This window comes from Rhizobium leguminosarum bv. viciae, assembly GCF_012276115.1.
In the GTDB taxonomy this organism is placed as follows: Bacteria; Pseudomonadota; Alphaproteobacteria; order Rhizobiales; family Rhizobiaceae; genus Rhizobium; species Rhizobium leguminosarum_T.
Genome location: NZ_WIEU01000033.1, coordinates 1 through 45,659, shown reverse-complemented (window position 1 = coordinate 45,659; position 45,659 = coordinate 1). Strand labels below are relative to the sequence as shown.

The following is a 45,659-nucleotide window of genomic DNA, read 5'->3' as shown; positions in this document are numbered from 1 at the left end:
GCCTCCACCACCACCGCCGGACGAGCCGCCGCCGGAAAAACCGGAGGATGAACTCGACGGCGGCGGCGAGGGTATCGTCGAAGCAATGGTCGAGGCCATCGAGGAGGAAAAGCCGCCGATACGATCGGAAAAGCTGCCACTGTTGAAATTGCCGGCATACCAGGCGGGCGCATAGGCGGCAGCCGCGCCGGCCGCCGCCGCAAGCCAGGTCTCGAAGGTGCGCGACCAGGGTTTTTCGACGCCGAGCGCCACCGCATAGGGCAGCAGCGTCTCGAAATGCCGCGGCGACATTTCGGGCGCGCCAGCCGTGTTCATCCGGTCTTTCTCGGCAAGCGTCAGATACTGGCGCAGGCCGTCTATGCCGTCCATCATCTTGGCGCCGAGCGGGGTCGGCGCACCCATGATGAAGACATAGAGGACGTTGAGCAACACGATGCCGCCGATGGCAAAGAGCATCGGCGTTTCGTGCAGTTCCACCATCGACGAGGCAAACGTCAGGACCATGATCGCAAGCATGCTGACGCCGACGAAAACGCCGATCGCGGTGGCCACAAGGGCGACGATCTTGCCGAACAGCGATCTGCCGCGATGAAGCGACCGGACGAAGCCGGCGATGAAAACGGCAATGAAGACCGAGATGGCAATCGGGATCAGCAACAGCGCGATCGTGTCGGGCTCCAACGATCCGAAGACGAACAACGCCACCAGGGCCGCGGCGCTGAGCGCGATGCCGCCTGCGGTATAGGCCAGGTTGGAATTGTAATATTTGCCGCGATGCTCCTTCTCGATCGCCGAGCGGAAGGCCTGGCCGACGGATTTCACCCGCTCGCCATTGGCCTTGTCGATCGTCAGGGACGAGCCGGCACCGCCGGCAACCTTCAGCAGTTCGATTTCGCCGGCCTGGAATTTCTCCTTGCCGAGCGGTTTGCCGGTGCCTTGGATAACGATCGAATTCTTCAGGTCTTCGAGCTTGACGTAACCGCGGACGGCAAGGTTGAGGGCGGTGGCGGACAGCGCCGTCCAGCCCTGACCGGAGAAGCCCTTATTGTCGATATAGTTGACCAGCGCCGGCGAGATACCATCAGGCGCGTCCCAGCGCGGCACGACGACGCCACGGGCGGGATCACGGCCGACCTTCAGCCAGGAGCGGGTGTAGTAAGCGAAAACGAGGATCAGGCCGCCGAAGCCGATGAAATAATTGCGGTTGTCCTTCAGCCACCATGTGCTTTCCATATCCGCGCTGGGCGGATCGATCGACCCCTTCGGCATGCGGATTGCAAAGGTGAGCCCTTCGTTGGGGCCAAGGGGCATGGTGGTGGCAAAGACCAGGCCGGCGCCGGTTTCGCTGACGCGGGCATTCTTTCCCGTCGCGCCCTCAGGGCCGGTGAAGAAGGTCGTCTCCGTCGCGCCGACGCCGGGCGGCAGCTTCACCGTCGCGGTTGCCAAGCGGATCGGGAAGATCCAGCCATTGCCGGTGACGTTCCAATAGAGTTCGTCGTGATCGTCGAAATAGCGGATCTGGCGATTGGTCCTGTAAGTGAAGACATATCGATGACGGCCCGGCGTCACCGTCACATCGGCAGAACCGGCATAGATGCGGATGCCGCGTGATATCGATTCGGTGTGCCAGGGTTCTTCCTCGCCGTCGCGCTTGACCGAGACCATATCGAAATCGACGCTGCGGCGACGGCCGTCGGCGTCGGTGAAATAGAGCGGGAAGTCACGGAAGATGCCGTGGTTGATCTGGTCGCCCTCGGCATTGACGGTGATCGTCTCCGTCACCGACATCGCGCCGCTCTTGTCGAGCGCGATATCGGAGGCGAAACTGTCGATCACCTCGGCGGCAAACGCCACTGGGGCGGTCAGCATCAACAACAGTGCAAAGCAAAATCCGAAAAACCGACGCCCCATCCCTGTCTCCCCGCCGGCAGCCTCGGCTGCGTGTTTCGTCAATCTTTGTCCTGATAGGTCACGCCGAGTGCGGCCAGCGTCCGCCAGTAGGCGGGGAAGGTCTTGCCGACGCAATCGGGATCGAGAATGGTGATGCCGTCGATCTTCAGCCCGGCGAGTGCGAAACTCATGGCGATGCGGTGATCGGCGAAGCTGTCGATCTCAGCCGGCAGATGCCTGCCCGCAAGTGCGGGATCGGACTGCACGATCAAATCATCGCCCTCTTCGCGGGCAAGCCCTGAAACGATGCGGTTGAGGCCGGTCGAGAGCGCCCGGATGCGGTCGCATTCCTTGACGCGCAGGTTGGCGATGCCGACGAAGCGAACCGGCGTCTCGTTGAAGGCGGCAAGCACGGCAAGCGTCGGAACGGCATCCTGCATCTGCGAGCCGTCGATTTCAGCCGGCAGATGCGGGAATTTGGCGATCGCCTCGTAGGCCTTCGCATCCGGCTGGGTGAAGGCATCGTTCGGCACGCCGAGATCGATCTTGCCACCACTCAGCACTTCGGCCGCCCAGAGATAGGTCGCGGCGGATGCATCCGGCTCGACGATGAAATCGGCGGCCCGGTAGCCGGTCGGCTCGACGCGCCAGGTGACGGGACTGGTCTTTTCGACCTTGGCGCCGAAGGCCTTCATCGCCGACGTCGTGAGATCGATATAGCCAAGCGCGCCGATATCCTCACCGACGAGTTCGATATCGACAGGACGGTTGCCTCCGGCCGCCATCATCAGCAGCGCCGAAACATATTGGCTGGACAGGCCGCCATCGATCAGGATTCGGTCGGCCTCAAAGCGGCCGGTGCCCTTGACGGTGACCGGCGGGCAGCCGGTCTCGGCACTCACGTCGATGCCGAGCGTGCGCATCGCCTCGACCAGCGGGCCGATCGGGCGTTTGCGCATATGTTCGTCACCATCGACGATGACGGTGCCGTCGACCAAAGCCGCAGCCGCCGTCAGGAAGCGCGTCGCCGTGCCGGCATTGCCGAGGAAGAGCGGTGCCTTCGGCGGCAGCAGCCTGCCGCTGCCGGTGACGACGAAAGTCGTGTCGTCGGGCTCGTCGATCGCAACACCCATGGCGCGCAGCGCTTCGGCCATATAACGCGTATCGTCGCTCTTCAGCGCCCCGGTCAGCCGGCTCGTGCCCTTCGCAAGGCCGGCGAGCAAAAGCGCGCGATTGGTGATCGACTTGGAGCCCGGCGGCATGGCGCGGCCCGAAAGCGGCCTGCCCGGCGGGGTGATCGTCAGTTTGGCTGTGCGTGTCATGCTGTTCTTCCATCCGTGGGGCGAGCCTTATCGGCCGCAGTCTGCCCCTGCTCTTAATCGCTTTTTCGCAAAGGCAAAATGCCGGATCGTCAGAATTTCACGGTGGGGACGGCGCGGTCGGCCTCGTTGGTGATTTCGAAATATTCCCGCTTGGCAAAACCGAACTGACCGGCAACGAGATTGGACGGGAAGCTTTCGACCTTGACGTTCAGGTCGCGGGCAGCACCGTTGTAATAACGCCGGGCCATCTGCAGCTCGCCTTCCATGGTTTCCAGCGAGGCCTGCAGCTCGGCAAAGTTCTCGTTAGCCTTGAGATCGGGATAGGCTTCGGCAAGCGCGATGACGCGGCCAAGCGCCTGGCCGAGCAGCCCTTCCGCCTGCGCCCTGCCCGCAACATCGCCTGATGGCACGGCCTGCGCCTTGTTGCGGAGCTCAACCACCTCCTCGAGCGTCGACTTTTCATGGGCGGCATAGCCCTTGACCGTCTCGATCAGGTTCGGGATCAGATCGGCGCGGCGCTTGAGTTGGACGTCGATGCCCGACCAGGCTTCTTCCGCCATCTGCCGCGCGCGAACCAGGCCGTTGTAGATGAAGACGAGATAAAGCGCGACCAGAACGATGACGCCAAGCGCAATATACATCGCGAATCCCCCGCAGCGAAGTAAAGTTGAGGCGGAGACTAAGCGGTTTTGCCGGCTGCCGTCAAACGCCGATATCCGTGGAGATTCGGGGTGCCCGACCAGCCGTTTATATGGACGATACGGCTGGCGAGCTGTTGCGTTATGCCGCCTCTTTGCCCAGATTGACGCCGCCGGCGTCGGTCAGCAGGAAGGCTTCGCCGCAGGCCTTGGCGAGGGTGCGTACGCGCAGGATGTAGCTCTGGCGCTCGGTAACCGAGATGACGCCGCGGGCATCAAGCAGGTTGAAGACATGGCTGGCCTTGATGCACTGGTCATAGGCCGGGAAGACGCATTTGTGCAGGCGCTGGTTGGCGTTGTCGCTGGGGGCGCCGGCATCGAGCAGCGCCCGGCATTCCTTCTCGGCATCGACGAAATGGCGATGCAGCATCTCGGTATTGGCGAATTCGAAATTGTGGCGCGAATATTCCTGCTCGGCCTGCAGGAAGACGTCGCCATAGCTGATCTTCTCGTCGCCGTCGCGGCCGTTGAAGTTCAGATCGTAGACATTGTCGACGCCCTGGACATACATGGCGAGGCGTTCGAGACCGTAGGTCAGTTCGCCTGCTACCGGCGAGCATTCGATGCCGCAGACCTGCTGGAAATAGGTGAACTGCGAGACTTCCATTCCGTCGCACCAGCATTCCCAGCCGAGGCCCCAGGCGCCGAGTGTGGGGCTTTCCCAGTCGTCTTCGACGAAGCGGATGTCGTGCAGCAGCGGATCGAGACCGATCGCCGCCAGCGAGCCGAGATAGAGCTCCTGCAGATTTGCAGGGTTCGGCTTCAGGATGACCTGGTACTGGTAATAATGCTGCAGGCGGTTGGGGTTTTCGCCATAGCGGCCGTCGGACGGGCGCCGCGACGGCTGGACATAGGCCGCCTTCCACGGTTTCGGGCCGAGGGCGCGCAGCGTGGTGGCCGGGTGGAAGGTGCCGGCGCCGACTTCCATGTCATAGGGCTGCAGCACCGCGCAACCCTTGTCCGCCCAGTAATTATGCAGGGTCAGGATCAGCGCCTGGAAGGAGCGCTTCGGGTTCATATGGTCTGGGATAGCTGACATCGAACGGCACCGATTGCTTGGGATTTATCGGCGCGACAGGTGCCATGGAGGGCGGCGGGGGTCAAGACGTTTGCCGGCGAAAGCCGATATGGAAGAGGACTTAGCCGCCTCTCACCCTAACCCTTGTGGCGGCGTGCAGCGGGGAATACCCCGGAATTATGCAGCAAATGCCACCAACGACCGCTTTCGGCCTGGCCCCTAGCGATCGCTTCTCTCGATAGTCGAGCGTCTACATTGGGGGATAGCAGTCACATGCTGAATCCCGTCACCTTTACGTCCACCCTTGACGTCTTTAGGACAATCGCCCTAAAGAACTTTGTAGGGCAATCGCCCTACGCGATGAGCGATGGCGATGGCGATGGAGAACCGGGCACTTGGGGGCAGCGACCACACGACTGCAGATTGTTGAGGCTGCAGACAGGCTTTTTTATGAGCGGGGATTCGAGGCGACGTCCTTCGCCGACATTGCGGCAGTCGTCGGACTTTCGCGAGGCAACTTCTACTATCACTTCAAGACGAAAGACGAGATTCTCGATGCGGTGATCGCCCATCGTCTTTCAAAGACCAAGGCGATGCTAGATGCGTGGGAGGCTGGGGCTGAAGCCCCCGGCGAACGGATCAGAAGCTTCATCCACATGCTCATCATGAACCAGACAGAGATCATGGCCTTTGGCTGCCCAGTCGGCACGCTTTGCAACGAACTCGCCAAACTCGACCACACTGCCAAGGACGAGGCGACCAAGCTTTTCACTCTGTTTCGCGATTGGCTTTCGCGCCAGTTTGCCGCACTTGGCCGTGAGACCGATGCCGACGCGCTTGCCATGCACATCCTGATGCGAAGCCAGGGCGTCGCCGCACTCGCGACCGCCTTCCGCGACGAAGCCTTCGTCCGCCGTGAAGTCGACGATATGTGCCTATGGTTGGCAGTGCAGCGACCCAATCTATCCGATCATCCCGAATCCGTTTCCATCCAGAATTCCTGAAGGAGGCCCTGCATGTTCGTCGTTACACTTAAATTCTCCGCCAACAAGGCCCGAGCCTCCGCCCTTATGGAAGGGCATAATGCCTGGATCAAACAGGGCTTTGACGATGGCATCTTCCTCCTTACCGGAAGCCTTCAGCAAAGTGCGGGCGGAGCGGTTCTCGCCCACAACACATCCCGCGCCGATCTCGAAATGCGGCTCCAGCAAGATCCTTTCGTTGTGGGGGGTGTCGTAAGCGCAGACATTCTTGAAATTGCACCGGGCCGCACCGACGACCGCTTGGCCTTTCTTAGGGCGTGAGAAAGTGAGCGCGACGATCTTCGGCCCGGATGGGCAGCCGCGTTGCCGCTGGTGCGCAGCCGCTCCGGAATTCATGCCCTATCACGACACCGAGTGGGGCTTCCCGGTAGATGATGATCACCGTTTATTTGAGAAGCTCTGCCTCGAAGGCTTCCAGTCAGGTTTGAGCTGGCGCACTATCCTGTCCAAGCGCGAGAATTTTCGGGCTGCCTTTCTCGGTTTCGACTTTGACCGCATCGCGCAATTCACGGAGGCCGACATTATGCGCCTGCTCCGGGACGATGGCATCGTGCGCCATCGCGGTAAGATCGCGGCGGTCATAAACAACGCGCAGCGTGCCCAGGAACTGATGAAGCAGGAGGGATCGCTCGCCGCCTATGTCTGGCGCTTCGAACCGAAGGCGACAGAGCTTGCTGCTCCGCAGACTGCATCCACCTCAGCCGCGTCCATCGCCATGTCGAAAGACCTGAAGAAGCGCGGCTGGTCATTTGTCGGCCCCACCACAGTCTATGCTTTCATGCAGGCAATGGGACTGATCAATGATCACGCCGAAGGCTGCGTATTCCGAGACAGGGCCGAGGCGGCTAGAACAGGATGTCGTCCGAAAACCGCTCACACTTTTCGGCATCATGCTTAGAGCTGCATTCCAGCGTTCCAGGGCCGCCAACCGGACTTAAACCTCGCCGGTATATTCACCTCGTGCCGGGTAGTCGTTTTTGATGACGAAATCCAAAGCTTGCACCATCTCGACGAAATTTGGTCGTGCGAATGGCATGGATTGCACCGAGAGCCAATAGACCGTTTGATCCGGCTTGATCAGGAAGACCCCCGGCTCGGAAAACAGTTCGGGCTCCTCGATGCCGATTGAGGTCTTTCCGCGCGAGGATGAAATGTAGAGGCCCCATTGCCGTGCCACGCTTAAAGGCAGACCGAAGCCGATACGCAAGTGCTCAGCACCAATCTTATCGGCCATTTGCCGGGCGCGGTCTTCCCCGTCAGAGCTTATGGCGATTGTACTGACTCCGCGCTCGTCGAAGGATAGCGTCATCCGCTCCAGCTCCTTGAGATAGATTCCGCAGACCGGGCAGTGAAGACCACGGTAAAAGCACACGAGCGTCATAAGCGATGGCTTTTCGCGGGTGAGATCGAACTCTCCGTGCTGGAGGGTTTTGACGGTCAGATGAGGGGCCAGTGTTCTCGGGACTAACATCGATCAACTCCGCTTGTATGACGCTTCCGACGCCCAAGTTGACGTTGGTGTTTCAATATTCCATAGTCAGGGCCGTCAATGGTCCTGAAAGTATGATCAAGAATCCGAAAATCCTTCCGAAAGTGGATCGCCTCTCAGCCTTCTTCGACACGTTCGAGCTGAAAGCCTCGCTAGAACCGACGCGGGCCAACGACAGACAAGCGAGGCTATTTGTAATCGGCGAACCGGGGGGACGTGCGGAAAAGATCATCCTTTGCCTGCGCGGCGACACGATCCCTGAACCGCCAGCTTCGGTAACAGCAACGGTCGATTTCGAGGGGGTACACAACCCGCTCTTGAACGCGCTGCCGGATCAAGTTCTGGTCGAAATCAACGACATTCCAACCCTTCGGGACACGACTGCCGCTTTCCTGGCGGAGGCCTTGGAATCCCGTTGCGGGCGCAGCGCGGCCCTCAACCGCCTTTGCGAAGTGATGGTTTTGCTTATTCTGCGGACAGCGATCGACCGCGGTGCAACCGGACCTGGCTTACTGGCAGGCCTGTCCCACCCCTCATTACACCGGACATTGGTCGCTATGCATGATGCTCCGACTCGCGCTTGGAACATCGAAGACCTTGCTGCGGAGGCCGGGATGTCACGAAGCCATTTTATGGCTCTTTTTCGCGACGTGGTTGGCACAACGCCCCAGGCTTACCTGACGGGATGGCGCTTGGTCATTGGCCGACGGAAGCTGTCCAAAGGGGCGACGGTGAAGACGGTGGCACGGCAAGTCGGCTTCGGCAGTGCCGCAGCATTCTCCCGCGCCTACTTTCGGAAATTTGGGGACTGGCCATCTCTCGGGAGGCAGGTTTCGATGCGGGCCACAGAACATGGATCGTAGCCTCATCGAGCGACTGCTTCGGGTCATTCCAGCCGCTGATCGGAAATCTTCAACCGTCCGCTTCTGGGGCGCAAAGCTGCCAACACCGCATCGTTATCGGTTGGTGGCATCTGCCCCATAATTCCGGAATACCCCTCTGCCCTGCCGATCTCCCCCCGAGTGGGGGAGATGTCCGGCAGGACAGAGGAGGGTTCCAAGCCCGCCCTACGCTGCGCACTGCGGAGCGGCAGCCTGATGAGAGGCAGATGAGTTACGAGGCCTCTTATTCTCCCTCGCGCTTCAGCCGGTATTCCCCCGTCTCCGGGTCCTTGACCAGCGTGCCGATCGCGCCGGTCTGGCGCTCCTTTTCAGCGCGGCGCGACTTTTCGGCGAGCTTGCGGGCATCGGAGACAAAGCGTCGGTAGAGCCACCAGGCTGAGAAAACCAGGACCAGGATCGTAATAAGCTGTGCCATGCCCCTCTCTTGCTCCTCTCAAAGCCCGAACCGGCTCCACAATGCTCTCTCTTCCGCCGCTTCGACAAGCCCCGTGGCGAGACCGGATGCAGCACCTTCGAGCGAGACCGGCGATACACCGGGGATCCGGCGGCCGAACAGGCCACGGCCGGCGGTGACGAGCTCCAGCTTGGTCTTCTGACCGTAGCGCCGCTTCAGTTCCTGGCGCATGTCGCCGAGGCCGTCGATCAGGCCGAGTTCGAGGCCACGCGTGCCACTCCAGAACAGGCCGGAAAACACCGCCGCATCGTCCCTCAGCTTGCCGGCGCGCCGCTCGCGCACCATGGATATGAAGACCTGGTGGATTTCGAGCTGCAGGCTCTTCAGGTACTCGATGTCCTTTTCCTTTTCCGGCTGAAAAGGATCGAGGATCACCTTGTTTTCGCCCGCCGTATAGACCCGGCGTTCGACGCCGATCTTCTTCAACAGCTCGGGAAAGCCGAAACCGCCGGAGACGACGCCGATCGAGCCGACGATAGAGGTGGCGTCGGCGATGATCTCGTCGCCGGCGAGCGCGATCATGTAACCGCCCGAGGCGGCGACATCCTCGACGAAGACCAGAACCTTCTTCTGCTTCTCGCGGGCGAGCTCGCGAATGCGGGTGAAGATCAGGCGCGACTGCACGGGCGAGCCGCCCGGCGAATTGATGGAGATGGCGACTGCCGGTGCGTCCTTCATGGCGAAGGCTTTTTCCAGAACCGGAGAGACATTGGCAAGGTTGAGGATCGGCCGGAACTGGCCACCGCCACTGATGATCGCCCCCTGCAGGCGAACGACCGGAATGGTGATGCCGTCCTTGCGGAACCGTTTCGGCATCAGTTTTCTCAAGAATCCGGCCATTTCCCATCCTTCGCTTCGGGTCGCACGATCGTCACCCATGTATGCGCTGGAACGACAAACGCAATGGCTGCGTTCTTGAAAACATTGGGCCTGAAAACATCGGGTTTGAATTTGTTGTTGCGAATGACTTGCATTATCATTCTAACTCGTCATAGTGCGCGCACGATAAAACAGTGGAAATCGCATGGACGTCCTCAATCCGAAAGCAAAGAGCGGCTGGCGGCACGAACGCGGCGAGGCCTCGCTATCTGATGTCTACCGCACCGTCGGAACCGGGCGTCACAGCTCGATGTGGCGAAGGGCGGCGGCCTTCGCCGGGCCGGGCTACATGGTCGCCGTCGGCTACATGGACCCCGGCAACTGGGCGACATCGCTCGCCGGCGGCTCAAAATTCGGCTATGCGCTGCTCACCGTCGCGCTGCTTTCCAACCTGATGGCGATCGTGCTGCAATCGCTCTGCGCGCGCCTGGCGATCGCCTCCGGCCGCGACCTCGCGCAGGCCTGCCGCGACGCCTTTCCGAAATATGTCTCGCTGCCGCTCTGGGCCTTTGCGGAAATCGCCATCATCGCCACCGATATCGCCGAGGTGATCGGCACGGCGATCGGCCTCAACCTGCTGATGGGCATCCCGCTCGAACTCGGCGTGCTGATCACCGCGCTCGACGTCTTCGTGATCCTCTTCCTGCAGAAGCTCGGTTTCCGCTGGGTGGAAGCCTTCATCATCGCGCTGCTCGGCGTCATCGCGGTCTGCTTCGGCGTGCAGATCCTGCTGGCAGACCCGCAATGGGGCGCGGTCCTCACCGGCTTCTTCCCGACGACCGAGATCGTCACCAATCCGGAGATGCTCTATCTGGCGCTCGGCATTCTCGGCGCGACCGTCATGCCGCACAATCTCTACCTCCACTCCGGCATCGTGCAGACGCGGGCCTACGGCCATACGGTTCCCGAAAAGAGGGAGGCGCTGACCTTTGCGACGATCGACTCGACGGTCGCGCTCTGTTTCGCGCTGCTGATCAATGCCTCGATCCTGATCCTGGCGGCCGCCGCCTTCAATGCGCACGGCAGGACCGACGTCGTCGAACTCGGCGATGCCTATTCGCTGCTGTCGCCGCTGCTCGGCCTCGCCATCGCGCCGACGCTGTTCGGCATCGCGCTTCTCTGCTGCGGTCTCAACTCGACGGTAACGGCAACGCTTGCCGGCCAGATCGTCATGGAAGGCTTCCTCAAGATCCGGCTGAAGCCATGGGTGCGCCGGCTGATTACCCGGGCCATCGCCATCGTGCCGGCAGCGATCGTCACCATCTGGTATGGCGACCAGGGCACGGCGGAGCTTTTGATCCTCACCCAGGTGGTGCTCAGCCTGCAGCTGTCCTTCGCCGTCTTCCCGCTTGTCATGTTTACCGCCAACAAGGCCAAGATGGGAGAACTGGTGGCGCCGCGCTGGCTGAGCGGCATCGCCTATCTGATCGCGGTCATGATCGCCGGGCTGAACGTCAAGCTGCTCCTCGACTTCGTCACCGGCTGAAGCATTTTCAGGAAAAGTGTGAAGCCAGCCTAAAGCCTGGCATAGGCCGCCCGGCCATTGTTGAAATCATCGACGAGAGGGGAGAACTTGTGGCTCCCCTCTTCGTGCATGATGAGGGCCGCCCGCAGCGACAGCCGCGCCCGCGATCCCTTGATCGCTGTCACCAGGATCCGCACGGCATTTTCACCCGGACGCGGATGGATGGCGGTGATCTCGATGCCGCCGAAGCGCCGGCCGCAGGCGTCGATGATCTCGGCGATCGACTGGGGCCTGGCGATCAGCGACAATTGGCCGCCTGGGATCATGATGGCGCCGGCGGTGCGGATCCAGCTTTCGAACAGGCCGTCGGTCATCGCATGGGCTTCGGCCTTCAGCGCATCCGGCGTGCGCCGGTCGCCGGTGTGGTTGAAGGGCGGGTTCATGATGACGTGATGGAAGCTCTCATCGGTGAGCCCCGCATCGTTGCGCGCCTTGGCGGTCAGCGTCACATCGGCCTCGATGACGCTGACGCGGCCCGCGATATGGGCATTGTCGGGCAAGAGGATGCTGCGGCGGGCATAATCGGCCATCTCGGTCGAGCGTTCGAACAGCACCACTTCTGCATCGGCAAGGCGCGAGGCGACGGCAAGGCCGGCAGCGCCCGCGCCGGCGCCGAGATCGGCAACCCTGACCGGGCGATCGTCGGCGATCAGAGCCGCAAGCAGCATCGCATCCATGCCGGAGCGATGGCCCCTGCCCTTCGGCTGCACCACATGGAAGCCGCCGCGATGAAAGGCATCGACAGTGTCAGTGGCTGTCATCGGAGCTCACTTCCGCTCGCGCAGCTCGCCGCCGAGACCGGCATCGGTGAGGATGCGGCGCGCCTGGTCGGCCATCTCCTCATCCACCAGCAGGCGGCGCGACAGCATGCCGAGCGAGCCTTCCAGCACGCTCATGCCCTGATCGGCGATGAAGCAGTGAATCCCGGCATCCTTCATCAAACTCTCGGCATAGGAGAGAAGAACGGGGTCGTTGGCGCGGATAAGCTCATGCATTGCCGTCGTTTTCCTTCCAATTTCGCTCAGCGCGACAATTCACCCCTTGCCGCGTCCATCGCCCCTTTCTATTGTCAGGTGCAATGAATGAATAGGAGTCCGGGTCGTTGGGCGTGGTCATACCGCTTGAAGAAAGCAAAAACAAACTGGCATCCATAAAGCCGCTGGTCGATCTCACCAGGGCGGATATGGAGCGAGTAAACCAGCTCATTCTCTCCAAGGCCGGCTCCGACGTGCAGATGATCCCCGAAGTGGCGAACCATCTGATCTCGTCCGGCGGCAAGCGGCTGCGGCCGATGCTGACGCTGGCTTCCGCATCGCTGTTCGACTACAGGGGCGAAAACCACGTCAAGCTCGCCACATCGGTCGAGTTCATGCATACGGCAACGCTGCTGCATGACGACGTCGTCGACGAAAGCGATCTACGCCGCGGCAAATCGACGGCGCGAATGATCTGGGGCAACCAGGCAAGCGTGCTGGTCGGCGATTTCCTGCTCGGCCAGGCCTTCCGCATGATGGTCGATGTCGGCTCGCTCGATGCGCTGGACGTCTTGTCTGCCGCCGCCTGCGTGATCGCCGAAGGCGAAGTGCTGCAGCTTTCCGTCGCCAAGAACATGGAGACGACGGAGGACGATTATCTCTCGGTCATCCGCGCCAAGACGGCCGCTCTCTTTGCCGCCGCCGCGGAAGTCGGGCCGATCGTCGCCGAGGCCGGGCGGTCAGGCCGCAATGCGCTGAAATCCTACGGCATGAATCTCGGGCTCGCCTTCCAGCTGGTCGACGATGCGCTCGACTATGGCGGCAAGGCCGCCGATCTTGGCAAGAATGTCGGCGACGATTTCCGCGAGGGCAAGATCACCCTGCCGGTCATTCTCGCCTATCGCCGCGGCACCGAGGACGAGCGCGCCTTCTGGCGCGATGCGATCGAGGCCGGCAACAGCACCGACGCCAACCTCGAAAAAGCGCTGGGACTGATCACCAAATACGGCACGCTCGGCGACACCATCGGCCGCGCGATCCATTACGGCACGATCGCGCGCGATGCGCTTGCGCCCCTTCCCGATACGGTCTGGAAATCCGCTCTGATGGAAGTGATCGACTTCTGCATCGAGCGCGTCAATTGATCAAACGTCCTTGATCGCAGGCTGATTTTCTTGCAGCGCCGCTTCAAAAAAGCCATCCTGTTATGAATCAGTGATCGCAACTGGTTTTGCGGCCGGCACCATTTGTCGGGACGCTGTCGAAGAAAGGTTTCCTAATGCGGCAGAGAATTGCCATCCGTCTTCTTACGAGCGCAGCGCTGGCCGCTGTCCTTTCGCTCAGCGGTGTCGGCGGCGCGAACGCCGAGGATGCGGCCAAGACAGACGATGCCGGCACGGCCGTTCACTTCGATGCGGACAGCGTCACCACTTTCTCCGGCGCCTTTCTCGCCGCGCGCACCGCCGATGTCGATCATGACTATGAAACGGCGATCGAACTCTACAAGAAGGCGCTGCAGATCGAGCCCGGCAATCCCGAGATTCGCCAGCGGCTGATGATCTCGCTGCTGCTCAATGGCGATATCAAGGACGGCGTCAAATATGCCAATGACCTGAAGGGCGATCCTTCCGTCGAGCGTATCACCACGATCGTGCGCGGCATGGATGCCGTGCGCCGTGACGACTACAAGTCGGCCGAGGCCATCCTGAAATATAAGGGGCCAAACGATCTCGACCGGATGATGAACGACCTGCTGCTCGCCTGGGCCCGCGTCGGCGCCGGCCGCGGCAAGGAAGCGCTGACCATGGTCGAGAAGATGAAGGGGCCGGACTGGTTCCGCATCTTCCAGAATTACAATGCCGGAGCGATCGCCATCGCCATCGGCGACGTGAAATCCGCCCGAAAGCATCTGAACGATGCCGTGCTCGACAAGGAGGGGGGCGCAACGGCGCCCGACACCTTCGTGCGCGCCGTGATGGCGCTTGCCCGCCTCGAAGCAACACAAGGCAATAAGCAAAAGGCGCTCGACGCCGTTTCCGTCGGCGACAACCTATTGCCGAACTATGCGCCGCTGAACGCGCTGCGCGACAGTATCGGAAAGAACGAAAAGCAGGAGCAGCAGGTCAAGACGGCCGAAGAAGGTGCCGCCGGCGTGCTCTTCTCGGTCGGCGGCGCGCTGAACCGCGACGGCGCCGAGGACATCGTCTCGCTTTACCTGCAGACGGCCAATGCGCTCGATCCGAACAGCGCCGATACGCTGGTGCTGCTCGGCGGCATTGCCGAGAAGCAGAACCAGATGGACCGCGCCATCGCGCTCTACAAGAAGGTGCCGGAGAATTCGCCGATGCGGCGCATCTCCGAGCTGCAGCTCGGCCTTGCCCTTGCCCAGGGCGGCAAGGTGGACGAAGCGCGCAAGCACCTGCAGGCGCTGATCGCCTCCGACCCGAAGGACATCCGCAGTTACCTCGCCTATGGCAGCGTGCTCTCCGACGCCAAGGACTACCAGGCGATGGCCACGAATTACGACAAGGCCGTCGAAGTGATCGGCCCCATCCCCGGCCGGGTCAACTGGAGCGTCTTCTTCCAGCGAGGCATTGCCTATGAGCGGCTGAAGAAGTGGGACCAGGCGGAACCGAATTTCCGCAAGGCGCTGGAGCTCAATCCCGACCAGCCGCAGGTGCTGAACTATCTCGGCTATTCCTGGATCGACATGAACCGGAACCTCGACGAAGGTCTCGGCATGATCAAGAAGGCCGTCGACCTTCGGCCTGACGACGGCTACATCATCGATTCGCTCGGCTGGGCCTATTTCCGCCTCAACCGCTTCGACGATGCCGTCGACGAGCTGGAGCGGGCCGCACAGATCAAGGCCGGCGACGCAACGATCAACGACCATCTCGGCGATGCCTACTGGCGCGTCGGGCGTAAGCTCGAGGCCGTCTACCAGTGGAACCGGGCGCTCGCCTCCGAGCCCGAAGCTGCCGAGATCCCGAAGATCAAGGACAAGGTCGCCAACGGCCTGCCTCCCGTCAGTGACGATGCCAAGGCGGCCGACAAGAAGCAGCCGGATCCGGCGCCCGTCACCCCGCCGCCGGTCGACAAGAAATCCTGACGGACCATGCCTGACGAGGGCCTGGCCGGCGTGCGATCAAAGAAATAGAGCATGATGTCGTCCGAAAACCGCTCAGACTTTTCGGCATCATGCTCCAGCGTTTCCGAGGAAGCTCGCGCGAAAATCAACCTGGCCCTGCATGTGACGGGCCAGCGGCCGGATGGCTATCATCTGCTCGATATGCTGGTGACCTTCGCAGATCACGGCGACCGGCTGGACTTCATGCGGTCGCCGACCGACGCATTCACCCTGTCGGGCCGTTTCGGCGAGGTGCTTGCCGGCGACGGCGGCACAAACCTGGTGCTGAAGGCGCGCGATCTCCTGCGTGCGGAGATCGGCCCCCTCACCTTCCCCGTCCACATCCACTTGGAAAAGAACCTGCCGATCGCCTCCGGCATCGGCGGCGGCTCGGCCGATGCAGCCGCGACGCTGCGCGGGCTGATGCGGCTCTGGGGCACGACATTATCGGCGGAGACGCTTGCCACGCTGGCGCTGAAGCTCGGCGCCGACGTGCCGATGTGCCTGGAGAGCCGACCGCTGATTGCCCGCGGCATCGGCGAAAAGATCGAAGCTGTGCCTGATCTGCCGGCCTTTGCCATGGTGCTCGCCAATCCGCTGGAAGGCATCTCGACACCTGAGGTTTTCCGCCGGCTGGCGACAAAGAACAATCCGGCGCTCAGCCTGGCACCGAGCCCGCCTCAGACTGCCGACTGGCTCGCGGCGATTGCTGCTGCCCGCAACGACCTGGAGCCGCCGGCGCGCGAACTCGTGCCCGAGATTTCGGAGATCTCGTCGATGCTGGAAGCCCACGGCGCCCTGCTGATTCGCATGTCCGGTTCCGGCGCCACCTGTTTCGGCATCTTTGCGAGCATGACTGCTGCCGAAGATGCGGCGGCAGCTCTTCACGACGAGCGCCCTGGCTGGTATTTCCAGGCGACGGAAACGGTTTCGGGAGGCGCATGATGGCAGGTCTGGACGAAAAGCGGCCCTTCATCGCGGTCGGCGTTGCGGTTCTCACGATCTCGGATACGCGTACGCCGGAGACGGACAAGTCGGGCGACACGCTGGCGGCGCGGATCACCGAGGCAGGTCACAGGCTGGTCGACCGGGGGATCGTGCCCGATGATCGCCAAAAGATTGCCGCACGGGTGAAGGCCTGGACTAAGAACGAAGCCATAGACGTCGTCATCACCACTGGCGGCACCGGCTTTACCGGCCGCGATGTGACGCCCGAGGCGCTGGAACCTTTGTTCGAAAAGCGGATGGACGGCTTTTCCGCCATCTTCCACCGGATCTCCTACGAGAAGATCGGCACGGCGACGATCCAGTCGCGCGCCACGGCAGGCGTTGCCAACGCCACCTTCATCTTCGTGCTGCCGGGTTCGCCCGGCGCCTGTCGGGATGCCTGGGACGGCATTCTGAAAGGACAGCTCGACTATCGCAGCGTGCCGTGCAATTTCGTCGAGATCATGCCGCGTCTGGACGAGCACCTGAAACGCGGCGCGACCAAATAGACCCATGTGCCTGCGCTATGTCGCAAGGCCTGGCAGGACGGGCATCGTGTCCCAGCTGTCACCCGACAGCAGGACGCAGCTTATGCCGTGAACATCTGTGATGATAAGAGTCCAGGTGCCGCTTTCGGCGGCGTAGACCTCGAGAACGGCGTTCTGGTTGATCAGTCCGACTGCCGTGAGCTTTTCGGCGAAGTTCTTGTCCAGGAAATTGACGATTTCGGGTCGGCCTGCGCAACTGCGCATCATCTGCGATGCTGCCGAATGCGGATGCGCGATCACCAATGTCGGCAATATGACGGCCATGAGGCCGTAGATCATACCGCGTACGCCGTAGATCCTACCGCGTGCCATGACGCACCTCCTTTCGCCGGGTACGCGGCAGAAGAGGAGATTTTCGCTGACCTGTTCTGCCGTTCACCGGCATTCCATGGCCATTCCGTTGCGAAGCGAGGCGCTTCGACGGCGCCATGTTTGAATTATAGCGCGAAATCCTATTGGGCGCCATCTTTTGCTCATGGAGAGGGTTACGGCCCTATCGTGCAGCGCGGGCGACCCAGGACGGAATCAGTTCGCTCGCGAGCTTGCGCGGCTTCTGGCCCTTGACGAATTCGGTCAGCCGCATGCCGCTTTTGGCAATGGCGAGCGCCTGCTTCTTCGGCAGGAGGAAGCCGAGTTCCAGCGGCGGCACGGCACGGCCGACACGCTGGAAGAACGGGCGCCTGTAGCCGCGCGACGCGGTGAAGCGTGCCGGCAGCTTGTTCAGCGCGACATATTCGGCGATCTCATCGATCCAGCCGGCCTGGGGTCTTGCACCCGGCTCGACGAAGAGCAGCCATTCGCCGCGCGCCGAGCGGACGATGTCCTTGATATCCCATTGCGAATGGAAGCGGCAACCGGCAGCGTCGGCCACCCGCGAGGTGCCGTCGCGCGAGCCGTGATCGAGCACGACCACATCGCTCACCAGCCCCTCCACCGCGCCTGCCACCAATACCGATAAAGTCTGTGCCAGCTCAGATTCCTGATCCTGACATTCGAGAACAACCGTCAACATTGACTATTTATAATGCGCCGCACAAAATTTTGCCAGCATCGTTTTCCTCATTTTGTTCTTGCATTGTTCTCATTTTGTGGATAGGAATTTAATCAGCAAAAAACGGGCGGAGGCGATGGCTTTCCGCCGCGGGAGAATCCGATGAGAGAGCAGTCCCTGGCAGGGCAGGCCGCATTCGCGCCTGCCAATACGGCAGATATTGCCGATGCGATGATCGTGTCCTCCGGCCTGAGAGTCGAGGTCGACCGGCGGCGTGGACGCGGGGCGGGACTGAACCCGACAGGTCGGTTCGAGCCACTGCAGCGGGAGACCGTCGACGATGGCTGGCAGACCTGGGAAGAGCTGCCGCCATTCAAGACGGAAGTGCAGGTCGAAAAACCGCGCACGGCCATCACCCGCAACGAATCGCCGGATCTTTCCTTCGACCGCTCGATCAATCCCTATCGCGGCTGCGAGCACGGCTGCATTTACTGTTTCGCCCGGCCGACACACGCCTATATGGGGCTTTCTGCGGGGCTCGATTTCGAGACGAAGCTCTTTGCCAAGCCCGATGCGGCAAAACTGCTGGAGCGGGAACTCGCCAAGCCCGGTTACAAGGTACGGGTGATCGCGATCGGCACCAATACCGATCCCTATCAGCCGATCGAGAAGGAATGGCGCATCATGCGCGGCATTCTGGAGGTGTTGAACAAGGCGAACCATCCGGTATCGATCGTCACCAAGTCGGCGATGATCCTGCGTGATCTCGACATTCTGCAGGAGATGGCAGCTAAGAACCTGGTGCGCGTCGGCATCTCGGTGACCACGCTGGATCGCAAGCTTGCCCGGACGATGGAGCCGCGTGCCGCCACACCGCCGCGGCGGCTGGAGACGATCCGCACCCTTGCCGAAGCAGGCATCCAGACGGCAGTCATGGCCGCCCCGCTCATCCCGGCGCTGAACGACCACGAGCTGGAGCGCATCCTCGAATCGGCAAAGGCTGCGGGCGCTGCCGAGGCGAGTTATGTCATCCTCAGACTGCCGCTCGAGGTCAGCCCGCTGTTTCGAGACTGGCTGCTGCAGCATTATCCCGATCGCTACCGGCATGTGATGTCGCTGGTACGCTCGATGCGCGGCGGCAAGGATTACGATGCCGAATTCGGCAAGCGCATGAAAGGCGCCGGTCCCTATGCCTGGCAGATCGCCCGGCGCTTTGAAATGGCCGCCCGACGTTTCGAATTGACGCGACGCAGCGTGCCGCTGCGCGATGATCTGTTTGTGCCGCCAGACGGCAGCGGCGTGCAACTATCGCTGCTCTAACATTTTGTTTCCACGCAATTCGGGCAAAATCGCTTCGCGCTTTGCCTGGGGAATACCGCTTCACACTTTTCCTGGAATTTCCTCTAACCCTTACGCAATTCCGGACGGAAAACCGCTTCGCACTTTTCCTGGAATTGCTTCAAGCTTGCGCATCGGCGTCTCGACAAAACCGCCCTGTTTTCGAGCACCGAGCGCAATTCCCGCGGATGGCCCTGACCGCCACCATCCGCCGGAGCGTCCCCGGCCGCCGCCCTGATCCGGGGACTTGCGGGCAATCGGGTTGGCGTGCGAGGTTCAGCCGCATGAAACCTCGCACGCCACCCGATTCTCCCCTGCTTTTCGACACGGCTCCGCTCGTGCCGGATTTCCGACTGGAACTCAAAGCCCGCAAGGCCGGCCACTGGCCGGTCGCCGGCGCCGATGAGGCAGGCCGCGGGCCGAACTTACCAGCTGAGAATATACGATTACCTGAAACTGTATGATCGGCAGGCATCGCAAAGCGGTATATATACCGTTTTTTTGTACGATTAGGTCTTTGCGCCGATTTCTAATTATCGATTGAAAACTACCTTAAGCGGGAAGCTTGGGTCAGGACGGGTCAAGCGGAGCTTGGCGACTTGAAGGCACTCTCGGTAAAGCGCCTACTTCACGGCCCCCGATGATGGATGCCAAAAACTGGAACGAAAAACGTACTTGATCGGCTGCTCCGTAGCCGTTCACAGGTCCGGAAAGGGGTCAGGAACGGACCACCGGGCTCCTACTCCCCATTTTTCGCCCCTCTCAGTCAGCCGAACATTTAGCCGCAGGAACGCTTCTTCCAGCTTTCTTATCTTGTCTAAATTTATCCCGCCGATTTTCCCGGCTTCCAGGCGAAAGATGAAGTTTCGGTTGACTCCAGATACTTGCTCCAAATTCCTTATTGTCAGATTTGCCAAAGCTCGTGCGGCGCGAAATTGTGATCGCTTGGTATGGTCTTCAGCCCCTGGCTTGGAAAAACGCACACCTGCACCCTCGTCATCGCTCCCGGCGATGAACTCGATGCCATTAGCTTTAAAGGCGTTACGAAGGTTTACGCCATCGACTGAGAGAAGCTTATATTTTGCTCCTTCCCAACGACTGATTTCCTGTTGATCAAGCTTAATCCATGCGGCAACCGCCTCCTGATCTAGTTCAAGAAGCGCTCGTGCCGCACGGAATTGGCTCGCTAAGACTTTCATCCGTGATGGAAAACACGACCAAGCAAGGAAATGTCAAATAAATGTGTCCTTGTCTCGTAATATGTCTTTTTGTCTCTTTTTCTTTGTGTATGTCTCGCGAATCAGTTTAAAGGGTTTGCGACGGACGATTCTCGAAGCAAGGGACTTTTCTATGAACGACAAATGGCTTGGAACTCCCCCTAGCGTGATCATTCCGCGACTTCAGTCGCTGCTCACCGATCTACAAAGTCTTGCCTCACCCGGAGGCTTCGCTAGTCCTGACAACGCTGTCGCTATCTGTAACTGCATGCTCGCGCAACGGTCTGTGCCTTGCCTGATGGGCGAAATGTCAGGCCATCCTCAACTCAAAGATGGTCCCGGCATCACCAGCGAGCTGTTCTACCTTGATGGAAAGCGGAAATTGGCGAGGACGTTGAGCCGCTGGTACCATTTCCCCCAAGGGCTCCTTGGCTGATCAGGTGAGGTACGAACAAATGGACAAAGCTCTCGTCGACAGCCTCGACAAGTACATCTTCAAACTGCAGGGAGTTTCCGATCAGCTCAAAAGCGTTCGCACTGGCGAGTTTCGCCGATCCAAGCGCAACAATGCGGCGATTGCCAAAAAATCAGCAACTAACTACCTGTCATATTGCTCTCTAGTCAGGCTCTTCCGCAAAAATATCGGCCGCCTTTCCGAGCCGTTTTGCGTCGCGATCTTCACCGTGCCGCACCAATGGCAACTGGGAGATATCCACGAAGCGGCGAAGTTCATCCTCAAGGGTGAAAAGGGAGTGAAACTATGCGTGCATCCGATATCGAAGCATCGGCGCGGTTGGGAAATAGACGCCGCCGAGCTTCTAGAATCCGGCGAGAAGCTGATCATTTTTGCTCAGGATGGCTTACCCATTCACGAGGATTTCGAGCTTGCGGCCACAGTTACTGACCAGCTTGAGCTTTGCGACATCCGGCACCTTAGAGCACTTAGCCAATTCAGAGGATGCGGCCCCCTTTCTGAACAAGAGTATGCTGTGATCGCCGAGCAACGATCCGAGCGCATGGAAGCTATTTTCCGGCCTAAACGATCCGCTGCTGGCGCGGCTGCGAAACTTTATTCCGCAAAACGAGAAGATGGTTCTGGTAAAGCTCGGCACCTTGACGTTCAGAGAGGGTTTGGCGAGGCCAGCACTTGGGCCGAAACACTGAAACGCGATCTGGATGAGTGGCGGCAAGGAAGCCTTCCTTGGTCTGAAATCGACAAAGGATGCTTGTTTTTCGGACCAACGGGCACCGGGAAGACCCGCTTCGCGGCCTCGCTTGCGGCCGACTGCGGTATGCATCTTGAGGCGACGTCGATTGCAGAATGGCAAAGTTTCAAAGATGGCGACCTCGGCGATTTGCTCAAAGCGATGTACAAAGCTTTCGATGCAGCAAAGGAAAACGCTCCCTCACTGCTTTTCATTGACGAATTCGACGCCATCGGTGACCGTGCAAAGTTCCCATCGCGACATGAGACTTACTCGACAACAGTCGTCAACGCCTTGCTTGAGTGCCTTGACGGCATTGTTGATCGAGAGGGCGTCATCGTGGTGGCGGCCTGCAATTTCCCGGAACGAATTGACCCGGCGCTACTACGAAGTGGTCGTTTGGAAAAGCACATCCACTTCCCGATGCCGGACGCCGCATCTCGGGCGCAAATTCTAGCTTTTCACCTGCCGACGTTGGCCGCCGATCCAACTTTAAAGGAAATTGGTACTCGGTTGCCAGGCAAAAGCGGGGCCGATCTTGAAAGACTGGGGCGCGAAGCACGCCGGAGGGCCAGGCGAGAAAAAAGGGACGTCACGATCTTGGACCTGAAGGCGGTGATACGCCCAACGCCTCCGCTCGACGCCAAGACCCTCTACCGTGTGGCCGTGCACGAGGCAGGGCATGCGGTTATCGCCCGCGCCTTGCTGCTCGGTAAGGTCGAACACGTCGAAATATATGATAACGTAGAAAGCTTCGCGACACTTGTAGATTCACACGGCACAACGTTGACCAAATTCCACGCGTCCGATTTCGTCACACGGTGGGATACGATGAAGATGATAACGTACAACTTGGCTGGCGCTGCGGCCGAAGACCTCGTTTTCGGGCATCGTGCAAATTGGTCCTCTGGAACCAAGGAAAGTGACTTGGCCGTTGCGACCCAACTGGCAGTGCAGATGGTCGCCGAACACGCTTTCGGAGACTCGTTGTTTTTCCTGCCAGGTTCCATCGACAGATCGAACGCGGCCAAGCTTTGGGAAGACCTACCTCTGAGGGAGGAGGTAGGTGAAATCCTTCGCGAACAGCATCAACGAGCAAAAGAGATACTCGACGGACTGAAGCCGATCTTACTGAAGATCGCTGACGCACTGGTCGAGCGCAAGCGTTTGGACGCAAGGCAGCTGGACGTTTACTGGCCACACGGCACGAAAGCTACGGCAGCAGCAAAGCACTAGCTGCCGCCCCCAAATTCACAAATGCTTCAACCAGAGAAGGCCGCTTGGCTCGTCAAGCGTGAGGGACCAGCTATGCGAGCTTGGATCATCAGCGACATCCACCTTTCCGCGATGGACAGGTTTTGGGGAACCCACCTGAAGATACCGGAAGCAGACCTGTGCATCTGTGCCGGTGACGTCTCCGACGAAATCGATAAAACGATCCGATACCTCCAAACGGTAGTATCTCCGAAAATGCCGGTCGCACTCGTTCTAGGAAATCATGATTATTTCGGAGTAAGCATTGAGTACGCGCTCGAAAAGGCACGTCGAGCAGTGGAGAATTCCAACGTTCACCTCCTTGAAAACGATAGTTTAGAGATCGGGACGTGCCGCTTCATTGGCGCGACCCTTTGGACTGATTTCGCAGTCGAGATTGGCGGAGATGAACACCTCTCGCCAGAGGAGCGCCGCACACACGCTTTCCAAAACGCTCCGCGTTACATGCTCGATTTCCACCTCATTTTCCGCTCGGATGAAAGAGAGCCGGGCCAGACCGGGTCAGTTACGGTTCAGGAAATCTTTCGCCGTCACAAGGAAAGCCGAGCGTATATCGATCAGCAATTATCCAAGCCTCACGCAGCCCGCACAATCGTCATCTCGCATCACGCCCCGCTGCCGGACAGTATGGATGCGCGGTTCCACGGCCAAGTTACCAATGCCTGTTTCGCAAGCGATTTATCGAGTTTGATCACGCTCAAGCGGCCGTCGATTTGGATACACGGCCACATTCACCGTGCACGAGACTACATGTTTGGCAGCACCAGAATTCTCTGTAACCCGAGAGGAAATGCAACAGAACAAGAGTCGAACGGATTTCGTCCAGGGTTCGTTATCGATCTTTGAAAAGGAAATCACCACACCAGGTTCGTTCTGTCGGCTGCCTACACGCTCTCCACGGCTTCAACAAGGAAATGGCCAGAAAATCATCGAGGGAGTTTACCGAAAATGCGTCGATAACTGGCCTTTAATAGCTTTCGAAGCAGGTTGGCCAGCATTTCCACCGAGAGTGAGAATTATGGTCTTCTATTTCCTTGCGGCAGCCTGCCTCATCCCTTTGGTCTTCTGCATCATCAAGTTTAGAAATTCGCACCACCGATACTTAGAGGCGAGCAATTATGGAATTCCCGACATACTCGGCCTGCTTCCGAAGCCCGAGGGTCGCCCTCCCTCCCCGCTACCGACCATCATCTGGTTTTCGCTCATATGGGTGTCGATATTCGTGATGATCGTTTTCGTAGTCGTTGCTCGACAAAGCTAAACGGCCGACTGACAAACGTCGCTAGAAAGGGATGCGTCCTTCCAAAAACGAGCCGTTCGCTGGTCGGCGATCAAAGCACTGAATGGGTTGTCCGCCGACGATGGGTCTTCAGAGCTGGCCCAGGAAATCTGCATAGCGAGGAAAAGCGAATGTTTAGCCTGACTTCGGCTTAGATGCCGGGAACAGGAGATACCATGACGAGACAATCGCGCCGGAATCACCGCCCCGGCTTCACGGCGAACGTTGCGCTTGCTGCGATCAGAGGCGAGCAGACGCTGGTGGAATTATCCCAGCAGTCCAACGTGCATGCCAACCAGATCGAACAGTGGAAAGACCAGCTCCTTGAGGGTGCGACCGGCGTTTTTGGCGATGAAGCGAAGACGGAATCAGCCGGTCCAACTGTCGATGTCAAAACGCTGCAAGCCAAAATCGGCGAATTGACACTGGAGAACGATTTTTTACCCGGTGCGCTCGGCAAGAGGATTGCCGGGCGGAAAGAAATAATCGACCGATCACATAGACTGTGGGTCGCCATAACGCGAACCGTGCGGCAAGCATGCAGCGGAGATCACCTGCATTTTCCCCGAACCGTATGCGCCATCATCTTGAGCGCCCCCCGCACGTAAGGCTTGCGCTATCCTCATCTTCCATTAATTTCCTCAGAGTTCCCCAATTTGGATTCGGGCTGCGATGTCGGACGATGAAATTCTTACGATCAAAGAGCTGGCCAGCTATTTAAAAATCGCTGAGAAGACCGCCTATCGTTTTGTGTCGGAAGGCCGCATTCCAGGGTTCAAGGTTGGCGGGTCTTGGCGTTTTCGCAGGTCAGAAATTAAACGCTGGATCGCTGAGCAAGAGCAGAAATAAAAGGAAAAGAGAGCATGACAAGCGCCGAGCAACGCGCCCACCTACAGAACCAAATCTGGAAAATCGCCAATGAGGTGCGCGGTGCGGTCGATGGCTGGGACTTTAAGCAATATGTGCTTGGTACCCTTTTCTATCGTTTCATCAGTGAGAATTTTGCCAGCTATATCGAAGCCGACGATGAAAGCATCAATTACGCTAAGTTGCCGGACAGCGTAATCACGCCTGAAATCAAGGACGATGCGGTCAAGACCAAGGGGTATTTCATTTACCCCAGCCAACTGTTTTCCAATGTCGCGAAAAACGTCAAAGACAATGAAAGCCTGAATACAGACCTGAAGAAGATTTTTGATGGAATTGAGGGGTCCGCTAGCGGCTACCCCTCAGAGGCTGACATCAAGGGCTTGTTTGCTGATTTTGACACGACCAGCAACCGCCTTGGCAACACGGTGAAAGACAAGAATTCCCGATTGGCCGCGGTCATCAAGGGCGTTGCGGAGCTGAAATTTGGCGAATTTCATGGCGACCAAATCGATCTGTTTGGTGATGCCTACGAATTCCTGATTTCAAATTACGCAGCCACTGCGGGCAAGTCTGGCGGGGAGTTTTTCACTCCGCAGCATGTTTCCAAGCTGATTGCGCGGCTTGCGATGCACAAGCAAACGAGCGTGAACAAGATTTACGACCCGGCATGTGGTTCAGGCTCGCTGCTACTGCAAGCAAAGAAGCACTTTGACGCGCACATTGTTGAAGAAGGTTTCTTCGGCCAGGAGATCAACCACACGACCTACAACCTGGCCCGAATGAACATGTTCCTGCACAATATCAACTACGACAAGTTTGATATTCAGCTCGGCAACACCCTAATCGAGCCGCATTTTGGCGACGAAAAACCATTCGATGCTATCGTTTCGAACCCTCCTTATTCGGTCAACTGGATAGGCTCTGACGACCCGACGCTGATCAACGATGATCGCTTTGCTCCGGCAGGGGTACTTGCCCCAAAATCCAAGGCGGATTTTGCCTTCGTGCTGCATGCGCTTAGTTATCTATCTGCCAAGGGCCGTGCGGCAATAGTGTGCTTTCCCGGTATTTTTTACAGAGGCGGTGCCGAACAGAAAATCCGGCAATATCTTATCGACAACAACTTTGTGGAGAGCGTGATTTCACTGGCTCCCAACTTGTTTTACGGCACGACCATCGCCGTCAATATTTTGGTTCTTTCCAAGCACAAGACTGACACCGAAACCCAATTTATTGACGCGAGTGGCCTGTTCAAAAAAGGAACCAACAACAACACGCTGACCGACGACGAGAATGCCGCCAACCCCGGTCACATTCAACAGATCATGCAGGCCTTCGATAGAAAGGACGATGTTGCACATTTCGCGCAGTCGGTTGCCTACAACGACATCGTCGCCAAAAACTACAATCTTGCTGTCAACGCCTACGTGGACCCGAAAGACAATCGTGAGATCATAAACATAGAAGAATTAAACGCAGAGATAGAAACTACGGTAGAAAAAGTCGACAAATTGCGTGCGGAGATTGACGCCATCGTTGCGGAGATCGAGGCATGAGCGGCCTGGACTACCTAAATAAGCTACTGGATGGTGCTGCAGTTAAATGGCAGCCGTTGGCTGATGTGACCATGTCAACGAGTAACGTTAGATGGCGGGATACAGAACGCACATACCGCTACATAGACCTGACATCTGTCAGTATTGAAACGAAGAGCATCACTCAGACCACAGAAATAGATGCTAAGAATGCACCTAGTCGAGCGCAAAAGCTCGTGGAACAGGATGACGTAATCTTTGCCACCACACGCCCATCACAACAAAGATATTGTCTTATCGACGACGAATATTCCGGCGAGATTGCAAGCACAGGTTATTGTGTTCTTAGGGCTAAGAAGGAAAAGGTCTTACCAAAATGGATTTTGCATTGCATTTCCTCCACCGAGTTCAAGAGCTACGTGGAGGAACGGCAAAGTGGCGCTGCTTATCCGGCGATCTCTGATGCCCTTGTGAAGGCCTTCTCAATCCCCATCCCATGCCCCGAAAGCCCTGAAAAATCGCTGGCGATTCAGGCGGACATCGTGCGAATCTTAGACACATTCACAGCAGTTACGGCAGAACTTACCGCAGAACTTACGGCCCGGAAGAAGCAATTCAACTACTATCGCGATCAACTTCTGAATTTCGATGAAGATGACGTGGAATGGAAAACTCTGGGACAGGTCTTCAACATTTTTGCGGGCGGCGACGTTCCCAAGACCGCCCTTTCTGATATTGAAACTGAAGAGTTTAACATTCCGATATTGTCGAATGGTACCGGCAACAGGTCGCTGTACGGGTGGACTGATAAAGCCAAGATAGAAAAGCCTAGCTTGACGATTTCCGCCAGGGGGACAATTGGCTGGACAAGCTACCGAGATACGCCGTTCTACCCTATAGTTAGACTATTAGTATTAACACCCAAGATAAAAATTGATCTAAAATACGCCTATTACTTCATGAAAACCATCGAAAGCGAATACAGAATTCCTGAGGCTGGCATACCTCAACTGACAATCCCCATGATTCAAAATATTGGAATTCCTATTCCCTACGCATCCAATCCCCAAAAGTCCCTTGAGGAACAGGGCCGCATTGCGGCTATACTCGATAAATTCGATGCTCTGACTAACTCACTCACTGAAGGTCTACCAAAGGAAATTGAGCTGCGTCAGAAGCAATATGAATACTACCGCGATTTGTTGTTGAACTTCACCAATGAAGGGAAGACCGCATAGCGATGGGTAAAGAACTCGACGAAATCGCGGAAGAATTGCGAAACACCAACAAGAAGGTGCAGTTGATCTATGCCTTTAATGGCACGGGAAAGACTCGCCTTTCGCGTGAATTCACGAACCTGATTGCGGCAAAGAACGGCGATTCTGAAGGTGCAGTGCTGGAGGAACCGACCCGCACCAAAATCCTCTATTACAACGCTTTTACTGAGGACCTGTTTTATTGGGACAATGGCCTCGCGCTCGATGCCGAACCGAAAATGATAATTCAGCCAAACGCTTTCACCGACTGGATTTTGAAAGATCAAGGGCAAGACCAAAACGTCATCACTGGTTTTCAGCGATACGCCGACAACAAACTGACGCCGACCTTCAACGAAGAATACAACATCAAAGACAAAGACGGAAAAGACATCGTCATAAAAGCGTTTTCAGAAGTGAAATTCTCTTTTGAACGCGGGACCGACGAGCCTTCAGAAAACTTGAAAATCTCAAAGGGTGAAGAAAGTAATTTTATCTGGAGCATTTTTTCGACGCTGCTGGATCAGGTAATCAATATTCTCAATGTCTCCGAACCTGGAGAGCGCGAAACCGATCAATTCAACAAACTTGAATATGTGTTCATCGATGACCCGGTCAGCTCTTTGGACGAGAACCATCTAATCGAGCTGGCGGTTAATCTAGCGGACGTGATCAAATCCAGCCGGTCTGATCTGAAGTTTATCATCACCACGCACAGCCCGCTTTTTTATAACGTGCTTTTCAATGAGGTGAACAATAAGGCCTGCTACCTGCTGGAACGACTCGAAGACGGAAGTTTCGAGCTGACCAAAAAGGACGGCGATTCCAACAAGAGCTTTTCCTACCACCTATATTTAAAGCACACGCTTGAGCGGGCGATTGCCGACAATCGAGTGGAGAAATATCACTTCACGCTGCTGCGAAACCTCTACGAAAAGACGGCGAACTTCTTAGGTTATGCACAATGGACTGACCTTCTGGACACGGCCCCCGGTGATAAGGAAGGATATTTAAAGCGCATTATCACTTTCAACAGCCATCGCACCCTTTCCAGTGAAGAGGTGGCAGAACCGACCGAACCCGAAAAGCAAATCGTTAAGCTCTTGCTCGACAACTTAACCAAAAATTATGGCTACTGGGCGAAGCAGGAGGTGCAGAATGGTTGAGCAGACCACACCACTCGCAGAATCGAAGCATTTTATCGTTCTCGATAGATACGTCAGGGAATGGGAAGCCCGCGATAGCTATCAGAGCGAAGGCGATTTGGAGCGTGAGCTTATCCAGGATTTGCAAGCTCAGGGCTACGAGCTAGCAAAGCTCAACACGCCTGAATCCCTCTTAGCAAATGTCCGCCAGCAATTGCAAACCTTGAACAATGTGAGCTTTGAGGATGGTGAATGGGTGCGGTTCTTAGAAACCTATCTGGACAGGCCCAGCGACACCGCCACTGACAAAACCCGCAAAATTCACGACGACTACATCCACGATTTCGTCTTTGACGACGGCCATATCCAAAACATCTACCTGCTCGACAAGAAGAACATTGCTCGCAACAAGGTGCAGGTGATCAAGCAATTTGCGCAAACCGGCACACACGCCAATCGCTACGATGTGACGATTTTGGTGAACGGGTTGCCACTGGTGCAGATTGAGCTGAAAAAGCGTGGCGTTGCCATTCGCGAAGCCTTCAACCAGCTACACCGCTACAGCAAGGAGAGCTTCAACAGCGAGCAATCATTTTTCAAATACCTTCAGCTTTTCGTTATATCGAACGGCACCGACACCCGCTATTTCGCGAACACTACACGCCGCGATAAAAACAGCTTTGACTTCACCATGAACTGGGCGAAGGCCGATAACGGGCTGATTAAAGACCTGAAGGACTTTACAGCCACCATCTTCCAAAAAGATACGTTGCTAAAAGTGCTGCTGCGTTATTCCGTCTTCGATGTAAGCGATACGCTGTTGGTGATGCGACCCTACCAGATTGCCGCTACCGAGCGCATCCTATGGAAGATCAAGAGTTCACATGAAGCCAAGAATTGGAGCAAGCCGGAAAGCGGCGGTTATATTTGGCACACGACCGGGTCTGGCAAAACGCTCACCAGCTTTAAGGCCGCACGTCTGGCAACCGAACTTGATTTCATCGAAAAGGTCTTTTTTGTCGTGGACAGAAAAGACCTCGATTATCAGACCATGAAGGAATACCAGCGCTTTTCACCGGATAGCGTGAATGGTTCTGACAGCACCGCCGGATTAAAGCGTAATCTTGATAAAGACGACAACAAGATCATCGTCACGACAATCCAGAAGCTCAACAACCTGATGAAGAGCGAAGGCGACCTACCCGTCTATGACAAAGAGGTCGTTTTCATTTTTGATGAATGCCACAGGAGTCAATTCGGGGAAGCGCAGAAGAACCTGAAAAGGAAATTTAAGCGCTTTTATCAGTTTGGCTTCACGGGAACGCCAATCTTCCCTCAGAATGCTTTGGGTGCTGAAACGACGGCGAGTGTTTTCGGCCGGGAGCTTCACTCCTATGTCATCACCGACGCCATCCGGGACGAAAAAGTGCTGAAATTCAAGGTGGACTATAACGATGTCCGCCCACAATTTAAGGCAATCGAATCTGAGCGGGATGAAAAAAAGCTCAATGCAGCGGAAAACAAGAAGGCCCTGCTGCACCCAGATCGTATCCGGGAAATATCGCAGTACGTGTTAAACAATTTTCGCCAGAAAACCCATCGTCTGCAAGGCAGCAACAGGGGCTTCAATGCCATGTTTGCAGTGAGCAGCGTGGACGCGGCTAAACTATTTTACGAGGCCCTGAACAAACTCCAGGCGGACAGTGAAAAGCCGTTAAAAATTGCAACCATATTCTCGTTCGCCGCCAACGAAGAACAGGACGCAGTTGGCGAAATCCAGGATGAAAGCTTTGATGTGTCGGCCATGAATACGAGCGCCAAGGAATTCTTGAGCGCAGCGATTGCCGACTACAACACCTTTTTCAAGACCAATTTCAGCGTGGATAGCAACAGCTTCCAGAACTATTACCGCGACCTCGCAAAGCGCGTTAAAGCCAAGGAAGTCGATTTGCTGATCGTCGTCGGCATGTTCTTAACCGGCTTCGATGCTCCTACCCTTAACACTCTATTTGTCGACAAGAACCTTCGCTACCACGGCCTTATACAGGCCTATTCGCGGACCAACCGAATATACGACGCTACCAAAACCTTCGGCAACATTGTTACCTTCCGTGATCTGGAAGAGGCAACCGTCAATGCCATCACGCTGTTTGGAGACAAAAACACCAAAAACGTTGTCCTGGAAAAGAGCTACAAGGAATACATGGAAGGCTTCACCGATCTCGTCACCGGTGAAGCGCGACGCGGTTTTGTGGACGTGGTGACAGAGCTGGAACAGCGCTTCCCCAACCCTGATGAGATTGTCAAAGAGAGTGACAAAAAATACTTCGCCAAGCTGTTCGGCGAATATTTACGCGTCGAAAATGTGCTGCAAAATTACGATGAATTTGCAAGCTTGAAAGCCTTGCAGGATGTCGACACAAATGATGCCGACGCCGTGGAAACCTTCAAAGTTGAGCATCATTTAAGTGATCCAGATTTCGCTGCATTGAGTGCAATCAAGATTCCAGCAGAACGAAAAATCCAGGACTACCGGTCAACCTACAACGACATCCGCGATTGGTTGCGCCGAGAAAAAGCGGCCAACGAAACAGATAAATCCACAGTCGATTGGGACGACGTGGTGTTTGAGGTGGACCTGCTTAAGTCCCAAGAGATTAATCTCGACTACATTCTAGAACAGATTTTCGAAAACAATAAGAAGGTGAAGGACAAGGCCGCCCTTGTTGAGGATGTGCGGCGCATGATCCGAGCCAGCATAGGCAACCGGGAGAAAGAAAGCCTTTTGGTCGATTTCATTAATCAGACTGATCTTGATAAGATTGGCGATAAGGCAACTGTTATTGATGCCTTTTTTACCTTTGCCCAGGCAGAGCAGCGACGGGAGGCGGAAGAGCTGATATCCACTGAAAATCTGAATGTCGATGCCGCAAAGCGCTACATCGCCACGTCTATCAGACGCGAATTTGCGACAGACAACGGCACCGAACTAAACGCAATATTGCCGAAAATGAGCCCGCTCAACCCTCACTATCTGAGCAGGAAACAAGGTGTCTTCCAGAAAATTGCGATGTTTGTTGAAAAGTTCAAGGGTGTCGGGGGACAGATTTAGAGCTTAAGTTTCCAAGCAGCTGCAAAGCAGTACAGAAAATCCGCCCTACTTTTGGCCCGAGTTAGACGATCATCGACGTGCAGCTCGTAGCTTATGCCAGTTGACGAATTGTTCTTCAATCGCCTCTCGGCGGCCCTCTTTCGCTGTAAGCGCAGTTTCACTCGCACCTTGACCAAGCCACTGGTGAGAAATTTCGAAGACTGCTGCTGTATCGGTGATGGCAAAATGCCCAGCACAGCCATGAAAACAGGGTTTCGCGCTCCATTAAAAAAAGTCTCCGCTAGCTGGCATAGTTTTCGAACAGTTAGAAAATCAAGCGCGTCTTTGCACAGTATAACCAGAAAATTCGAGAATTCTGGCTCCAGAATTTCTCAAATCTGCGTCAAACCCGGCAATTTTTTCAGCTGTTGCAGCGACAAGTATCTGAGCGGTCTTCTTGAAGCCAGCCGCTTCAACGAGGAATGATCTTACATCTTTGCTCTCAATTGCCTGTTGATCAGGCTCATCGAAGGCAATGAAACCGGGGTGGTTTGTCTCAAATTCCAACGAGACATCGAGCAATGCCAGATAATAGCTCCACTTCATGCGAATTGCGTCGCTTGCAGACATCTCGAAACCGAGTTCGCGGGAAACATACTCGCCTGATTTGTCGCGGATAATCCCGTACGGTCTGAAATCTTCCTGGGAAATGTGGATTTCGGACGCTGGAAAAGTCTTGAAACTAAAATCGCCTAACCGCTGCTGAAGCCGAGTTTCAAAAAACTTGATTTTGCTTATGTCGATGTCGCTGAAATCGTCGCTCTTAACGGCGGCTAATTCCGGCCGTAGGGCGTCAATTGCATCGGCAATAGCTGCGAACCTGTCAACCATCCCGTCCGCTTCGCTCTGCATCGACTCGAACCTCTTCAGCCGAGATTGCAGCCGAACAAGCTGTTCAATCAATGAACGGGCAGTAGAACCGGATGGACGCCGGAGAGCTTCGCCAAGCTCGCGGATACGGGACAATTTCTCAGAAAGCTCGCGAGCAACAGAGTCGTACATTAGGCGGAGGTTGTTTGCATCTGCATCCGATGCGTTGGCGCTGGCCTGATAGAGTTCGATCTGGGAGCGGATAAAGCGAATGTTCTCCTCTATAGCCATGCCCTTGACTTCAGCGACCGGCAACAGCTCTCCGTCAAGTTCCTGATGACAGGTCGGGCATGTGTGGTCAGAGACAGCCCTTCCGAGCCGCGATCCAAATTTCTCAAGCTTTTGAGCGTCCAGGTTTCGTCCCAGGTCGTTCCGTAAGGCTACGATCCGACTTTGGAAACCTTGTATTTCGCTTCGGGTTATCGCCATATCGGCTCTCAGTTCGTCGACACGGGCTTCCAGGCTGGAGACGTCATTTTGCGTTTCAGCTAGTTCAAGCTGTAACGCAGGAGCCATGTCCTGTGTCGTCTGAAGATCGGCGGCCTCCAGTTCGTCTACCCTCGATTTTGTGTAATCCACGGCCTCGTCAAGTCCGAGCCACTCATCTTCCACATACACCTCGACGCCTATCGAAGGGGCAGACGAAAAGCCCTTTACCGGTTGAGATGGTATATTCTGAAGGCGGCTGAGATTACCTAGTTTTGATATTAGGTATTGCCGAGCCTGAGACCATTCGGTTTCCAAACCGCTTATCTGCTTCTGTAATTCCAATCTCCGCCGCCGCTTTTTGCCGACGTCTAGGTCTAGCAAAAATTCCATCACGCGTCGGGGTGTATCTTGAATTCTCAGAAAGGTCGGGAATGGTCCTTGGATAGCCGACCACCCTCGCTTTTGCTCGACGAAGAGCATCGGGAAAATCGCAGCAAGGTACAGCGGTATCTCACGACCATCGAACGTGCTGACCTCCGGCAAATCCCATCCGATGAACGACGATAGGAAATAATGGAAGCCGTCTTCTCGCTGAGCCGAACCAGGATCATGAAGAAAGAAATCTCGCCGAGATTCCGCGCCATCCGCAGCCGTGATCTTTGCTCGGACGAGACGGGGATCGTTCTCGCCCCTTATGACGCGATGAATAGCAAGCTTCTCTCCGAGACGATTTTTGAGTTCAATTTCGACGGAGGATTCCAAAATAGGATAAGAAACCCCATCAGGTATCTCTCGAAGGTACTCGGTGAGCACATGGCCGAATGGCGTCTCGACGCGTGGCCCGAGCATTCGCTCTAGCCCCAATCCATACAGAACCGCTTGTAGGCAAGTAGATTTGCCTGATGTGTTAGGCGCTTTCACGACATTGAGCCCGTCCTGCAAGTCAAGCTCAGCGCCAAATTCGCCTGATGCGGTCGTAGCGTGAATAACGACCTTAGAAATTGAGAACCGCATGATCCGCCTTAACCGTGAGAAATTCAGGAACGCGACCCTCCGTCAGCTTTGACGACAGCGAGCGAATTCTGACCTTCTCCTGTTCCATTATTTCCCCATCGTCGTCGATCTCCTTCGCAACCGACTGGCCTGTCGGTGAAAGTTCAACGCCCAGGCGATTGCCGACTGTCGACCAGTGCAGCAAGTTCTCACCAACCATCAAGTCCAGCGCACGACCGAGAGCTGGTTCGACCTTGATCCGCCATGCACTTATTGCTGCTGAACCAAACAAGATATCTTCAAGAAGGTCAGCATCGCTCTGCGAACGCACTGCATCGTTCATAATATAGAGCCTAGCCATAGAAGATCGCCTTGCGCGGCTTTTGTTGAGAATAAGGAGGTTTAGCGCGAAGCGCCACGTTATCCGGAGGTCTCCAGGAACTGGTGACGGGCGTTCCCGAAACAAAAATGGTGTATGAGGCTGAAGGATCGCCATTACTGTTCACCATCAAAGTCGAGCGGGCAGCGCATAAGCCAGTCGCTTAGAGTTCCTGCAGACAAGTCTGATATTGTCGCATGGGCAACCGACGGCAAATCCTTCGCCAAACCCTGCTCGATTCTCGTCAGGCTTTCTCGCAAGTATTCACTTGGAGACGCTGTGCCAGATGATCCCAAAAGTTCAAGCCGGTTCTCCTCGGCATTAATGGTCTGCCACGCCCGTTCCCATAAAACAGGATGGTCCGTCTTCAACGAATCCAACGTATTCTCGCGCTTTATGTGGTTTTTGATATAGCTTTTTCTGACAGTAACCCGGCGAGTTTCTGAGAACGACGGAAATGCGCGGCGAAGCTTTTGATCTAGGGTTGTGACCAAAGGCGTGCCTTCTCGCGAACTGACAGCCTCGTCAGTAGGAGCTGCAACTATCAGATCGGGACCGATAGGTAGGTCCCGAAGTTGCGCTATTTCTTTCACAAAGTCTTCCTGGCAGTGCACCAAGGCTTCGAAGTCTACCGACAGAAAAGGTAAAGCCAAATCCCGTGCTTTCACACCTTTTGCGCGTACGTGTGAAACAACGGCCTTATCATCCAGAAATGGACACAGCAATATCCACCTATTGCACCTCAGCTCTTTCAAAATCTCTGAAAGTATAGCCTTGTTTTTCTCTAATTTCTGGAGATCGCGCGTGGCCTTTTGCTTCATCGCGCTGCTGGACTTCGCGGTATTCCCCGGTTCCTCTGGGGCGTAGCATTGATACAAACAGCCACCGACCGTAAAAAATTCCAAACCCGCATCGCCCTGTACGCGATCTGGAACGATTTGCACATTCTCAGAGCCATGACGCAACTGGACGAGAAGGAGTGCGTGGCGCTGCCATGACTTGCCATCCCAGTTCCGTCGAAATGTCGGTTCCATACTGTGCTTTCTGGAATCTCTCTTTTGGATTTGCTTGCGAAGCTTTTTACTATGGCGGCCGACTGGCGAACCAGTCGTGAGATTCCCGGAGGGCCAATAGATTAGTATTTTGGCCTACTTTCAACTGTTACGCGCGAAGTTGTGAAAGCCATCCACAATCGACGAGATCGTAATTCAGTGGCAGACCTGAAATTTTTGATTCTGGCAAAACGAGCCCATCGAAGATGGAACGGAATCCGCCTCCTGGCGGATACTTTTTATGCATGTTCTTGCCCTACTGCGAGCCTGCCATGACGCCGATCCATGTCAATGGCTAAAGCCATTTCCCTTCGGTGACATAAATCGGCTCACATGGCCTGCAAGGCTTATCGGGACGGGGAACATCGATGGCTGCGAACGTTCGATCCTCCGAAAGGATCGAACAAGGAACTGCCGTTATTCTAAGCGTAAGATAGCGGTTCAGCTACATCGACGAGAATTGGTCTTGGGGCCCGGAGATCAAGCGAATACTGAGCTACGGGAGCGTACGAGCGGCGGTGGTGCGGGGTGGTGCCGTGGTCTTTGATTGCACCAAGATGATGCTTAGTCCCGTACCCGGAGTTGCGCTCCCAGGCATAAGCCGGATATTTTGTGGCGAGCCTTGCCATAAGGCCGTCCCGAACAGTCTTTGCCACTATGGAGGCCGCCGCGATTTGAGGGACTTTGCTGTCTCCCTTTATGACAGCCGTGCATTCGGACGTCATGCCAGGCGGCACATCTACCCCATCAAACATCACCGGAGAATCGATCTGCAGCCTGAGAACGGCTCGTCGCATGGCGTCCAAGGTCGCATTTCGGATGTTGCGAGCATCGATGACACTAACCGAGTTGGCAGCGACCGCGATATTACAGTGTTCACGTATCCAACCGGCCAATTCGATACGCTTTCCAACCGATAGGTTTTTGCTGTCGTCAAGTTCGCGTAGAAGCTTACGCGGCACAACTTGAGGATCAAACCATACGGCGGCAACAACCACCGGACCACATAGCGCTCCTCGGCCCACCTCGTCGCAGCCAATGACCACGGGGTATTTCGATCTGTCTCTAGCGATGAAAGGCATCAGTCTTTGGTGTTCTCCGTCAGTTTGACGAGCGCTTGTTTGAAGCCCGGGGGAGCGATTTCTAGCTTGCCCCTATAAAGAAGCGCCCCGGAGGCCTCGTCAATCACGCAGTCTATTTCTGACAAGTTTGCTTGGAACTCCCGTACCGCGTCAATTTCGATCTTTGTGAATCCTAAGAATTCCGTGGAAGCAGGGTTTTCGGTGACAGGAAGTGTCCCGAGCAACTTCATCGGCTGCAGCTTCTGGAATTCCGAGTGCAATAAGTCGAGACGCCGCTTGAGACTGCGGTTTTCGGCAAGCAGCCATTTGACCTGAGCCGCGATCTTCAAATCATCGATACCGCCAATCAATTTCTCATCGTCTGATGGTTCGCCGGACTTTCCGTTGTCGCTGATCGCACAGTAAGCGCTGATCAAATCACGAAAGTCCTTTCCCTCGACATTTCTTATCGATTGGGCCTTTGGCACCGAGAATCCAAGTGCCGCAACTGCTCCTGCAATGGCAGCCACTGACGTTGCATTTGATTTCACGGAAAGAAGATGTCGGAGGGTGTTGTAAAGATTCCTGAGGGAATTTAATCTCCGCTGATTGTCCGTCCGCGACACGATTTCGCCGTAGAGTTTGTCGAGAGCGTCACTCTTCTGATTAGCTTCACCCGGCTTCGCATTCGTCATCAGATCAGGCTCCGATTGAAGTGAAGTGGTGTCGGAGACCCACCTGGCGCTGATGTGATATTGGAGAGGCTGCAACAGCACGGTCGAACACAGAACGCTCACCGATCAGGAATACCTGTTTTTGGCCACGGCTAACGGCTGTCAACAGCCATGTGCGATCCAGTAGCTTACTTTCCACCACAGGGATTATGACGCGCTTAAATTGGCTGCCCTGACTCTTATGGCATGTGATCGCGTAGGCAAGCTCGACATTCTGAAGGTAACTGAGAGGTATGACAATCCGCCCACTATTGAACTCGGCCTCCAGTTCGCCGCTTTCAGTCTCGCGTATAACGGTACCGAGGTCGCCGTTCATGACAGCGATATCGTAATCGTTGCGCATAGCTATGATGGGCTCACCAGCAAAGAACCGTCCGCAGACAAGCTGACGGCCACCACTCATTAGTGTCTGAAGCCGCCGATTGATCTCGACGGTCCCCACTGATCCTCTTTTGACGGAACCAATTATCTGGGCTCTGCCAATGCCGCCGAGGTCGGCGAGCACATCCATCATCTGATCGAATATCCCATCCGCACCGGCTTTCAAAAAAGCAACGCCTTCACGGTTTGCCAAGCCAGCAAGCAGGCGGGGCGGCTCTCCAGATCGGATAGCCCTACACACTTCGGGAATGCCACTTTCGGCGGTTTGCCGCATTACCAGCGTCAGCTCCGTTTTCTGAACTCTTGGCTCATCGGCCAGGATATGAAAGGTCAAACCGAACCCGATGGGTGGCAACTGACCAGGGTCGCCTACGAAAAGGACCCGGACGCCAGGTTTGAAGTGTGACAAGAGCCGATACAATGTTCCAAGGTCGATCATTGAGCCTTCGTCAAGTATCACTAAGACACCGTCGCCGAGTTCGATTTCGCCCTTGTCCACCTTAACAAGAAGAGCTGCAATCGTGAACGCTGCGCGGCTCGTGGCATCTCTCATCCGCTGCGATGCGCGACCAGATAAAGCTGCTTGATGAACGACAAGGTTCATCTTTTCCGCTACCTGATGAATAGCCTTTAGGACCGTTGTTTTACCCACTCCGGGTCCACCCAAGAGTAGTGACACACGGTGCTGCACGGCAGAATGAACCGCGTGACGTTGCTCTACGTTAAGCGCGTAGCCCTCAGAATGGTCAAATCCACTAAGTTCGGCATCTATTTCAGCGACGCTCAAATGTGGTCGCAACGCAAACTGGGCGGCTTCAAAATCACCAGCAGCCATTGATGATAGCCGCTCAGCACAGAATCGCTCCATTATCTCGCATCCGGCCAATTCGAAGCCGTCGCCCACAGAGACAATTGCGCCCGCATCGACGGCAGCTTGCACGGCACCTCTTGATGCTGCCGCAGTCCCACCTAAGTACCTGCGCCCTAGCTTCATCAGTTCGCCGGTAGCCGTCCATGTGTGATTTGCGTGAAGTCGCTTGATCAAAGCAGCTTCAATCGCCCCGACCATGCGCCGAGTGTCATTATCAGCGACTCCCATGTTTCTCGCAGCACGATCAACGCTGTGCCAGTCAGCAAACGCGAGCATGCGGTAGGGGTCCCGCTGCAAGTGCCACACCGCTGCCCCGAGCTTTTTCGCATCCTCGGCATATTCGGCCGGGACATCTAGTCCGCTGTAGATCGCGATTATCTTTTCTGCGAGCCTTGGAGGCAGGTCGACGGTCGTCAGCCAGCGGTATGTGTTCGCCTCTACCCCTAGACCCGACCATCCAGACACAAGCATTTCCGACAATTCGGCTCCCAACACCGGAATGAACGGCAAGGCGCTTCCATCGTCCAGAAGCGTATATATCGCTTCTCCATACTGGTCCCATAAGCGTTGGGCCTTAGCCACACCTATTCCTGGAAAGGATTTTCCCCCGCTGACCGTTTGGATGAACAGGCGTCCGGACGGACGAACTGGCCAGGCGTGTGTCATGATCACTTGACGGCCGTACTGCGGATGTACCTGCCACCGGCCGGTGATTTCCCAGGTCTCACCGACAACTGGTTTACGTCCAAGTACATGCTCGCTGTCGACGAACCTCACAGGCTCGCCTTCGATGGTCTGCGCAGAGAAGATTATCGGTGGCTGAGATCGCAAAACATTGGTTACGGCTACGGTTTGCGTCATCGGGGCAAAAGTCCGGTGGAGGCCATGTGACGATCAATATGTTCATACCGTTGCAGTCGCTTACGCAGCTCGTGAACCTCTGCACGCGCTGTGGTGAGCTGATTTTCAAGCTGAAGTATACGCTGTGACGCCCAAGCAGGAACCTCTAATTGAGGTGCTTTGCCCTGTTCAGGCATTGCCAAACCCTTTTCTTGAACCGCCTTCGCGATCATCCCAGCCGCTTCAGGTCGATACAAAAATTGTCGGTCTACACCCGCGCCAAGCGCCACAGCCGATAGGTTCACCTTTGTACCACGGCCGGGAAGGCTTCTGCAGGCTAACAGCCAAGCTTCGAGCTTTGCCAAGTTCTGAAGGCCAATCTCCTGCGTAGATATCGTCATCTCGCCGCCCTTCGCTTGTGGCTGATCGCCGCGATGTCGACCCCGGCGATACGCTGCTGAACAAAGTCATCGAACTGATGACCAGCACCCAGGTCATCCAATGCGTGACGGCCCGCAAGCACATCTTCGGTATTGGGATTGCCAATTATCGACCGCAACAGGTTCGCGGCCTCATTGCCAATTGCAACTAATTGACGATCTGTCAGCGTACCGAAGACAGGTGTCCGGCCGTTCTGCTTCAGCATTATATCAAACATCTTGCCCCGTCGAATGGCTGGAAGGCGTGCGTCAACATTGGGATAGAACACCGACGACTGACAGATGCGGTCCCACATTTCGAACTCGGTTGATTCTTCGAGAGACACACGGAGATCACCAATCTGCCCGTTCAGGACTAGCGCGTTTTTGTTGTTGTTGTTTGCCCGAGCTTCAAGAATTTTCTCTGTTTTCTGAATTAGACGTAACTGACTTACCCAGGTTTGTGACAACGAATCCAACTTGGACTGGGTCGTCTGGACCGCCTCATCCAACGTCACAAGCTCGGCAGAGATTTTCCGATCTATTGGGCTCGTTCCGTGCTCGGAAACGAGAATACGACGGTTCGATTGGGTCTCTTCAAGGAAACCAAAGAGTTCACGGATTTGACCACCTGTCTGATTAAAGGCAGCAACCAAACCACCGAGGTAAGCCGGACCGGTCACGAAGAAGCGGCATACCGGACAGTTTTTCGCGAGACCAGGCACTGGCGCGTACACCTGTTTTCCCTCATTGAGCAGAGGACCGCCTTTGTCACAGAGCGTTGCGCCATTCGGGCATACCCCACCAGCCATAGGAGCCCAAAGGGAAGACTGTGTAGCCTTCGCCGCGAGCAAGCCTTCTTCGCTGTTGTAAGCCGCAATCTCGTGGATCAACTCGGCTGGTTGGCTTTTCAGGAATGCGTCCCAATTTCCCCGTTCGTTGGCGCTCATTTCCTCTAAGGCGCTGTCGAGCACCCGTGTGATCTCTGCAGCGCCCGGTTTATGATAGTATAAGGTCATCAAGATTGTCGCGTGCCCGGCGACAAACTCGCTGAGGATGTGGATAGGGACACCGGCATTGATGAACGCAGTCAGCCCAGATACTCGGAGCGAGTGCATGTCGAAGATGCTGCTTTTGGGGCTTCCCGTCTCTCGGTAGGTGACAAGTTCGATTTTGCTGCCGTCACTGTTCCTCTGGCCGCCATCATCAAGGCGTCGCTCAAGCTCCGCTACGAGCACCCTCCAAAAACTCTGAAGCCTGCCTTCGGTAGGCGGCTCATGAGGGAAGTCGGGATCAGCCGCGTCCCGGAACAGAAAGAAAAGCTTGTCTAGGCGCTCCGCAAGATCGTTGGACACCACCAACTTCTTGTCACTTTTGAGTTCGGCGCGAGAAAGGGGCCTCCCGACAGGATTATATTTTGCTTGCCAGTCGCGCAGCCTACAAAATAGTTGCATCACCTCGGCATTTTCCCAAGGTATTTCGTAGCCGCTCTCTGTAAACAGCTCGTCGCGATCTTGCGTCTTATTGGTGGTAATAAACAAGCCATTGAACTTGCGACCGCTGTGATGATCCCAGATACGGCGGATAAGCCCCGTATCTCGCCGGTCAGTCTTGTTCGTGGGAGCATGCCGACCTTTGTTACGTTTCCAAATTCGATCAGATGTCCAAACGTCGAAGTCGCCCTCTCCGCTGTCCAGGAGGCGTGCTTGTAGTGACCGAATTGGTAACATCAACCGCAGTAAGAAGAATTCAGCTCGAACCGGGCTCCAAATTCGTGACCGTTGTCCCGTCTTAGGTTCAATGTGATCCAGGTAGTCCGCCGAAAGTGTCTTCGGCCACGCGAAGTTGTCGCCTTCGATGATTTCCCTGATCATATTCAAGAAGCGCAAAGGCATCGCTGCGCGATCAGTTTGGCCCTTTGACCTACTTTGGGTAGGTAGGTCCTCGGTATCGACCGGATTCCGATATTCTCGATGGGGAATACCATCCTCATCGGTACCCTCAGTCGCGATCACCCAGTCAAAAAATCTGGCGATGCTCCGAAGCGTAAACGACGACCTACTCTCCAGAACGTTGCGGGCTGTATCTTGGAACGATGCAAGCGAGACTGCGGGTCTGTAGCTCCGACTACAATATTCGATTGGGGTGTCAGGGACGTCTGCCTGTTCGATAACATAGTCCAATAGCAGATTTAGATGCCCAATTTCATATCTAAGACCAATTCGATTTTTGATCGATCCCAGGAAGTCAGTTGCTTGCCTACGCCAGATTTCGACGCGCTGCCCACCCCGACTGATCGCCCAGGCGAACGTTTCGCTCGACCGATCTGCGCCCTTCTGTCTGATAAATATCTCGCGATACGACTGAGGTAGAGCCAACTCCGCTTGCTGATTGCCTCGGTAGGTCGTGCGCTGCAGAGCATGGATTTCGTCGCAAACTCCGTAGACGATAGTCTGATGATTGCCCTGCTTTGCATATGGTTTGAAGAGTTCGAAGACCCCGTAGTCAATATCTCCGATTTCATCGGGCTGCGAGCACGCAAGCAAAAAACGTAGCAACGCTATTGCTTGGCCGGAATGCTTGAGGGGTGCAGACAGGCTTGCCAGCACATCAGCCATCTCTCCGAACAGACGGTCGGTCAACTCAATTACGTACCCGCCCCTTACGTCTGGGGTTTGGCGGTTCCAAACATGGGAGCCAGGAAAAGCGATAAGCTTATGCTTCCAAAGAATGAACAAGAATTCCCCAAATCGCAGAGGACCAGACATCTTCTTTCTCGGCTGGCGTCCGCGAGACGCAACAAAGTTGCGTAACTCAACAACGAAGCTTTCGAGCATTGGAATGGCACTAAAACCATCTGTCGCATTCAAGATTCCGTCGATTAGATCAGCAACCTCTCGGCTGTAACCAAGTTTCGTAGCATCGGGATTGAGCCGAACCTCAGCTGGTACGTACGACGCCGATCTAGCTAGATGGCTGAGATGATCGTTCCACGAACGGGATGCTGCTTTGATGGTAGTCTCATTCCAGCTTGGAAGAACGCAATAGCGATCAGCGTTATTAACAAAGATGGACCGACCGGTTATCGTCGACGTCACTTGCGTCGGGTTCGTATGCCAGTTCTCGGTTCCCTGCTCATGCCGCATCAAGGGTCAACATCCTTTCAAGATTATTGAAGTCATCTGTCTTGGAAAGGCGAGCCCGGCCCGCTTCCAAAGCACGGCTCACCTCCAAGGCATCAGGCAGCGTATAAACTCCCTGAGAATTGAGGGACTTATGATGCATGCATGACTGAATGATTTTGTCCGAGATACCTGCGACCTCTAGGGAGTGGCCGTAGGCGTGGCGTAGCCCATGGGTCGTCGTCCCTTCGGATTTGCTGACTTCAAACCCAATACGTGCCATCGCTGCGGCATGATTGTCGTAATACGCTGACAGCGAGTACATGGAGCCAAAGTTCTCCCCCTTGTCCAGGTTGACGAAGAGGTAGGGGTGATCAAGCTTACTCGGCAGAACCTCCCGCACATACGCCTGATAGAGCTTCCAGAATATCTTTCCCCAGATTGTCGGAAACCATCGAACGACAGCATAGTAATGAGGAGGCCCGACATCGAGCATAAGCTCTTTCCAACCCGCTCGCCTTTTGTCAGTTCGCCGGTTACGCGGAATAAGTCCATATTTGGTTCTCAGGAATTCAGTCCGCGTAGCATGAACAATTTTGCCGGTGATAGGATCAAGGTGACTAAATCTGCCTAGTTCTGGATGGTAAAGTCGAACCTCCGCCAAACCTGAGTTGTCTCTGGCTTCCAGAATATCGGTCACATACAGGTGAAAGGGTTCGCTTGATCGGAGGCCGCCGAACCTTTGCAACACAAAGATCATCAAATCCCGAAGATTGTATCGGTCACTGAGCCTCGAACCCTTTTTGCGTCGCGTGTATCCATCACTCAGCAAGCCCTTCAGGGCGGCAGGTGGAAACCGTGGCGGGCTTAGATCAGTCACTTTCGGCGACCGTGGCGACTGGATGGCCCTGGAAAGACTTGCCTGTTCTCTCTCGACCTTCGAAACACCGAGATGCTTCAGCAATGAATGTTCGTTGCGAACATCGAGTTTCCGATAAGCCGCTACTCGCTCTTGGAAAGTTGCCGCATTTGTCGGGTTGAGCGCGACTGTATCAAATCGCTTGGCGCAATAATCTGAGAATACGTTCACAAATGAGAGGGTTTCAGAGACCCGCGACCAACTCGACGGTGGCCAATACAGTCCAGTGGGGTCGTCACCCTCTGGCCCAATTGTACCGGAAAGCAATGCCTGGACGAAGTCGCTAAGATAAGTGATCGGTTGATGAGGACGCTCGGCATCTCGGACCGCGTAGAGATAATCATAGAGGCACCCGACCGCTCTGCAAGCCTTTGCTTGCCAGTCCAAGCTCCTGTTACTGTTGCGAGGCGTCTGGAAGAAATCGATAAGGGCAACGAGCGGACCGCTCTCGGTGATGACCACTCTAATCCCAGCGCGTCTACCCTCAACCGGAACGGTGACTGCGTCGTGAAACCGTGGAGTAACAACCCGTCGCATCCGACCCCCTATCGTATATTCGTATATGGGTAGGATATATCGTCAACTAGCGCAATAGGGTTGACATATCTCATTTTAAAGGCACCATTCCCCTCTAATCGTATAACATCTAAGCTGGTAATTTGGGCCGCTGGCGGGACCCGTCGTGGCGGCCGCCGTCATTCTCGATCCGAAGCGCATCCCTGAGGGGCTGAACGATTCCAAGCAGCTTTCGGCGCAACGGCGCGAGGAACTGTTCGTGCAGATTCTGGCGACTGCGACCGTCTCCATCGCCTCCTCCAGTTCGACGCGCATCGACGAGACGGATATCCGCAAGGCAAGCCTCGACGCCATGCGCCGGGCCATCTGCAGCCTCGCCATTCCGGCCAGCTACGTGCTGACCGACGGGCTCGACGTGCCGCCCGGCCTCGATTGCCCCGGACAGGCCGTGGTCAAGGGCGATGCCCGCTCGGTCTCGATCGCCGCCGCCTCGATCGTCGCCAAGGTGACGCGCGACCGGATGATGGCGCGGGCACATCATGTGTTTCCGGATTATGGCTTTGCCGCGCATGTGGGCTACGGCACGGCGCAACACCGCGCCGGCATCGAAAGGCACGGCCCCTGTTCGCTGCACCGGATGAGCTTCAGACCGTTGCGCAAGACCGAGGACGGTTCCGAGACGGACGAGCTGCTTTCCGAATAGATCGCCCAAAGAGGACCGGGCAAATGAGAAGGCCGTGCATGCTTTCTGAAAGGGGCGCGCGAGGAACGGAGGGGTTGCTGCATGTCCTCTTCTCCCCTCGGGGAGAAGGTGCCGGCAGGCGGATGAGCGACTATCTGGGTTGTCAAGTTGCATATTCGAATTCTCTTCGCGCATCTCGTGCTTTTGCATTGAGAATGACCAGGAGTTTTCGGGCGAGCGCGATGCGGATGACCATTTTGGGTTTGCCGG

General features: G+C 56.2%; 38 protein-coding genes and 4 pseudogenes. 20 read left to right on the top strand and 22 right to left on the bottom strand.

Annotation, left to right across the window (positions count from 1 at the left end; genetic code table 11):
• The 4 genes from GFM02_RS32905 to GFM02_RS32890 all read right to left on the bottom strand — a co-directional run.
• Positions 1-1,911 (bottom strand): DUF2207 domain-containing protein (locus GFM02_RS32905; RefSeq protein WP_168324020.1); only part of this gene is annotated, 1,911 nt, incomplete at its 3' end.
• 38 nt (positions 1,912-1,949) lie between these two features.
• On the bottom strand, positions 1,950-3,212 hold the full coding sequence (aroA, locus tag GFM02_RS32900; RefSeq protein WP_168324019.1) for a 3-phosphoshikimate 1-carboxyvinyltransferase: 1,263 nt from the start codon (positions 3,210-3,212) through the stop codon (positions 1,950-1,952).
• 89 nt (positions 3,213-3,301) lie between these two features.
• Positions 3,302-3,853 (bottom strand): LemA family protein, encoded by a 552-nt coding sequence (locus tag GFM02_RS32895; protein WP_168271484.1) that lies wholly within the window; start codon positions 3,851-3,853, stop codon positions 3,302-3,304.
• A gap of 139 nt (positions 3,854-3,992) precedes the next feature.
• Positions 3,993-4,949, bottom strand: coding sequence for a glycine--tRNA ligase subunit alpha (locus GFM02_RS32890; RefSeq protein ID WP_168271485.1), 957 nt, complete (start codon positions 4,947-4,949; stop codon positions 3,993-3,995).
• A gap of 374 nt (positions 4,950-5,323) precedes the next feature.
• On the opposite strand from GFM02_RS32890, the gene GFM02_RS32885 reads away from it, so the two are divergent.
• Genes GFM02_RS32885 through GFM02_RS32875 form a run of 3 tightly spaced genes read left to right on the top strand, consistent with a single transcriptional unit; the run spans position 5,324 to position 6,869 of the window.
• Positions 5,324-5,932 (top strand): TetR/AcrR family transcriptional regulator, encoded by a 609-nt coding sequence (locus GFM02_RS32885; protein WP_168271486.1) that lies wholly within the window; start codon positions 5,324-5,326, stop codon positions 5,930-5,932.
• 12 nt (positions 5,933-5,944) lie between these two features.
• Complete coding sequence (locus GFM02_RS32880; protein WP_131666216.1) at positions 5,945-6,232, top strand: YciI family protein; 288 nt, start codon at positions 5,945-5,947, stop codon at positions 6,230-6,232.
• A 4-nt stretch (positions 6,233-6,236) separates the two neighbouring features.
• On the top strand, positions 6,237-6,869 hold the full coding sequence (locus tag GFM02_RS32875; protein ID WP_168271487.1) for a DNA-3-methyladenine glycosylase I: 633 nt from the start codon (positions 6,237-6,239) through the stop codon (positions 6,867-6,869).
• 36 nt (positions 6,870-6,905) lie between these two features.
• Here GFM02_RS32875 and GFM02_RS32870 read toward each other — a convergent pair whose 3' ends face one another.
• Positions 6,906-7,442, bottom strand: a complete 537-nt coding sequence (locus tag GFM02_RS32870) for a peroxiredoxin-like family protein (protein WP_026264966.1) — start codon at positions 7,440-7,442, stop codon at positions 6,906-6,908.
• Positions 7,443-7,489: 47 nt separating this feature from the next.
• On the opposite strand from GFM02_RS32870, the gene GFM02_RS32865 reads away from it, so the two are divergent.
• Positions 7,490-8,323, top strand: a complete 834-nt coding sequence (locus GFM02_RS32865) for an AraC family transcriptional regulator (protein ID WP_348644009.1) — start codon at positions 7,490-7,492, stop codon at positions 8,321-8,323.
• A gap of 262 nt (positions 8,324-8,585) precedes the next feature.
• On the opposite strand, the gene GFM02_RS32860 is transcribed toward GFM02_RS32865, so the two are convergent.
• Together GFM02_RS32860 and GFM02_RS32855 are read right to left on the bottom strand one after the other, a co-directional pair.
• Positions 8,586-8,777, bottom strand: a complete 192-nt coding sequence (locus GFM02_RS32860; protein ID WP_020048688.1) for a membrane protein — start codon at positions 8,775-8,777, stop codon at positions 8,586-8,588.
• 18 nt (positions 8,778-8,795) lie between these two features.
• The gene (locus GFM02_RS32855; RefSeq protein WP_020048687.1) at positions 8,796-9,656 is read right to left on the bottom strand and encodes a S49 family peptidase; all 861 of its coding nucleotides are present in this window, start codon (positions 9,654-9,656) and stop codon (positions 8,796-8,798) included.
• Positions 9,657-9,840: 184 nt separating this feature from the next.
• Between GFM02_RS32855 and GFM02_RS32850 the strand changes: the two genes are divergently transcribed.
• Complete coding sequence (locus tag GFM02_RS32850; RefSeq protein ID WP_168271488.1) at positions 9,841-11,181, top strand: Nramp family divalent metal transporter; 1,341 nt, start codon at positions 9,841-9,843, stop codon at positions 11,179-11,181.
• Positions 11,182-11,210: 29 nt separating this feature from the next.
• On the opposite strand, the gene GFM02_RS32845 is transcribed toward GFM02_RS32850, so the two are convergent.
• Both GFM02_RS32845 and GFM02_RS32840 read right to left on the bottom strand, forming a co-directional pair.
• Entirely contained in the window at positions 11,211-11,981 is a 771-nt protein-coding gene (locus GFM02_RS32845; RefSeq protein WP_168271489.1) for a tRNA1(Val) (adenine(37)-N6)-methyltransferase, read from the bottom strand.
• 6 nt (positions 11,982-11,987) lie between these two features.
• Positions 11,988-12,215 (bottom strand): DUF2007 domain-containing protein, encoded by a 228-nt coding sequence (locus GFM02_RS32840; RefSeq protein ID WP_003545870.1) that lies wholly within the window; start codon positions 12,213-12,215, stop codon positions 11,988-11,990.
• 107 nt (positions 12,216-12,322) lie between these two features.
• On the opposite strand from GFM02_RS32840, the gene GFM02_RS32835 reads away from it, so the two are divergent.
• The 4 genes from GFM02_RS32835 to moaB all read left to right on the top strand — a co-directional run bounded on the left by GFM02_RS32835 (position 12,323) and on the right by moaB (position 16,820).
• Positions 12,323-13,339, top strand: coding sequence for a polyprenyl synthetase family protein (locus GFM02_RS32835; RefSeq protein WP_168271490.1), 1,017 nt, complete (start codon positions 12,323-12,325; stop codon positions 13,337-13,339).
• A 134-nt stretch (positions 13,340-13,473) separates the two neighbouring features.
• Positions 13,474-15,306, top strand: coding sequence for a tetratricopeptide repeat protein (locus GFM02_RS32830; RefSeq protein WP_168271491.1), 1,833 nt, complete (start codon positions 13,474-13,476; stop codon positions 15,304-15,306).
• A gap of 51 nt (positions 15,307-15,357) precedes the next feature.
• The gene (locus GFM02_RS32825; protein WP_168324018.1) at positions 15,358-16,269 is read left to right on the top strand and encodes a 4-(cytidine 5'-diphospho)-2-C-methyl-D-erythritol kinase; all 912 of its coding nucleotides are present in this window, start codon (positions 15,358-15,360) and stop codon (positions 16,267-16,269) included.
• Positions 16,269-16,820, top strand: coding sequence for a molybdenum cofactor biosynthesis protein B (gene moaB, locus GFM02_RS32820; RefSeq protein WP_168271493.1), 552 nt, complete (start codon positions 16,269-16,271; stop codon positions 16,818-16,820). The genes GFM02_RS32825 and moaB overlap by 1 nt, the downstream gene beginning before the upstream one ends.
• Positions 16,821-16,835: 15 nt before the next feature.
• Here the strand turns inward: moaB and GFM02_RS32815 are convergent, their stop codons facing one another.
• Positions 16,836-17,171: a hypothetical protein gene (locus GFM02_RS32815; protein ID WP_163875197.1), complete on the bottom strand. Its 336-nt coding sequence runs from the start codon at positions 17,169-17,171 to the stop codon at positions 16,836-16,838.
• Between the two features lie 181 nt (positions 17,172-17,352).
• Entirely contained in the window at positions 17,353-17,871 is a 519-nt protein-coding gene (locus tag GFM02_RS32810; RefSeq protein WP_018245012.1) for a glycosyltransferase family 2 protein, read from the bottom strand.
• 141 nt (positions 17,872-18,012) lie between these two features.
• Between GFM02_RS32810 and GFM02_RS32805 the strand changes: the two genes are divergently transcribed.
• On the top strand, positions 18,013-19,170 hold the full coding sequence (locus GFM02_RS32805; RefSeq protein WP_168271494.1) for a PA0069 family radical SAM protein: 1,158 nt from the start codon (positions 18,013-18,015) through the stop codon (positions 19,168-19,170).
• Positions 19,171-19,472: 302 nt separating this feature from the next.
• A pseudogene (locus GFM02_RS32800) lies at positions 19,473-19,610 on the top strand (ribonuclease HII); the annotation flags it as partial.
• A gap of 276 nt (positions 19,611-19,886) precedes the next feature.
• On the opposite strand, the gene GFM02_RS32795 reads toward GFM02_RS32800, so the two are convergent.
• Complete coding sequence (locus GFM02_RS32795) at positions 19,887-20,387, bottom strand: helix-turn-helix domain-containing protein (RefSeq protein ID WP_168324017.1); 501 nt, start codon at positions 20,385-20,387, stop codon at positions 19,887-19,889.
• A gap of 473 nt (positions 20,388-20,860) precedes the next feature.
• On the opposite strand from GFM02_RS32795, the gene GFM02_RS32790 reads away from it, so the two are divergent.
• The 8 genes and pseudogenes from GFM02_RS32790 (at position 20,861) to GFM02_RS32755 (ending at position 32,082) form a co-directional block, all read left to right on the top strand.
• Positions 20,861-22,846: an AAA family ATPase gene (locus GFM02_RS32790; protein WP_168324016.1), complete on the top strand. Its 1,986-nt coding sequence runs from the start codon at positions 20,861-20,863 to the stop codon at positions 22,844-22,846.
• 72 nt (positions 22,847-22,918) lie between these two features.
• Positions 22,919-23,731, top strand: coding sequence for a metallophosphoesterase (locus GFM02_RS32785; RefSeq protein ID WP_168324015.1), 813 nt, complete (start codon positions 22,919-22,921; stop codon positions 23,729-23,731).
• 588 nt (positions 23,732-24,319) lie between these two features.
• A pseudogene (locus tag GFM02_RS32780) lies at positions 24,320-24,739 on the top strand (transposase); the annotation flags it as partial.
• A 97-nt stretch (positions 24,740-24,836) separates the two neighbouring features.
• Positions 24,837-25,013, top strand: a complete 177-nt coding sequence (gene mads1 / locus GFM02_RS32775; protein ID WP_168324014.1) for a methylation-associated defense system helix-turn-helix domain-containing protein MAD1 — start codon at positions 24,837-24,839, stop codon at positions 25,011-25,013.
• 14 nt (positions 25,014-25,027) lie between these two features.
• Positions 25,028-26,590, top strand: coding sequence for a type I restriction-modification system subunit M (locus GFM02_RS32770; protein ID WP_168324013.1), 1,563 nt, complete (start codon positions 25,028-25,030; stop codon positions 26,588-26,590).
• Positions 26,587-27,807 (top strand): restriction endonuclease subunit S, encoded by a 1,221-nt coding sequence (locus GFM02_RS32765; protein WP_168324012.1) that lies wholly within the window; start codon positions 26,587-26,589, stop codon positions 27,805-27,807. Before GFM02_RS32770 ends, GFM02_RS32765 begins: the two co-directional genes overlap by 4 nt.
• Positions 27,808-27,809: 2 nt before the next feature.
• Positions 27,810-28,991 carry an AAA family ATPase gene (locus tag GFM02_RS32760; RefSeq protein WP_168324011.1) on the top strand — a complete coding sequence of 394 codons (1,182 nt, stop codon included), beginning with the start codon at positions 27,810-27,812 and terminating at the stop codon, positions 28,989-28,991.
• Positions 28,984-32,082: a type I restriction endonuclease subunit R gene (locus GFM02_RS32755; RefSeq protein WP_168324010.1), complete on the top strand. Its 3,099-nt coding sequence runs from the start codon at positions 28,984-28,986 to the stop codon at positions 32,080-32,082. The genes GFM02_RS32760 and GFM02_RS32755 overlap by 8 nt, the downstream gene beginning before the upstream one ends.
• A gap of 312 nt (positions 32,083-32,394) precedes the next feature.
• Here the strand turns inward: GFM02_RS32755 and GFM02_RS32750 are convergent, their stop codons facing one another.
• The 9 genes from GFM02_RS32750 to gmtY all read right to left on the bottom strand — a co-directional run bounded on the left by GFM02_RS32750 (position 32,395) and on the right by gmtY (position 44,728).
• Positions 32,395-34,434, bottom strand: a complete 2,040-nt coding sequence (locus GFM02_RS32750) for a hypothetical protein (protein ID WP_168324009.1) — start codon at positions 34,432-34,434, stop codon at positions 32,395-32,397.
• Positions 34,415-34,774, bottom strand: coding sequence for a hypothetical protein (locus GFM02_RS32745; protein ID WP_168324008.1), 360 nt, complete (start codon positions 34,772-34,774; stop codon positions 34,415-34,417). The genes GFM02_RS32750 and GFM02_RS32745 overlap by 20 nt, the downstream gene beginning before the upstream one ends.
• A 134-nt stretch (positions 34,775-34,908) precedes the next feature.
• Positions 34,909-35,826, bottom strand: coding sequence for a hypothetical protein (locus tag GFM02_RS32740; RefSeq protein ID WP_168324007.1), 918 nt, complete (start codon positions 35,824-35,826; stop codon positions 34,909-34,911).
• A 440-nt stretch (positions 35,827-36,266) separates the two neighbouring features.
• Entirely contained in the window at positions 36,267-36,926 is a 660-nt protein-coding gene (locus tag GFM02_RS32735) for a ribonuclease HII (RefSeq protein ID WP_168324006.1), read from the bottom strand.
• Positions 36,926-37,600 carry a gamma-mobile-trio protein GmtX gene (gene gmtX, locus GFM02_RS32730; protein WP_168324005.1) on the bottom strand — a complete coding sequence of 225 codons (675 nt, stop codon included), beginning with the start codon at positions 37,598-37,600 and terminating at the stop codon, positions 36,926-36,928. The genes GFM02_RS32735 and gmtX overlap by 1 nt, the downstream gene beginning before the upstream one ends.
• Positions 37,601-37,604: 4 nt before the next feature.
• The gene (locus GFM02_RS32725; protein WP_168324004.1) at positions 37,605-39,752 is read right to left on the bottom strand and encodes an AAA family ATPase; all 2,148 of its coding nucleotides are present in this window, start codon (positions 39,750-39,752) and stop codon (positions 37,605-37,607) included.
• A complete protein-coding gene (locus GFM02_RS32720; protein WP_168324003.1) occupies positions 39,749-40,096 on the bottom strand; it encodes a hypothetical protein in 348 nt (115 codons plus the stop codon). The genes GFM02_RS32725 and GFM02_RS32720 overlap by 4 nt, the downstream gene beginning before the upstream one ends.
• Before the next feature lie 32 nt (positions 40,097-40,128).
• Positions 40,129-43,296 (bottom strand): VPA1269 family protein, encoded by a 3,168-nt coding sequence (locus GFM02_RS32715; RefSeq protein WP_168324002.1) that lies wholly within the window; start codon positions 43,294-43,296, stop codon positions 40,129-40,131.
• A complete protein-coding gene (gmtY, locus tag GFM02_RS32710; protein WP_246792559.1) occupies positions 43,286-44,728 on the bottom strand; it encodes a gamma-mobile-trio recombinase GmtY in 1,443 nt (480 codons plus the stop codon). Before gmtY ends, GFM02_RS32715 begins: the two co-directional genes overlap by 11 nt.
• Positions 44,729-44,852: 124 nt before the next feature.
• On the opposite strand from gmtY, the pseudogene GFM02_RS32705 reads away from it, so the two are divergent.
• Positions 44,853-45,410: pseudogene (locus tag GFM02_RS32705) on the top strand (ribonuclease HII); the annotation flags it as partial.
• A 142-nt stretch (positions 45,411-45,552) separates the two neighbouring features.
• On the opposite strand, the pseudogene GFM02_RS32700 reads toward GFM02_RS32705, so the two are convergent.
• Positions 45,553-45,659, bottom strand: a pseudogene (locus GFM02_RS32700) (IS110 family transposase); the annotation flags it as partial.

Excerpts from the sequence above, each read along its gene's own strand:
- GFM02_RS32825 (WP_168324018.1), top strand. The coding sequence starts at position 15,358 with ATGATGTCGTCCGAAAACCGCTCAGACTTTTCGGCATCATGCTCCAGC.
- mads1 (WP_168324014.1), top strand. The coding sequence starts at position 24,837 with ATGTCGGACGATGAAATTCTTACGATCAAAGAGCTGGCCAGCTATTTA.
- GFM02_RS32770 (WP_168324013.1), top strand. The coding sequence starts at position 25,028 with ATGACAAGCGCCGAGCAACGCGCCCACCTACAGAACCAAATCTGGAAA.
- GFM02_RS32745 (WP_168324008.1), bottom strand. The coding sequence starts at position 34,774 with ATGGCTAGGCTCTATATTATGAACGATGCAGTGCGTTCGCAGAGCGAT.
- GFM02_RS32810 (WP_018245012.1), bottom strand. The coding sequence starts at position 17,871 with ATGTTGACGGTTGTTCTCGAATGTCAGGATCAGGAATCTGAGCTGGCA.
- GFM02_RS32785 (WP_168324015.1), top strand. The coding sequence starts at position 22,919 with ATGCGAGCTTGGATCATCAGCGACATCCACCTTTCCGCGATGGACAGG.
- GFM02_RS32740 (WP_168324007.1), bottom strand. The coding sequence starts at position 35,826 with ATGGAACCGACATTTCGACGGAACTGGGATGGCAAGTCATGGCAGCGC.
- moaB (WP_168271493.1), top strand. The coding sequence starts at position 16,269 with ATGGCAGGTCTGGACGAAAAGCGGCCCTTCATCGCGGTCGGCGTTGCG.
- GFM02_RS32715 (WP_168324002.1), bottom strand. The coding sequence starts at position 43,296 with ATGCGGCATGAGCAGGGAACCGAGAACTGGCATACGAACCCGACGCAA.
- aroA (WP_168324019.1), bottom strand. The coding sequence starts at position 3,212 with ATGACACGCACAGCCAAACTGACGATCACCCCGCCGGGCAGGCCGCTT.
- GFM02_RS32880 (WP_131666216.1), top strand. The coding sequence starts at position 5,945 with ATGTTCGTCGTTACACTTAAATTCTCCGCCAACAAGGCCCGAGCCTCC.
- GFM02_RS32840 (WP_003545870.1), bottom strand. The coding sequence starts at position 12,215 with ATGCATGAGCTTATCCGCGCCAACGACCCCGTTCTTCTCTCCTATGCC.
- GFM02_RS32760 (WP_168324011.1), top strand. The coding sequence starts at position 27,810 with ATGGGTAAAGAACTCGACGAAATCGCGGAAGAATTGCGAAACACCAAC.
- GFM02_RS32805 (WP_168271494.1), top strand. The coding sequence starts at position 18,013 with ATGAGAGAGCAGTCCCTGGCAGGGCAGGCCGCATTCGCGCCTGCCAAT.
- GFM02_RS32855 (WP_020048687.1), bottom strand. The coding sequence starts at position 9,656 with ATGGCCGGATTCTTGAGAAAACTGATGCCGAAACGGTTCCGCAAGGAC.
- GFM02_RS32890 (WP_168271485.1), bottom strand. The coding sequence starts at position 4,949 with ATGTCAGCTATCCCAGACCATATGAACCCGAAGCGCTCCTTCCAGGCG.
- GFM02_RS32795 (WP_168324017.1), bottom strand. The coding sequence starts at position 20,387 with ATGAAAGTCTTAGCGAGCCAATTCCGTGCGGCACGAGCGCTTCTTGAA.
- GFM02_RS32830 (WP_168271491.1), top strand. The coding sequence starts at position 13,474 with ATGCGGCAGAGAATTGCCATCCGTCTTCTTACGAGCGCAGCGCTGGCC.
- GFM02_RS32750 (WP_168324009.1), bottom strand. The coding sequence starts at position 34,434 with ATGCGGTTCTCAATTTCTAAGGTCGTTATTCACGCTACGACCGCATCA.
- GFM02_RS32765 (WP_168324012.1), top strand. The coding sequence starts at position 26,587 with ATGAGCGGCCTGGACTACCTAAATAAGCTACTGGATGGTGCTGCAGTT.
- gmtY (WP_246792559.1), bottom strand. The coding sequence starts at position 44,728 with ATGCGACGGGTTGTTACTCCACGGTTTCACGACGCAGTCACCGTTCCG.
- GFM02_RS32790 (WP_168324016.1), top strand. The coding sequence starts at position 20,861 with ATGGACAAAGCTCTCGTCGACAGCCTCGACAAGTACATCTTCAAACTG.
- GFM02_RS32860 (WP_020048688.1), bottom strand. The coding sequence starts at position 8,777 with ATGGCACAGCTTATTACGATCCTGGTCCTGGTTTTCTCAGCCTGGTGG.
- GFM02_RS32755 (WP_168324010.1), top strand. The coding sequence starts at position 28,984 with ATGGTTGAGCAGACCACACCACTCGCAGAATCGAAGCATTTTATCGTT.
- gmtX (WP_168324005.1), bottom strand. The coding sequence starts at position 37,600 with ATGACGAATGCGAAGCCGGGTGAAGCTAATCAGAAGAGTGACGCTCTC.
- GFM02_RS32850 (WP_168271488.1), top strand. The coding sequence starts at position 9,841 with ATGGACGTCCTCAATCCGAAAGCAAAGAGCGGCTGGCGGCACGAACGC.
- GFM02_RS32895 (WP_168271484.1), bottom strand. The coding sequence starts at position 3,853 with ATGTATATTGCGCTTGGCGTCATCGTTCTGGTCGCGCTTTATCTCGTC.
- GFM02_RS32725 (WP_168324004.1), bottom strand. The coding sequence starts at position 39,752 with ATGACGCAAACCGTAGCCGTAACCAATGTTTTGCGATCTCAGCCACCG.
- GFM02_RS32735 (WP_168324006.1), bottom strand. The coding sequence starts at position 36,926 with ATGCCTTTCATCGCTAGAGACAGATCGAAATACCCCGTGGTCATTGGC.
- GFM02_RS32870 (WP_026264966.1), bottom strand. The coding sequence starts at position 7,442 with ATGTTAGTCCCGAGAACACTGGCCCCTCATCTGACCGTCAAAACCCTC.
- GFM02_RS32845 (WP_168271489.1), bottom strand. The coding sequence starts at position 11,981 with ATGACAGCCACTGACACTGTCGATGCCTTTCATCGCGGCGGCTTCCAT.
- GFM02_RS32815 (WP_163875197.1), bottom strand. The coding sequence starts at position 17,171 with ATGGCACGCGGTAGGATCTACGGCGTACGCGGTATGATCTACGGCCTC.